Genomic DNA, 57,671 nt, shown 5'->3' on the forward strand with positions numbered 1-57,671 from the left:
GCCATTAATCAAATATTCGCAATGCCATTTTATAAAGATTCCGATTTATTTCCTCGGAGTGTATAAAGCTTTCATTAAAGTTTATTTGAATCTTCCCACTACCTGTTAGGATTTTAACTTTTTCAATTCCATATGTTCTTTGCATTTCTCTTTTAATTTTTCCGATACATCCTGAGCAGGCAACTTCATTTAATGCTAATTCCATGATACTCACTTAAATAGCACCCCTTCACTGCTTGTTATACTTTGATTGTAATGCGAATCGTTCTAGTTAACATTGATCTATATCAAGAAAAGCAGAATTGATGTAAATCACTACATAGATTAAACAAAACAGATACTATGAAGTTATTAGAAAGTTGGAGGATTGATTTAGAATGTGCTGTGACCATTGCTGCTCTCATGAATCATCATGCATTACATCCGTACCGGTTTTTAAAGGGATGAACCAAGGCGATCTTCAACAGCTGCAAAAGGTAACTATGAGCAAACGTTTTGGTAAGGGAGAATATATTTTTCGAGATGGCGAACGTTCGGAGACATTATTCATAGTGAATGAAGGACTGATTAAGCTAACAAAAATGTCCCCAGATGGGAAAGAACAAATTGTTAGATTGCTGTTTCCAGGGGATTTCTTCGGCTTATTTTCATTATTAAAAAATGAAAATCATTATTTGAATGCAGAAACCGTGGGAACATCAACGGTTATTTGTTATATCGAGAAAAAGGACTTTCTCAACACGATGGAAAAGAACGCTGGGTTGTCCTACAGGTTCTTACTAACTGTCAACGACCGTCTATATGAATCTGATGAGTCCGTTGGCTTTCTTAGTTTTATGGAAGTAGAACAACGCTTGGCAAGAGCACTCATTCTATTCCATGATAAAATGAATGCAAAAAATGGTACTTTTACTCTGCCAATTACTAAAAAGGATTTAGCCAGCTATATTGGAACAACCCCAGAATCGGTAAGCCGGAAGCTGGTCTCGTTCATGTCGCAAAAACTAATCAGCATGGACGGGCGTCGACAAATACAGATTCTAGAGTTGGATCAACTGAAACAAGTATCAGGGATTAGTTAATTTCATAAAGCTTGATGGCCATTAGTCTAAAATGCATGGGCTCTAATTCATTAACAATTACATTCATGCCTAATGATTGTAAACTGGCAATCAGCGGTTCCCCTCGATGTGGCAAGTGAATTTCAAAAATGGTGCCTATTGGTGCTTCTCTAACAAAATTCAATATTTCGCGACGTGGATGTTCGCCCTTTGCAATTCGTTCCCGAATATCCATTACTGCTTTTTTATCAACTATTTCAAACATCATTCTCGCTCCCCTTTGTTCAGAGTTTAAGTTTATGCTTCAGTTTATCACCCTTCTCTTCAATTGAAATTGATTTATATCAAGTTTGGCTTTAGAAGATTTTCGATAAAAAATGACCCCGATACACTGAGGTTCTATGTTTTGGAAGACTTTTGGTTAATTTTTAAGAGTATTTAATTTTCGAAAGCTTTGTGAACTTTGCGGAAAAAGTGATATTTCCTGCAACTAACGATGATAGAATAAACAACAGAAAGATTACAATATAGCGGAGTTGAATATGATGTTTAATAAGATTGCTCTTATCACATCACTGTTGTTTTTTCTAGTAGGAACGATTGTCTTTGCCGATTCTCGAATAGAAGTTTCTTCTCCTCAAAATAATTCAGTAGTTAGCCAAACAGCTCAAATGGCTGCGTTAACCTCAGATAATAATAAAATTGTTTCAGCCAATAAAAGCACCGCAACAGAAAATGAACAGGCAAAATTGGCTCAAAAACAATTGGCGCCTGCCCAGCCAACATTAAAAAGTTATGTTGTTCCAGGTTTGGTGGGGTTACTTATTATCATTGGCTTTGGAGGTTATTGGTTAATTTATCGCCAAAAATATACAAGTCAGACAAAGGAACAGTGACTTTTCCTTAGTAAGATAAAAAAGCGTGAGTCCAATGGATTCACGCTTTTTGGTGCCTGACACCAAATTCTTCTACTTCCTCAGGACTGCTCGAACCGGACTTCCGTCTCCTTCTGATAGTGGTAATGGAAGGGCAATCAGTTCGTAATCTCCAGGTTCGATTTCATCAAGCATCAGTGACTCTAGGATGTGAATACCGTGCTCATTCAAGCTATGATGGGCAGGCAGTTCTTTACTGTCAATTGGATCGACAGATGGGATATCCAAGCCGATCAGTTGAACTCCCTTACTTCCTAAAAAAGGAGCTAAGTTTGGCTCAATATGTGGAATCTTTTCAGGGAAAACATCAGAGTTTTCCCAGGAAAGGGTTCGGAATAGCACCCGTTTGCATCCATCAAGATTAATCTTTTCTAAATCAGCGGCACCAATGCTTTCCTTACCTTGCATATCAATAACTCTCGCCGGACCAATGTATAGGTCGAGGTTCAACTCGATGATTCGTTTTCCTTTGTTATCAAAATGAAAGGGAGCGTCCACATGTGTTCCTGTATGGGTGCTCAATTCAAGTTTACCCACATTAACGGATCCACTTTCCTCCATTGGCCATGCGACCTCGTAATGAAAGGCCGTATCCCCTGGCCAAACAGGCATCCCATTTATTAACTTTCTAGAAATATCATAAATCTTCATACCCATGCACTCCTTCAATAATAATTTAGCACTTACCACCATTATTTCATATTTCTGTGTAGTTTTTCATTAGTTTACATAAACAAAAGACAGGATTAATTCCTGCCTTCCTTAGTGAAACGATTTCCAAAATTCGCTGTTCCTATTAATAAGCTCTTTTATGTCATCAAAAGGAATGATAAAGGTAGGAAAACCGGCTGCAAATGCCGCAATTTCATAGGGTTGAAAGTAGATATTCAGACCAGCCTCACTGATAAAAAATGGTTGATCTGCCTTTATCCCATGGTAATCATCAGGAAATAAGTAAGATGAGTATTGGTTATTACCTTTTATTTGTTCAAGAATCAGATTGCTAATTACTTTTACATAAGGGCTGTCAGGCTTAAAAAGGTCTTTCAATTGGTACATCGACCCAGTTTTCAGGTTAATATGAGCATATTTTTGCACCGGCATTCCGTGCGCCGCACAAAACGGGTAGTCGTAGCCCTCAATCTTGATGACCAGCAGGTTTTTCTCAAAATAAGAAATATCATAGTTCCCCGTATAATTTGATTCCAACTGAGTGTGCGCGGGTATGGGTTTTACGCCCGCCATCTCCTTTAAAGTGCGATTTACACTTTCTTGATTTTTCATCCCTGCAATTTGTGGATAATAGACTAAATAATCCTTATTAGGTTTATATTTATGCTCCACCACCGAATATTGGTTATTTAGCGGGAGAATAGTGGCTTGCTTCCAGAGTAACTCTCCCGTTTGATTAAAATAGATAAGATGGTCGTCAATATGACCCTTAATTAGTGTTTTCTCAAAACTAAGCCAGCCTGAGCCACTAACCATTGGCAGATGTTCCTTTCGCCTTCCATGTTTATCAATAAAATAAGTATGCTGATCATCTGTGACAGACGCAAGACCATCCTCAAATTTCGTGATCACTGTAAAATGAAATCCTGTGAGGATATGACCATCCGAATCAGCTAAGGCATAGATGGATCTCATACAAGGCTGTTTCGGGTCAATCTCCTTTCCTATAGCAAAGCGACCTTCACCTAAATCTAAGATTTGATTATAGTTTGGCTTAATTACAAAATGACCTTGCCGATCAATAACGCCAAAGTTTTCTCTATTATTCTCTGACAAACTGACAATCGCCCGGCCTTCATTAAATGACTCTCCATTCGAAAATTGCGGCTCTATGATTGTTTTCCCCAGCTCATTAATATAACCCAGCTTCCCATCGTTCCTCTTCCGAAATGCAAGCAATCCTTGACCGTAATTAGCGACGTATGCATAAGGATACGATTGTAAAACCTTTCCGGTAAGATCAATAAGTTGAAACCTACCTTCCTTAGTTTTAACAATTGCTTTCCCCTGTTCAAAATCACTTGCCGTTTTATAAATTAATGGAATTACTTCTTTCCCTCTTTTATTGAGATACCCATATAAATACTCCCCATTCGCATCTATTTCAACAGCACGAACGCGTCCCTCTTTATACTCTCCAACAATGATAGAATACGCCTTTTCCGTGATTTCCTTGCCATTCTCATTAATTACCTTGAATCCCTGGGCATCATTGACAACGGCCCGGCCTTCAGAAAAAGGGGTTATAGTATCGTATTTCGGACGCACGATATAATAACCGCTAGAATTTATGACACCTGATTTGTCCATTAAACCAACAATGGCCAAACCATTCTCCTGGAAATCCTCTGCATGATCGTAGTTTGCCGGAAGAACCCATTTACCTTTTGTATCCATATAGCCCCAACTGTTTCCGCCAATTTCCTTCCTCACAACAGGAAAAAGGTAAACGGCCCTTGACTCTCTGGAAATGGACAGCATTCGGATGACGTCTTGCTTCACCTCAGAGGGAAGCGGATAATAATATTTAAATTGACCAAAGTACTGCTTAAGAACAAATAAATAGGGCTGTCGGTTAAGACGGTATACCCCAAAGATTTCCTGGATTCCATCACCATCGATATCCATAGATTGAAGGATTGCTTGTTGATTTCGGTATTCCAACTCTGCTCCCATTGGGAGATATGGCAATACCCAAGTTATTAATTCTCTGTTATTACCAACCATCATAACTCACCCATTTTAGTTTTTTATATTTATATGATGAAAAGTGGGCTATGTGTTTAACACTCGAAACGAAAAAACACCACTATTGTGGATGACCCAAATAGCAGTATTTTTATAGTTTTATATATTACAACTGTTCATTAATCTTATATTTTTTGCTTCTGTTCCTTCTTTATTTTATGTTTTCTACTTCCGGGATTAGCTGTTTCCATTCCTCATAGGAAATGATGGTATCCCAGTGGCCGGTTATTTTTGCAATCGTAATAACCACGAAGAACAGCACGAAGAAGGTAACTGGAACAAACCATTTATTTACCTTTTTCCGCGCTACCGTCATGTTTAGCGTGTCTTTCACGGGACATGCCTCTACACAGGACAGACAGGCTGAACAATTAAGGGAATTTACTGTCTCAACTTTATGTACCTTTAATCTTTGCGGACAAACCTTTGTGCACATTTCGCAGTTTGTACATGTATCTTCATTTCTCTCAATCTTTGTAATTCTAAAGATACTGCCTAGTCCGATCAGTGCACCATATGGACACAAGAAGCGGCACCAAAAATTTCTAAAGAATAAGGACAGGATAAAGATGACAATGATAAACTTCAAGGCAAAGCCGCCAAGATTGATAAATAAAAGGAGCATTTTTACATCGGATACTTTATTATACGGTTCCTCGAGAAAACTTTTCGCCGTAAACACGGGCATTTGTACAACCATAAGAACAAAAAATAACATCAATAAGTATTTTATTGGTGTTAAAATCCAGGTCGACCATCGCGGAATTTCAAAATTCCTCTTAAAAATTTTCCTGCCCAGCCACCCAATCAACTCACTAACTGTTCCAACAGGACAAATCCAACTGCAGAATGATTTACGTAAAATAATTCCTGCACCTACAAAAAATGCAAGCAAAACGAGGCCGGCCGGATGAATGACATCAAATTCGCCACTCGTAAGCCATACTTTTAAGGCGACCAAACCGCTGATTGGCAAAAAACCTTCAACAGCAGAGGGACGGTCAACAAAAGGGGATTTTCCGAGTGTTTCAAAATGCAAATAGAATTGATAAAACTGCAGACCAACATATAGTAAAAACAACAAAAACAAACCCTGAACAGTATTTCTTGTAATTTGGACAGGTTTACGTTTCAACTGTTTCTGGTACCAAGCTTTTGATTTCATAAGGTTTCCTCCCATCTTACTCCCTCAACTATAATGAACTTACAAAACACGGCATGTGATAAAAGTCATTGAGAATATTGAATTCATAAAGAATTCACATACCCCTTCATAAAATGTTAAATAAGCTTTTTTTGGGAAGATAACCTCATGAAATAAAGCCAGGAGAACGTATCCTCCTGGCCTTGTTTTATTTTTCTGCTGCAAATAAGATCTTATTCTGTTTCCTAGCTTCTTCGGTAATTTGGAGTACGATTTCACTCCAATTTTTTAACCGCAAATATTCTTGATCATTTTTCGTCTCAATAATCTTAGCAATGTTTTCACATTCATATACCATATTTTCTTCTTCTTGGGTGACGCTAATGGTTTCTCTCTCTTTTCCTCGGTTGTCCACGAAGGTAATAGTTGAAATCGGGGCTGCATCTTCAAGGAAAAATGTTCCACCTTCCCCGTGAATTTCACACGGTAATTCGGAATGAGAAATTTTTGAACAAAGGATCGTACAAATAAAATCATCATACGTTAACACCAAGGTTCCACTTCCATCCACACCGCTCCGAAGAACCACTGGATGATAGTTGACCTGCTTAGGAGCACCAAACAATCCGACTGCTAAATAGAGCGGATAGACACCTAAATCAACAAGCGCGCCACCAGAATATTGAGCCGAGAAAATATTGGGCTCCTCCCCTTGTAAAAATAAATCATAGCGAGAGGAATATTGGATATAAGGCAATATGGTACTACGAAGCTTCCCAGCCCGTTGGAGGTTGTCTTTTAGTATTTTAAAATTGGGGGTATGGATATTACGAATCGCTTCAAACAGATATACGCCATTTTCCTCAGCTGTCTGATAGGCTGTATGTAATTCCGCACTCGTTGAGAAAATCGGTTTTTCACAGATAACATGTTTCTTATTTTTCAAAAATGTAAGTGTTTGTTCAAAATGGACAGAATTCGGTGATGCAATATATACCGCTTGTATTTCTGAACTCTTTGCCATCTCCTCAATGTCAGTGTAAAAATATGGAGCGTTATATGTATCGGCTAATTGTTTCGCTTTATCCTCTGTTCTGGAATAGACACTTGTTAATTGCAATTGACCGCTGAGCTCTGCAGCTTTGATAAAGGATTCAGTGATCCATCCTGTTCCGACCGTTCCAAAGTTAATCAATTTGTAGTTCCCCTTCCTTTATATTACTTCAAGAAACTATTGTAGTCTTTTTCATACACACTTGCCAATTCCAGAATGCTTAAAAAATAAATAAATTTTCCATTTCCCGAGTGTTTTATACATGAATTGTTGGGAACAATGGAAAAATATCTGTATTTATGTTATTTATAATGTAGAGTTAAGAATGAAAGAGGTTGAAAAGGGTGGACAATAACACATCTAATTTTATTAAGGATATTATGATTAAAGATCTTGAATCTGGAAAGCACCATAAAATCGTCACTCGATTCCCGCCAGAGCCTAACGGTTATTTACATATTGGACATGCAAAATCGATTGTCATCAACTTCGGCTTAGCCGACGAGTTTAACGGGCTGACCAATTTACGCTTTGACGATACCAATCCGTTAAAAGAAGATATCGAATATGTAAACTCAATCAAAGAAGATGTAAAGTGGTTAGGCTTTGAATGGGATAACTTATTATTTGCTTCCAATTACTTTGAGGAAATGTATAAACGTGCGGTGCTATTGATTAATAAAGGATTAGCCTATGTTGATGACTTATCAGCTGACGAAATCCGCCAGTACCGTGGGACACTAACGGAACCTGGAAAGGATAGCCCTTACCGGACCCGTTCGATTGAAGAGAACCTTGAGTTATTTGAAAAGATGCGGGAAGGTGTCTATGAAAACGGCCAAAAGGTCCTTCGAGCGAAAATTGATATGTCATCACCGAATATAAACTTACGTGACCCTGTTATCTACCGGATTGCCCATGCATCCCATCATAATACCGGTGACAAATGGTGCATTTATCCGATGTATGCTTTTGCTCATCCACTTGAGGATGCAATTGAAGGAGTAACCCATTCCATTTGTACGATAGAATTTGAAGACCAACGGCCCCTCTATAATTGGGTTGTCGAACATTGTGAAATGGAGAGCACTCCACAGCAAATAGAATTCGGCCGCCTAAATGTAACGAATACGGTCATGAGTAAACGGAAGCTGAAGCAATTAGTAGATGAAGGATTTGTGGATGGCTGGGATGATCCTCGTATGCCAACCATTTCCGGGATGAGAAGAAAAGGATTCACGCCAGAATCGATTGTTTCGTTTGTCCGAGAAACTGGCATTCACAAAGGTTCTGGAGCAGTTGATTCACAAATGCTTGAACACTTCGTCCGTGAGGATTTAAAATTAAAAGCACCACGAACAATGGGTGTCATCGATCCCTTAAAGGTTGTTATTACGAATTATCCAGAAGGGCAAATTGAATTGCTAGATGCTGAAATCAATCCTGAGAATCCAGAAATGGGCACGAGAAAAATTCCATTTTCGCGGGAAATTTATATTGAACAAGACGACTTTATGGAAGAGCCGCCTAAAAAGTATTTCCGTCTGTTCCCCGGTAATGAGGTCCGTCTCAAAAATGCCTATTTCATTAAATGTGAAGAAGTGATAAAAGATTCAACCGGTAAAGTAGTTGAACTGCGCTGTACTTACGACCCAGAGACGAAAAGCGGCACAGGGTTTACGGGTAGAAAAGTGAAGGGAACAATCCATTGGGTGGAAGCAGCTCATGCCGTTCCTGCTGAATTCCGTCTTTATGAACCACTGATTTTGGACGAGACAGACGATAACAGCGGTACAGAAAAGACATTCTTGGACAATGTTAATCCAAATTCAATTCAGGTGTTACAAGGCTTTGTCGAGCCTAACATGAAGGAAAGCAGACCGCAGGAGAAATTCCAATTCTTTAGACATGGATACTTTAACGTCGACCCTAAACATACCACAGTCGAAAAGCTCGTATTTAACCGCATTGTATCATTAAAGAGTTCATTTAAAATTTAAAAGAAAGAACCAGGCGCATTACGTCGCCTGGTTCTTTGCTATTCCACAATAGAACTCGGTACTTCTAAAATCAGTTTAGTCCCCTTCCCAGGTGAAGAGCTGATTAATAACTCTCCGCCCACCGAACGTGCTCGCTCATCCATACTAAACAAACCAACACCAAAGGTTTGATTCTTCACATCAAATCCCTTTCCTTTATCCTCAATCATCACTCGAATAACATCCTCTATTTCTCTAACAGAGACCGTCGCTTCATTAACTTCTGCATATTTCCGTATATTCGTGAGTGCTTCCTGAATAATCCGGTAAATCGTTAGTTCAATGCTGATGTCCAAGCGCCGATTTAACACGCATTCAAAATAGACATCAATATTGTAATGGTCAGAGTAACGGGATAGAAACGAACGAATAGCTGGCACTAATCCTAAATCATCAAGTACGGAGGGCCGAAGTTCCCATGAGATCTCGCGGATTTCTTCAATCAATTCGGTTGCTTCGGTTTGCATCTGCTGCAGTAGAGGATGATCCATTTCGGCTAAGAGACGATTAATCGTAATCAAATGACTATACAGGTTTTGTCCAATCCCATCGTGTAAATTACGTGACAAGCGTTTTCGTTCCTCTTCTTGAACATTAATGATAGTAGTCATCATTTTTTGAAGCTCTCGTTCGACTCGCTTTCGCTCGGTAATTTCATAACGAATCGCTAAGTATTGATACGGTTTTCCCTTTTCATTTAAAAAAGGAACAATCGTTGTATCCATCCAATAAAGGGTCCCATCTTTTGCCCTATTGCAGATTTCCCCCTTCCAAACCTCACCGGAACCGATTGTTTTCCACATTTTTCGAAAAAATTCTTTTGAATGGTACTGGGAATTGATAATTCGATGATCTTGCCCTAGAAGTTCCTCTCTGGAGTATTTCGAAATATGGCAAAATTGATCATTCACATATGTAATCGTGCCCCGAGAATCGGTGATGGCTACAATTGAAGATTCATCAAGCGCAAACTTTATATCTACTAATTCCTGCATTGACTTTTTTAATTCTAACTCAAGATTCGCGAATTTTGCAGGCTGGTCCATTTCCTTGTCCATTAGCTCCTCCCAGAATCTATCAAAGTATCTGTTCCGTCAATATTTTTTCTAAGTCTTTAGCAGCTTCCATTACATACTGCTGATCCTTTTCTGTGTACGCTTTGATTTTCCGATTACCAATAAGTAAGACCCCTTTAGGTACACTACGAAAAAATAAAGGGACAGCATATGTCGAAACAAGTTTTTCAGCAAGCATAATTGGATGGTCCGTAACTTTTCCGATAATTCCGTTTGGAAAATCTGTGAGCATCATTGGACTTCCACTTGAGATTATTTTTCCTGCGATGCCTTTTCCGAAACGGACAGTTATTCTTTTGTATTTGTCATTTAAATTGCCAGCAGCATAATGCCACTTAACATCCGGGCCCACTTCATTTTGCAGAGCCAAGGCAACAAATTCGCAATCAACTACAGTCAACAGACTGTCGCAAACCTCCATTACTACAGGACATTCCTTAATCTCTTTCATCTAAGAATTTCTCCTTAAATACCATATCCCAATAACCCTTTTCTTACGGCATATTCCACCAACTCAGGTCTGGTTTTCATCTGTAGTTTCTCCATCAACTTACCTTTATGGGTTTCGACAGTTTTAACACTAAGGACTAGTTGTTCAGCAATTTCCTTATTGGAATACCCTTTAGCAATAAGTGTCAGCACTTCTTTTTCCCGATCAGATAAAAGATTGTACGTATCATTCCCATCTTGTTTTACGCTGCTCAGATATTCTTCCATCAATCGCTTCTGTGCAGAGGGATGTAAATAGGCATCTCCTACCGCCACAGATTCGATCGCTGACATTAATTCAGCATGTGGGGCACTTTTTAAGATACAGCCAGATGCTCCCCCTTGAATGGCACGAAAAAGGTACTCCTCATCATCATGCATCGTTAGGATTAAGATATTCACTTGAGGCATTAACTTTTTCAATTCCATTGTAGCGGATAGACCGTCTTTTCCATGCGGCATGCTTAGATCCATAACCACAACATCAGGTTTTAACTTTAACGCTTGTTTAATTCCTTCATTTCCTTCCGATGCTTCACCAATTACCTCCATTTCTGGATTTGTGTTTAACAGCATCTTAAGTCCCATTCTAACCACTGCATGGTCATCGACCAAAAGGATTTTTATCACTCTTAACTCTCCTTTAATCCCGATTTAACGGAAGAGATATTTCTATGGAAGTTCCTTCCCCTATTTTAGAGGAAATCTTGCACTGACCGCCAGTCAGAAGCATTCGTTCTTTCATTGCGGCAAGCCCTGATAGTGGATTAAGGTTATTGTATTCCTCTGGTTGAAATCCTTTGCCAAAATCATAAATGGTAATGGTCAATTCTTCCTCCGTCCAATTAAAATGAATAGAGATGTTGGAAGTATCCGCATACTTGGCAATATTGGCAAGTGCCTCCTGGCAGACACGAAATACGGTAATACTATGTTTTTCAGGTATCCTTTTTTCGTCACCCGTTGTTTCTAAATCTACCAGGATTCCAAACGTTGATGTATATAAGTTAATATAACTCCTCATGGCTGGAAGTAAACCAAGGGTTGTCAGTGTAGGCGGATGTAATTCAACAGATAGGAGCCTAATTTCTTGAATGGTCTTTTCAATCAACTCCGACATTTCGCGAACATAATGTTTCATGTGTGGTTCTTTAGAGCCTGATTCAATAAACTGTAAGCCTGTTAATATACTATAAAGATTTTGTCCGACACCTTCATGAAGTTCTAGGGCAATCCGTTTGATCTCTTCTTCTTGGGAATGAATTATATAAGAGCTAATCTGCTGTTTTGAATTTAATTCATCCATATTGCCCCTCCAATATATTAATAATTTATATAAAAAAGGCAGGTTCTTTTTAGAAAACCTGGACCTTTTTAATAGTATATGATAAGCCGCTTTCTGAATCAAAAGCCCTCCATTGCCCTTCTGACTCTTTTACTTGTGAAGAAATCGGTACGGCAAGAAAATAAAAATCATCAAAATAAAAGCGGATATGTGTCCCATCTGGACAAAACTGTACTTTTTTTACTACTTTCTTTACTGCAGGTGCTTGGTCTCCGCCTTCAGCATCTTGAATGGCTACCTCAACTGGTACTCCAACAAACTGGCTCATATCTTCTAACTTAATGAGTCCCACAGCTGTTACATCCTCTCTTCACAGGATAGATGAACATCTTATATCCTTGCAGATACTCCCAAAACTTCTCACCGGCGTGTTCCTCGATAAATTGAATCGTTTCATCTTCAGAACCCCAGTCACTCATTCCTTTTATTTCCGCAATAACCATCTCAGCCCCATCAAGGGTTTTTTCTTCAAGAAACCAATTTAGACGTTTTTTCGCAAACGTATTCTTTAACAATGAGTCAACTTCAGCTGTAAAATTGCCTGCTGACGGACGGACAAAACAAAAATCAATATACGTCTCACTAGTCATTGACATTCACACCTTTTTTATAGATAAGGAATGCGATTGGGAATAAAATCACGTTGATCACCACGGCTACGATCGTATTGGTATAATTCTCATAAAAATATTGATGGACCATATATTGAGTAAAGATAATATTTAACATTAAAACCGCTAAAAGAAAGACGACAGGCAGGTAACTACGCTTCATAACGTTTCACCCCCACAGCGTAAACTGCACCGTTTTCCACTTTTACATATATTTCAGGAAGCGGTCGCCGCGGCGGCCCTGCGATTGGCGCACCCGTTTCTACATCGAATTTTCCGTGGTGGCAAGGGCAAAGCATTTCTCCTTCATCCTTTTTCCAAAATACAGGACATCTTAAGTGGGTACACGCATTTTGGTAGGCTACATATTTATTTTCAGATAATCGAATTAAGATTGCACTGTCATGTTCACCAGGAAAGGCAAAGTCAACTGCATCTCCTACAGGTAAAGAATTAACATTAGTAATTTTTTGCTTTGGATATTTTTTATCTCCCAAACCAGTTAATTCTTTTGCAGCTAATGCTCCCCATGGAAGAGAGGAAACAGCAAATACTCCTGCTGCTCCAACTAATGTTTTCATAAAGCCGCGCCGGTCTAGTTTTCTTTCATTGCTGCGGTTAATATTATGGGTATAATTATCTTCATTGAACGGGATTTTATTATTTTTTTCTGACATGTTCATCCCTCCTAAAACAGTTTCGTGACGCCCTGCAGAATACCAGGCAGGTTCACTTTTACATTGGTTTCGCCTTCTAAATACGGCATACTAGTAACCCATTTTCCGTTATCCAGGTTAAATTGCTTTTGTTTCGCTTCTATCTCTTCATCTGTCAGCCATTGTAATGTATTTGAGGGACATACGCTCGCACACATTGGCGGAATGCCGTCCTTTGTCCGGTCAATACAAAGATCACACTTGTACATTAAATTTTGCTCTGTATCAAACTTTGGTATTCCATATGGACACGCAATGGTACAGTTCTGGCAGCCAATACACTTTTCCACAAGAGCCGATAGCACGGCACCTGTTTCATGTATTTGAATGGCTTGAGCTGGACAACTTCTAGCACAAGCCGGATTTACGCAGTGCAGGCACATAAGAGGCATGGTTTGACGGTTAACAAGCGGGTTCACATCGTAAACATAGTTACGGTTACGTTCTTCATGCCCGCCGCACTGTGTACAAGCCGCCAAACATGAACGGCACCCTATACAGTTTTCAAGTTCAAGATATAGCCTCTTTTTCATTTACTGCACCTTCTTCATTTCTAGTTTTTCAATCTGAGCGGCACACGCTTTAAATTCCGGCATCCGTGACATCGGGTCAAGCGCTGGAATGGTTAATAGGTTAATAGATTTCTCGTGGCCAAAATGGTACGGAACAAATACAGTATCTTTTCGAATCGCTTCTGTGATTTTCACTTTATAATCAGCCTCTCCTCTACGTGTAAAGAGGCGTACAAATTCTTCATGTTCAATCTTATATTTTGCAGCTGTTTCTGGATGTACTTCCACATAAGGCTCTGGGCACATATCCCGTAAAAACTGAATGCGGCGAGTTTGATTCCCAGAAAGATAATGGTAGACGACACGTCCGGTTGTTAAGCGTAATGGATATTCCGCGCACGGCTCTTCAGCTGGCGGACGGTATGGTAAGGCACAAATTTTTGCTTTTCCATCTGGATGATAGAATTTTTTATCTAGGAACATATGTGGTGTTCCTGGATCGTTTTCATCTTTACATGGCCAGAACACACCATCTTGCTTGTCGATCTTATCCCATGTTGCCCCGTAATAGTCGGCATAACCGCCCTTAGATGCAAGACGGAATTCATCAGCCACATCTCTCGCTGTTTTCAAGTGAGAGAAATACTTGCCTCTGCCAAGATACTCTGCTAACTCTGCTTGAATCTGCCAATCCGGCTTTGATTCACCAACTGGTTCTTGTGCTTTATTGATTTTAATAATCCGGCCTTCTAAATTAGTTACCGTTCCTTCATCCTCTGACCATGTAACGGTTGGAAGGATAACATCTGCAAATTCTGCGGATTCGGAAAGATAGAAGTCAGCACAAACCATAAAGTCTAAGCCTTTTAAAGCTTTGCGGACAAAGTTTAAGTTTGGTGCGGATACTGCTGGGTTGGAGCAGAGCAAATACAAACCTCTGATTGTTTTTTCCTCCATTAGTTCGAACATTTCATAGGCTGAAACACCAGGCTGCGGCATTTCTTCAGGGGTAATTCCCCAAACCTTGCATACTTCTTCTACATGCTTCGGATTGGTGATTTTACGATAACCTGGAAGCAAATCTGATTTTTGACCATGCTCACGTCCGCCTTGACCATTACCCTGCCCTGTAAATGTAGCTACTCCCGCTTTTGGGCGGCCAATTTTCCCTGTAACTAAGGCCATATTGGTGTAGGCTGATACATTATCAACACCTTTATGCTGCTGTTCAATACCACGTGCAAACATGACAATGGCATTTGGTGCTTTTCCGTAGATTTCAGCGGCGCGAATAATTTTTTCCGGTGCTACTCCCGTCAGTTCACTTGTATATTCTGGTGTAAATTCTTTCACCAATTCTTTGGTTTCTTCAAAACCATTTGTATGATTGTTAACGAATTCTTCATCTGCATACCCGTTTTGAATAAGTAAATTGAGAATACCATTTGCTAAGGCAAGGTCTGTTCCAGGACGTAAATCCAAGTGAACATCCGCTCTTCTTGCAATTGGGGTTTCTCGTGGGTCAGCTACAATTAAGTAACCTCCTCTTTCCTGAACAGCCCATATTCTGAACATGGAGGTTGGATGACACTCAGCCGTATTGCTTCCAGCGATGAACAAGCAATCTGTTTCATGGAGATCTGTCCATGGTAATGTGGAACCCCGGTCAACTCCAAAAGAGCGAAGGAATCCACCGGCTGCACTTGACATACAAAAGCGGCCGTTATAATCAATATAGCGTGTTTGCAATCCAACCCTAGCAAACTTCCCTGTCAAATAACACTTTTCATTTGTCATCGACACACCACTGAATACTGACAATGTATCTTTTCCGTATTTACTTTGAAGCTCCGCGAACTTCTTAGCAATTAAGCTGTAGGCTTCATCCCAGCTGGCTTCACGAAAGCCCTCTTTTGTACCCTTAAGTGATGCATCATCGCGGATTAATGGTTTTAAAATCCGATCATCATGGTTGGTTTGCTGGTAAGCTGTAACCCCTTTAGGGCACATTTTTCCGACGTTAACCGGCCAATCATACCGTGGTTCCACACCGATGATTTTATTTGTTTTTGTATTGACACGCAGGTTCATTCCACATTGCATCCCACAGTAGCTGCAGTGAGTTTTTACGAGCGTTTCATTTGGATGACGAAGATTTTCTATTTCTTTGAAAAATTTATCCCTTTGCATTCTGGTTTGCCTCCTTGACCTTAACTTGATGTGTTGCGAAGCCTGAGAATCTTGAGATTCTATATTTTCTGCGGCAAGGCAGACATAGTTCTGCAAGATTAAAACCATCCTGCATATTAAATTCCATTTCATTGACACCTAAAACTTGAATGACATCATTTGATTGTTCAACTGATACAAAATGGTCGCCGCATACTTTACATTCCTTCATATGCTGTTCTCCATAATGTTCACGGTAATTTCTTGCAAATACACTCATTGGACGGAAAGGAATATGAGCAAGTTTTCCGAATGGCAGGTAAATGAGTGTCACAATCACTGAAAATTGATGAATCAGTGACATTTGCGGCTGCATCCAGCCATGCAAGAATACGTTTTGAACTGTTAATAAAAGGCCAGTAACGGAAATAAACAATAATAGATAAAGCGGTAAGAAATCGTACATAAACTTCTGTTCGGCTCTGGCTTGCATGTTTTTTAAGCGGCGGTTTAGAGCCATGCTTACTCCTGCTGTAACCATGATTGCAGCAATATTAAGTGCATTATAGGATAACCAAGCGATGATTCCATCTGCTTTCACGTTCATTACATTCATTCCAAATAACACGATGGTATAGTAGCCATTGTCTTCCATTGTAAAATACATCCAGCTGAACACGAGCGGGAAAGTCACCAAGCACGCAAGGACACATCCCCAACCGATTAAAATGTGCTGCACCCAGCGGTACATTCCACGATTCCGGATGAAATCATAAATAGCCAAATGATTTACAGCAGTTTTAGGTGTACTTTTTCGAAATAATAGTTTTAAGCCTTTTTTGATAAAAATTTTGGTAGGCGGTCTTTCTCCCCAGGCAATAAAGCGGTAGAAAAATCCCCCGATAAATACAATGGTTCCTACCATATATCCATAAAGATTCAAGTCAACATGTGTAAACATTCTTGTACCGATAAACGTTAAGATCGCAAGTCCAACAACCGTCAGAAACATTGATTTAGCAAAATGAGATGCAAATGCATCATTGACTGATCTCTCTTGTTTTTTAGTCATTGAAATATTAGCTTCCATTGGAGTTCCTCCTAAATAAAAATAACACTGCCGTTTTTTCATACTCTAATTGTAAGAAAAACGGCAGTGTTATATATATCAGGGATTCCCCCTATTATGGGGGAAAAAAACCCCTAGAAACGTTATTTTAGACAAATGTCTGTCACAAATGTCTTAATATCCTCGAAGATACTTTTTTCTCCAAGAATATAAGAGTACACCAAAACAAAAGGTTATTTGCAATGAGAAAAGTAAAGCATCCCAAAATGGAAAAGTGGCAGGGCCTTCTAAAAAACCAGGTAAAACCTTTTTAAAAGCAAACCATAATTGTGGAATATAGAAGATTGCATAGACAGCAAAAGTCAAAATTACTCCAATAAAATAGAAAATGGAATACAAAAGAATAGTCCTTTGCTCTCCCGGGAATACATCATTTTCTGATACATTTGATTTTACAAACCTTAACCTCTTGAATATCAAGTGCTGAGCATTCTCCATTAAGTTATAGCATCCTGATACATTTTCAAAAACATAATACAAATCAGTCTTCATATACACACAGAATTGATAAAACAACCGGATAAATGTGTCCAATACAACAAGATTCATGATCCCCTGAAAGATCCCTAGCCCATCTGATACAAAAAGCTGACTAATCAAGGCAATAGAAAGGACCACTGTATCAAAACAAGTTCCCGCTAAAAATAAAACATTCCGATCTTTTGATGATAATTTCCAAACAGAGGACATATCCGTTTCAAGAACAACTAAAAATAAACGATGGCCTATCTCTAATTTAGTCGGGAGATTATGGGCTCTCATAGCTAAAATATGTCCAAACTCATGAATTAACACTAAACAAAATGTTATACCAAGCCATGCGGGAATATTAAAAACCATATATTTAAAAATAAATAGGTCCTTATATTGAGGAACAAGGCTAGGATGAGATAATAAAAGAGTTAAATTGAGAATGAATACTCCTACATAGAAAAACAACGCGGCCTTATTAAAAAAGAATTTCCCCATCTTAGGTGAAATCCATAAATATCCTAATCTTTCTTTATTCATTTCTTTTGAAGAAACCACTTCACCGTCAATTTCAGCAATCAAATTTAAATCTAGAAGCTGTTCAGCAAAAAGAATTAAATTAACTTCTTCATTAGGATATTTGTCTCTCAGTTGCCTTTCGATTACCTCTAATGACTCTCCATTGTTGAGAAGATGAATTGCAGCAACAGAAACCTCTGGCATCTCAAAAAACTCACCTGTAGTTTTATCTTCAATGATGTAATGTTTTTTATCCTTGCGAATAAAGATTGGAACCAATAATAGTCTTGAGGTGAGGGTAACACTCATTTGAACACCCTTAATCTTGTGAATTTTTATAAAAGAAGGATGCATAGTTTTCCACTAGCATCCCCACTCAATTCTAGATATTTATAAAAACCAGCACCACCAACAAGATCCGGTCGCTTTAACTTTTTTAAGTTTACGAATTTTCATCTTCGTGCCTCCTTTGTATTAGCTTAAAGCCTCATTTATTTTGATATGGCCTATTCCTAGGTCTTGGTTGGATGTATTATGAATTTTACTCCATTTAGGAAATACTTTTTGAAACTCTTTTACAAGGTCCGGATCAAACTGATTTCCTTTACCCTCCAAAATTCGCTTATAAGCTTCATCAATGGTCAATGCCGATCTGTAGGATCTAGTCGAGGTCATTGCATCAAATGCATCAGCTATTGCTGCTATTCTTGCAAGATATGGTATTTCTTCACCCTTTAGTTGATCAGGATACCCTCTACCATCCCACCTTTCATGATGAGAACGAATTACCTCAATACTGTTATCTAACCCAACTACTTTCGAGACTGCTTCTGCACCCACGTTTGTGTGAGACTTGATGATTTCATATTCTTCTTTTGTAAGACTTGTCGGCTTCATCAATATCTGGTCTGGGATATGAATTTTACCAATATCATGCAATAAACAAGCATAGTTAAATGACTTTAACTCTTCGTCTCTAAATTTCCCTGTTTCTTTTGCCAGCACTAATGCATAACTTGCTACTCTTTCACTATGTCCTCGAGTATACGGATCCTTCAACTCAAGAGTAGCAATAACACCCTTAACTATACCTATTAACTGTTGATCATAAGAAGTTTTCACTGCTTTAACATATGATTTGAATCTGTATAGCAAGATAAAAGAAAAAATTGAAAGTATAGCTACCAAAACAATTCCTAATAATACAATAGGTGCTTTAATGATTAAACCTACAGCAACATATTTTATTATCAACCCTATTGAAACAACCTTTACAAATCTTGTGCTTACAAATATAGGTGATAATAAAAGCCAATAGATTTCAACTGCATTACCACTCTGATAATCATTCGGAATACCATAAAATGTAAAAACATCATTAAGAAATGTTAGTGTAGTATAACTAATAAAATAAATATATTTTATCAAATGTTGTTTTTGTTTTTTATTTAAATAAATCGCTGCTGGAATTAAAGCAAACATGAACAGATATACCCAGAAAAGGAATCTATCTGGCGTATCATTTTTTAATTCGGGAATATAACGCGCAATAGCTTTATAAATAATATCAAAGGAAATTGATATTATATAAAATAATATTAAAAACCATTTTAACGTTCGACTTTCTTCATTTCTTATATTAGGATCAACTAGTTGTTTTTTCATAATTTCTACCTCATACAAAGGATAAATAGCTTCTTTTTCGACAACATATTCGAAATTTTATAAAGGACCGCCAATTATTCCACAAAAAACATCATTTCTTTAATTATAAATCATTTAGTTTAATAGAAATAGATAAAAGAAGAATCATTTATGTATAAAAAAGAAATATTTTTGAAATAAAATGTTGAATGTGATTTACTTTCTTTGTCGATGGATTATTGGTAAAATCACTTCTACCCTAGTCCCTTTTCCTAGTTTACTACTGATATTAAGCTCACCTAAATGCTCGTTGATGATCTGATTGGTGACCATTAAACCTAGACCAGTTCCACTTGATTTCGTAGTAAAAAAAGGTTCGCCTATATTAAGGATGTTTTCATCAGGAATGCCACATCCTTCATCTTTAATTGAAACAGACATTTTTGTTTTTTCTAAAACATTAACTTTTATTTTTATCCTTCCACTTTCATGCATTGATTCAATAGCATTTTTAATTAGATTAATAAATACCTGCTTCAATTGTTTTTCATCGCAATCCAGAGGTGGGAGCGGCCCTGCCATTGTAGTTTCAACAATTACTCCTTGTCTCTCTGCTTGTTGTTGAGTAATAGATAATGTATATGCAATGATTTCCTCAATACTTGCTTTTTCAAAATGGATAACCCGTGGTTTCCCAATGTACATCAAGTCATTAACAATGGAATTAATCCGATCAATTTCCTGAATCATAATTGGGTAATAATCATTTGTGTTTGGGTACCGCTCTTGCTGTAATTGTGTAAATCCACGTAATGAAGATAAAGGATTACGAATTTCATGACCAATTGCTGCAGCCATTTGCCCAATGACAGCAAGCTTCTCTTTCTGACGAAGCTCATCGTAAACCTTTGTTAAAGAATTAATATAAGAATAAAAACGGATTAATAAAATATAGGCTAATCCCGAGATAGTAATATAGATAAGGACTGGCATTAAAACATTTAGGTCGCCTAATATCAGCCCTAATAGTAAATCCTTACCAATCAAACCTATGGTAACTGTCCAAAAGTATCTTTTATTCACAAAAATTGGAGTAAAGAGAATTAATAAAACTTCGACTATATTTCCTGTTGCAAAATGTTCGGTAGACCCCATATACCTCACTAGATTGTCCATAATATCAATAATTAGAAAACTAATAATGTATAAATATTTTACAATATAGATGTTCCCTGCTTTTATATAATAAATAGCTAGAATTAAAACTCCTACTAATAGTAAATACACCCATATTCCTAGCCCACCCCTCAAATCATTAAGAGATGCTCCATTGAAATAAGGACGAAAATAATAATAGAATATATCCCAAGAAAAAAATATTAAATTAAACAACCATAAAAATAGAATAGTTGCCTTCTTTTCTTCAAAAATGAGCTTAGTAGTCTGGATGCCTTCTTTCATGTCGTTTCTCCTTAAATAAGTTCACATCTATTTTATCATCTTTCTATCACTTAATTATCATCAATTTTGTAAAATCGATAAATTTCGACATATTTCGATAGGAACCTCATAAAAAAAGGACTTACTCTTGGTAAGCCCTTCTACTTTTTATCTTTAGCTAACTTTTTTCATTTGTTCTACAGTCTTATTCAAAGTTGAATGTTTACGTCCATATCCAAAATAGACGAATAATCCAATCACAAGCCATACTCCAAAACTAATCCACGTTGTTTTTGGTAACTGAAGCGCTAAGTATCCACAGAATACAAAGGCTAGAATCGGAATATATGGTACAAACGGAACACGGAATCCAGTTTTTGGTGCTTGCTTGTTTTTCCGGAGAAATAGAATTCCTACTGCCACCGTCATAAAGGCAAATAACGTTCCGATGTTTGTTAACTCTGCCAGTTTATTCAATGGAATGAATCCAGCAAAAATCGAAACTAGTAAACAAGTAATCCATGAATTCGCCATTGGTGTCTTCTTCTTCTTATCAACCTTAGAAAATACTTTTGGTAAGAGGCCATCACGGCTGATTGCATAAAATAAACGAGATTGTCCATAAAGCATAACCAATAATACAGTGGTGATACCTGCAATCGCACCTAATGAAATAAAACCTGCTACCCAATCCTGATGAATATAATTAAGGGCAAATGCTACAGGATTTTTCACACCTAATTCTTGATACGGAACAATACCAGTTAAAATTCCAGAAACAATGATATATAACACGGTACAAACTAGTAAGGATGCAATAATTCCGATTGGCATATTCTTTTGCGGATTTTTTACTTCTTCAGCTGCAGTCGCAACAGCATCAAAACCGATATAAGCAAAAAATACAGTTGCTGCACCAGCTGTCACACCTGAGAAACCAAATGGCATAAATGGTGTCCAGTTTGCAGGCTTTACATACCATGCACCTACACCAATAAACAATAACACTACTGCTAGTTTAATAATTACCATTATCGTATTAAATCGTGCGGATTTCTTAACACCCTGTGTAAGTAGTAATGTAAGAATTAGTACGATGAGGATGGCCGGGACATCGATAAATGTCCCGTTTGCCGGATCATACGCACTAGTTAATGCTTTAGGAAAATGAATACCAAACCCTTCGAGCAAACCTTGTAAATAGCCGGACCATCCACTGGCAACCGCAGAGCAAGCTAATCCATATTCTAAGATTAAATCCCATCCCAATATCCAGGCAATGATCTCACCAAATGTTGCATAACTATAGGTATATGCACTTCCCGATACTGGAACCGCAGAAGCAAATTCCGCATAACAAAGGGCGGCAAAGACACAAGCTAGTCCTGATAAGATAAAAGATAAAATAAGTGCTGGCCCTGCATGTTCTGCGGCAGCAACCCCTGTTAGTACAAATATTCCTGTTCCTATAATAGCCCCAATTCCAAGCATGGATAAATCAAATGCCCCTAAATCTTTCTTTAAGACTACATCTTTTTGTCCAGCTTCTTGAATGAGGTCCTGAATTGATTTTTTTCTAAATAAATTCATTAGCTAAACCTCCATATTTTATATCAGAATGTTCTGAAAAAATATTCCGCATAAGATTGTGTATCAAAATATAAAAATTATATATCGAAATAATATAATTAATTTTGTAAAAAAGCAATATTTTTTGAAAAATATAATTATTTGAAAATAATACCATGTGAAATACAACGCTTCCTTCCCTATTTTTATATCAGAGCTAAAAGTTTCTACTATACAGATATAATAAATTAAATTTCCTTCTACTTTATTTACACAAAAAAACCGATGACTTCGTAATTTTACGAAATCATCGGTTTTGATTTTGTTTAAGCAATCTTACTTTCCAGCTTGGTTCGAGGTGAATTCCACATACTAATCCATTTCTTTATAGCCGTGACCATAATAATCATACCCAGCAATAACATAATGATCGACAATACCCCATTTAAAACACTATAACCTGCGGCTGCCTGATTGAGGTAAACATTTTTCACCATCCAGTAACCAGCATAGTTTACAGTAACAAAGAGATACGCTAACGGGATCAAGCAGGTAAGCATATAACGGCGTTTATCTGCAATACTCCATATCACTGTCGCACCGACAATTAGACCAATCGATGCCATTAGTTGATTGGAAACACCAAATAATGCCCAAACAGAACCAATATCCCCTGAGAAAAGCAGGTATCCCCACATAAAACAGGCTAACGCACTAGCAAATATAGATCCTGGCAGCCAATCTGTCTTCTTCAGTGGCTTATAGAACTCCCCGAAAAAGTCTTGGATTAAATAACGAGCAACACGAGTTCCTGAGTCGATGGCAGTTAGAATAAATACCGCTTCGAACATAATAACAAACTGGAAGAAGTATGATGATAGTTTTGCAAACCACGGAATGCCCGTGAAGATATACGTCATACCTACCGCTAAGGTTACGGCACCACCTGTTCGGCCTTCAAGATTAATCCCAATTTCATCAGCAAGTTTTGGCAGTTCCTGTACCTGCATACCAAGTGTCTTAAATACTTCTGGTGTCGAGTTAATGGCAAAGTAATCTGCCGGCTGAAGAGCTGTTGCCGCAATCAAAGCCATAATACCAACCACACACTCTACTAGCATCGCACCAAAACCAACAACCTTAATATCAGACCAACGATCAAGCATTTTTGGCGTAGTTCCTGAACCTACGAAAGCATGGAAACCAGAAATCGCCCCACAAGCAATTGTGATGGAGATAAACGGCCAAACTGGTCCGCCTAGTACTGGTCCGCCGCCTGATGTAAATTTTGTGAAAGCTGGCATCTCAATTGCGGGATTAATAATAAATACCCCGATGATTAAGGCAATAAATACACCAATTTTCATAAAGCTGCTTAAGTAATCACGTGGTGCCAGTAATAACCATACTGGTAAGGCTGCTGCAAAAAACGCATAAATCGGTAGAATAATAGCTAATGTTTTTGTATCTAACGTCAGCCAATCACCTAATACCGTACCTTGAATGGACGGACCAACAAATACCCCAACCATTACGAGAATAAATCCGACGGTGGATGTTAATTTTAAGTTGCCAGTTTTTTTATAAGCAATTCCTACCAACATCGCAATTGGAATGGTTATTCCCACTGAGAATGTTCCCCATGGATTGTGTTCAAGTGCATGAAGAACAACCATAGAAAGACCTGCCATTGTGATCGTAATGATAAAAAGCATCGCAAGTCCCGTACAAAAACCCGCCACAGGCCCCAGTTCGTCTTTCGCAACTTCAGATAAGGATTTTCCCTTTTTCCTCATCGATGCAAATAGGACAACGGCATCATGGACTGCTCCGCCAATCACTGCCCCAATTAAAAGCCATAATAAACCAGGCAAGTATCCAAATTGTGCTGCAAGGATGGGACCAACAAGTGGTCCTGCTGCAGCGATGGCGGCAAAGTGATGACCAAATGTTACCCACTTATTGGTTGGAACATAGTCCTTTCCGTCGTTTAATTCATGTGCCGGTGTCGGCTTTGAATCATCTAATTTTAATACCTTTGCTGCCATGAATGTTCCGTATAAGCGATAGGCAATCATTAAAATACAAATGGAGCCGATTACAATTGAAACCGCATTCATTTAATTTCATCCCCCTACATCCTTTTTCTCTTATCACCATCATACCGAAAGAAAACGTTAACATATGGTTTTCATCCTAAAATGCAAGTTTTTAAGGCTGAAAAACAAGAATAATAGAATGAAATGCAAAAAACAGCTTCTTAAAAACCAAGAAGCTGCTTTAACTCTTTTGTATAGGTTCTGCTTACTGGAACCTTTTCTCCATCCTTCATAATTAAATTGTAGGTAGAATTAAACCATGGCTCAATCTCGACAATGGCATCGACATTAACTAAATAAGCGCGGTGGACACGAATGATGGATGAATGCTTCAACTTCCTTTCGAAAGTGACCAGCGAATCACTGACAGAGTATTTTGTATTCTCTATTGCAATGACTGTTTTCCCCTCATTTGTACCAATATAGTGTATGTCACTAATGTTTACGATTACAATTTTTTCATCAATTGTAATCGCGAGCTTTTCTGGCCTTTCGTTTCCAAAATTTTGTCTCTGAGTAAAAATAGGAATTGCTTGTTTGTGATTTTCTATTAGCTTATACAACTTCTCAATCGTTTGTAAGACTCTCTTTTCTTCAAAAGGTTTTAAGATATAGTCAACAGCATTTAACTCAAAAGCTTGCAGGGCATATTCGTCAAATGCCGTCGCAAAGACAATGAATGGAGGATGATCAAGTCTATTTATATGGGCAGCAATTTCGATACCACTTTCATCAGCGAGCTGGATATCTAAAAATATCACATCCAGGTCGAGGTTACTTATTTTTTCTAACGCGCTTTCAACACCATCCGATTCCCCAACGATCTCAATTTGTTTACTTCGTTTGAGAAGATAGACCAATTCATCTCTTGCTAACGGTTCATCATCCACAACAAAGGCCTTTAACAACATCCTCACCCCTCTTTTTGTTGTTGTGTTAACGGTAGTGTAATTGATACTTTCGTTCCTAAATTCAAGTTGCTTTCTATTTGAAAGGAAGCAGTTTGACCATAAATTTCTTCGATTCGTTTTTTGATATTCCAAAGTGCTGTTCCTGTTCCAGCCGAAGAATCTACTGTTTGGTTTCCCAGGGTACCAAGCAGTTCTGCTGAGATTCCTTTCCCATTATCTTCAGTAAGCAGGACCATGTTCTCCCCTTCCTGAAAGGCTCGGACCAGTACTGTTCCGTTCTTTGCTTTTGGAAATGCATAACGAATTGCATTTTCCACTAATGGCTGAAGAGTAAATGGTGGAACGAGCACCCTTTTTAATGCTGGTGCAATATCTAATTCAACATGATAACGGTCTGGAAAGCGTGCTTGTTCAATCGTTAGGTAAGCTTCAACATGTTCAAGTTCCTTTTCAAGCGGTATGAGCATTTGCCTAGCCCCCTGAAGATTACTTCGGAAGAAGGTACTAAGTTTGATTAATAAACTCCTGGCTTTATCCGCATCTGTTCGAATTAGGCTTGAAATGGTATTAATGGCGTTAAATAAGAAATGTGGATGGACTTGTGCTTGCAATGCCTTGATTTCCGCATCTTTTAATAATCTTCTCTGTATTTCCAAATCAGCCATTTCTAATTGGACTGAAAATAGGTTGCTCAAACCCTCTGCCAGCTCTTGTTCAACCCGGTCAAGTTTACTAGAATCAGTGAAATACAACTTCAAAGTCCCTACTGTTTTACCATGAACCTTAAGTGGTAATACAATAGCAGCCTGCAAAGGGCAGTGTGGATCAAAACATTGAATTTCGTGCGCAGACTTTGCAATCGTGATTCTACCTTGTTCCAGCACCGTTTTAGTTAATTCCGTCGCCATGTTTCCTGAAGGAATATGATGATCTGAGCCTGTACCCACATGGGCAAGGACATGGGTCTGGTCTGTAATTGAAATGGCATCGGCATTGGTCCAATTAAGAATAATCTCAGCTGCCTTTGTACACGAATCTACATTTAAGCCCTGTCTGAAGAAGGGTAGTGTTTGATTAGCAATATACAATGCTTTATGTGTTTGAAGTGCTCTCATTCGCTCTTGCTCTTGGAGAATCTCCTGTATAATTAGTACAAAAAGAAGGGTCCCGAAGCCATTAATCGCAATCATTGGGAGGGCAATAACCTCAACTAGATTCACAGCCTCGTTAATGGGGCGTGCTATTAAAAGAATAATTCCCATTTGGGCACATTCCATGAATATTCCCATGATTACGGCCTTCCAGGGAGAATTTCCTTCTTGAATCTTAAAACGTTTGCTTAAAAAGCCTGTGACAACTCCCGCCATAAGCGTAGATAAGGCACATGCCTCAGCTGTAAACCCTCCTAAAGTCAAACGATGGATGCCAGCAATTAAGCCGACCCCAATACCAACAATCGGTCCGCCAAGTAATCCACCAATTGTCACTCCCATAATTCTGGTATTAGCAATGGCACTTTCATTATCCATATTTGTCAGCCAGTCCTGGGAGGTAATCGTCCCATGTCCTATCTCTACACCTGTATAGTTGCTTATGACTCCGAAAGCACCGAAAATTGCAATCATCGCTGCTTTAGGGGCAAGTCCATGTTCATTATTTATAATTTGACGGAATGATTTCATCCGTGAGAGAAGAAACGCTACTATGATAAGAATACCAACACGTTCAAGCATGAGAGGCAATAATTCGATCATGGTACCTCACCTTTCATCAATACTTCCCTACTACTATACCAAAAAATAAACCAATCTTCTCTATCGTGTTTTCCCCGTAAAACTCCCATAATAAATATAACATTTTCGATCTTCATCGATCTCTCTTGAATCTAGGTTGAATTCCAACCATTTTCCATCTCTTTGGATGTAAATAAAATCGGAATGAAGAAGAGTCAGCACTTCTTCATGATTCCACACTTCCTTTTGCTCGATAAGAACGGACCCGGTTCTTTGAAGCTCCCTCACCTCAAAACCTATATGTGAATAATTTTTCTCCGTGACATCCGTATAGGCATTTTCTTTTTTTACATAAAGGACAGTCGTTCCATCAGGATCGATGGCAGTGGCTGTCACCAGATACGTTTCACCTTCTTTCACAAAGTATTCACACGACATTCTTGCTACAGCTTCACTCACCGTCAAGTGTTGATAATTCCAAAGGGCAGGAAACTTTTGATATTCGTCATCCTTTCGGTATTCCAACCTCAAATTTCATCACGCTTTCTTTTTCTTTTCATTTTACCATTGTTTTGCCAAGGTTTGCTTTTATAATTAGATTATCAATTAAAAGAGGAGCGTGAAAAAGTGAAGAAAACCCAATGGTTAGTGAACGGTGTCATCACTTCCCTCATAGCCGGCACCCTTTCTGGCTGCTCAAGCGATCGCCCGCCCAAGCCAGACGATAGCACTTGCCGAGACTGGGACTGGGACGATGATCAAGGAGTTTGGGAATGTGATGATACCCATTCGTCCCATTATGGTCATTATTTTTATGGAGGAAGTTATTTTCGCAATAAATCATCACTCTTGAAATCATCTGCGTATAAGTCCTACAAATCCTCATCAAGCTTTAAAGGTGGTTTCGGAAGTGGTTCTAAGGGTGGATTTGGAGGATAAATATGTCGCAGTATTCACTGAAAAGAAGAAGTTTTTATTCGCATTTTCCTACCTTTTGGTCTGATTTATACGAAGGCGAGTACAGCTTATATCACATTTATTCTATTTCTGATGAGACCACGAAGCTTTTACATGAGGCGACGGAGCGAATGGGCCACGTTTATTTCAAAACAGCCCAACTATTACGGCGTCTAACAGATGAACAGCTCCTTGAATTTGGATTTCCTCCGGCCAGTCTCCCATATTTGAGGTTAAAAAATCTCTATCCTGAAACGGTTATTGGCAGATTCGACTTTGTGTTGACCGAGGATGGCTTGAAATTATTGGAATTCAACAGTGATACACCGACGTTTATTGTCGAATGTTTTCATATGAACAGACATGTGTGCAAAGAATTTGGTTACTTAGAGCCAAATGGCGGCGGAGAGCGACTGCTTTCGTCTGGAATTACACGTGCAGTGCTTGAAGCATCGAAAGAAAAACGAAACCCAAACATTGTGTTCACAGCCCATTCCGACCACATCGAGGACTGGAATACCACTCAATATTTAAGTAAATTATGTCAGGTTTCTAATCAGACTATACCATTGTCAGCGCTGCGGATAATGGATGGAATTCTTGTTGATGAGGAGGGTATTCCAATTGATGTATTGTATCGCCAAACCTATCCACTTGAACATCTGGTTAACGATTGGGACCCAAGAACAGGAGATTCAGTTGGAATTGAATTGTTACAATTGGTAAAAGACGGGAAATTATCTTTATTAAATCCTGTTTCTGCCTTTTTGTTGCAGCCCAAGTCAATCCAATGCTTAATTTGGGGGCTAGCAGAACAGGGTGCCTATTTTACACCGGAAGAGCAGGCTTGGATTAAGGAATATATGCTTCCGACGTACTTTGAAGCAGAGGCATTTTTCGAGCAGAGCGCTTATGTTCAAAAACCGACGTTTGGCAGAGAAGGCGACACGGTAACGATATGGGACCAACATGCCAATGTTACTGCTCAAAACTCATTCCAAACCTATAAAGAGGAAGTTTCAGTTTTTCAACAATATGTCCCTCTCCCTACTGTTACATTGGAAACAGAAAAGGGAATCGAGGAACTTTCATTAGTATTCGGATCTTTTCTAATTGCTGGTAAAGCCAGTTGTATCGGTATTCGGGCTGGCGGAAAAATTACAGGAAATGAATCTTACTTTTTACCAGTAGGAATTCAAAAACAGGGGGGAATGTAAATGACAAATTTCTTATTATATTTAGCCGTCTCAATTGGTCTTTTATTCGTAGGACTGATTCTTATGGAAGTAACCACCAAGGTTAAGGAGTTTTCCTTAATGGCAAAAGGAAATAAGGCAGCGAGTTATGTCCTTGGGGGAAGACTTCTTGGGCTTGCCATTGTCTTGTATTCTACTGCTGCTAATTCCATTTCACTTATGGATATGGCGGTATGGGGAGGAATCGGAATTCTGGCCCAGATTGTGGTCTTTTACTTGGCTGAATGGCTGACACCTCGATTTAATGTCAGTCAAAGCATCGAGGACGATAATCAGGCAGTTGGACTTTTCCTCATGCTACTCTCTGTATCGATTGGTATCGTTATTGCTGGATGTCTAACCTATTAATAAAACGCATCTCGAGGATGCGTTTTTCATTATTCCCTTTAACAAAAATAGTTGACAATAACTACATATTACTGTAATATAAATATTTGTGCTTCACATTTATGTAACTTGTAATTTATTTGATAACGCAAAGTAAGAATTTTTTTCTGGCATTCTGCTTATGTTTTTAAATAAAAACTTATTCACACTGGATCGGCTTCGGAGCCGTTAGGATGTAAGAGAGGTAGGGCTTACGTCGTTTAGGTATAAAACCTTCAGGTGGAAAAATAACCGCGGCAAACTTGTTTTTATAAACAATGATTATTATATAAGTTTTTACTTGCGATGTTGACAACATGAAGTGCAACCAATCACAAGTTACGATAAGAATTCTTTAATGAATTCAACAAAGAAGGCAGAGGGATATTCATTCCTCTGCCTTCGACCATTTTAATAAAAAGCCCATGAAAAAAGACCTAATTCCAGATCAGGCCCTTATTTTTTGATAACAATCGCTTGTTTCCCCATTTGCTCCCAAGCTTTAATAAAACTCGTTCGATTTAATTTCTGATTTTTTTCCCCATACGGATTGTTAATATAGATATAGTTTTCATCGTAACCGGTAATGACAACACTATGCTCACTAAAAGTAATATTGATTTTTCCCTGCGGAGTATTCCATGCTTGAAAAACTGACACAGGCGCAAAGCTTGATGTCGTGATAATCCAGACAGGAAGTCCTTGACCTACTTCTTCTAAAACTTCATCAAATGAATGATTAGTTAAATTAACTGCCCGATCACCAACGTATTTCTGCGCAACGTCAAAAACGGGACCATTATAAACCCCTAGTCCTGGACCATTCGCCATATCGCCGACAAACCCTGCATTAGGATTCCCCTTTTTCCCGTTACTATAAGTTAATGGGACAGTTTTAACCCTATTAGCTAACTCATTTTTTGTCACTTGTATTCCGTGATAGTTAAGAATCATCGCCAAACTGGTTATTTCACAGCCATTATATAGTTTTGGTGCGTCCATTTGATTGATTAACGGCACATCCAGTTTGATACTATCAGGCACTTTCGGAGCCTCTTTGGCAAAGAGTGCTAGTGTCCTTGTTTTTAATGATGCAGCCTGGGTAACTTGTGCTATGGCTGGACGGTCAAACTTTACCTTAAATATCGTTATGCCACTAATCACTATGATGCAGACAACGATTAAAGAAATTACAATTTTTTTCATAAATGAATGTACCATTCCTTGTATTAGTCTTTGCTGGTGATTCTTGTAATATACTATTATATTACCTACTAAAATAGTTCAACGCAAGAAAGGAAAACATTTTCCAATTTATGATATCAATTGAATCTTAATTTTCCCTTAAATAAATTCCCCTTTAGTATATGACTAAAAGGGAATTTATTTAGGCTTTCACCTTATGTTGTCTAAATTTTTTCGTTATTTGATTAATTACCTCAGAGAAAACTAATCCGAAGGCGATTGCCCCTGCAAGCATGAAAACTTTTGCAGCCAATGTAATCGCTGAGTAATAATCATTCTCCACAAAATTCCGCATCGCATCATAGGCCAGACCTCCAGGTACGAGCGGAATAATTCCAGCTACACTAAAAATGATTACTGGCGTTTTATAAAACTTTGCTAATTCCTGACTGAGTACAGCTATAAAAATAGTCGCAGCTAATGTAGCTAAAATGGCGTTATCTGAGTAGTCTTCTAGAAGAAAATAAATTAACCATCCACCCATTCCGATCAGCCCGCACTTTATTAGTGATTCCTTCGGGGCATTAAAAAGAATCCCAAAGGCGCCTGTTGCAATAAAACTGGTGATTGCTTGTGCAAGAACAGCCATGGTAAATTCACCTCACTTCACAAAAAAGATAATACGACGGCAATCCCTGCTCCAATCGCAAACGCGGTCAGAAATGCTTCCGCACCCTTTGATAACCCCGAAACTAGATGACCCGCCATTAAATCTCGGATGGCATTGGTAACTAGGAGACCTGGAACTAATGACATCACAGAGCCGATAATGATTTTATCTAATTGTTGACCAACTCCCAATTGGACAAACAAAAAAGAAAGTAAGCCAATCACAAACGATGCTAAAAACTCCGAGAAGAACTTGATCGGGACAAATCGATGAAAATTGACGAAACTAAGGTAACCCATTCCTCCTGAAATCATCGAAGGAATAAAATCATTCCACCCGCCTTCAAACATGATCATAAAACAACCGCTTGCTAATGAGGCGGCAGCCACTTGAATCATAAATGGAAAGGTTACATTGAGAGAATCAACTCCCCTTAACTGCTCCCAAGCTTCTTTCAAATTTATTTCACCACTGCTAATTCTTCTTGATATGCTATTTACTATCGAGACTTTTTTTAAGTCTGTTGACCGCTCAGAGATTCGAATCAACTTGGTTTTCGTCGGTTCAGCCCCCTCTGCTGAAAAAATGATTCCCGTTGGGGTTACATAACTATGCGTATGTTCAATACCAAAGGCAGCCGCCATTCGCATCATAGTATCCTCGACACGATAAGTTTCGGCGCCGCTTTGGAGCATGATTTTCCCCGCCAGTAAACAGACCTCCATAATTTCATATGTTTGTTCTATCTGATTTCCCATTTCCACCACACACACTTTTACATTTTTACTTAGTTTAAATGAAAATAATCGTTTAATCAAAATTAACTGAACCAAACCTTTTAGCTATATAGAACGAAATTATCCAAAACCTTATAAATATGATAAATGTTTCAATTCTCCACTATACACTTAGCATGGATTCATTATATAATATTATATAATGACCTATTTGCTTGAAAGGAATTTTACAAAATGAAATTAAACAACTCTAGTTCAACACCTTTATATGACCAGTTAAAACAAATTCTGAAGGAAGCCATTGATCAAGGGGAATATAAATCAGGAGATAGACTGCCTAATGAATCGGAATTATGCGATTTGTATGGTGTCAGCCGAATTACCGTAAGAAGAGCGATTCAAGATTTAGCTGATGAAGGTTTTTTAGAGCGAAAGCAAGGCAAGGGAACTTTTGTAACAAGAACCAAAATCACAAGGGAATTGGTTTCTATTGATGGATTCACTGATTTCAGTAAGCAAATTGGAAAAAATCCATCCAAGCGAATTCTTGCTTGCGAAGAGCTGAAAGCAACTCCGGAAATTGCCAAAGCACTACAAATCAGCATTGATTCTCCTGTTTTAAGGTTGGTCAGGATCATGTCGATTGATCAACAGCCATTTGTACTTGATATAGCTCATTACTCTTTAGAACGCTTTCCAAACTTAATGACACACTTCACTGAACATGAATCAACATATGAAGTTTTGAAAAATATTTACCATATCAATATTAAATCTGGTTCCAGCAAAAAAATTATTACGGTTATACCAGCTTCTGTATTGGAGGCAGAATATCTGGACTGTGAAATCGGGGAGACATTATTCAATATTGATAAGACTGTTTTCGATGAAACTGGAGTCCCGATACATACTTCAAATTTCAAGACTCCAACAAATATGATAGCACTCACAATCACTACCTAAAAAAATTGGCTCTGTTAAACTGGCCTGTTGATTTCTGCTCCAGGCACTTCGCTCCAATCAACAGGGTGCCAAAATAAACAATAAGCTTTAACACAGCTAAAAAATTAAAAGGAATACTTGGGCTTTAACCAAATCCCAAGCATTCCTTTTTCAGCCTAAAAAGTTAACTGTTTTCCATGTCCAAATGCTCCATTTACTTCACATGTTCTTGCAGCAATTTGTGCCGCCGCCTTTAATGATTCTTTAATGGACACCCCATTAAAGTAATTAGTTAAAAAACCAGCGATGAACGAATCCCCTGCACCTAATGTATCAATAACATTTGCTTCTTCAATTCCCTGTTGGTAACGTTTGTTATTATGGGACATAATTACACCTTTTGAACCTCTGGTGATTATGATAAACGGGGTTCCCATTCCATGTATTTTAAGAAATAACTCTTCTAGTTCAACCTCTGTAAAATCACTTCCTGAAATAAATGCAAATTGGATATGCGGGCAAACCTTTTCTAATAATTCATTTGTAAAATGATTAGAGAAATCATAAGAAATAGGTAAATGCAGTTTAAGAAGAGGTAATTCTTCATCTAAATGACTGTATAGACTTGTATGTACTAAATCAAACGATTTAATATATTCATAGTCATCCTCCGCTAAATTCAGCTTGAGTTTAGCTTGTACACCACCTTTATTGGATTTGACAAAGATTCGGTCTCCATCCACATTTAGGTCAACATACGCCTTCCCACTTTCACCAACCGCTCTTCTAACATGACTTGTATCTACTAAGTTCTTGGTTAAAGAATCTAAGATATGGTCACCTTCAACATCCGTTCCAATTATCCCAATATAAGCAGCGGCCTCCGCTCCACTTTGTTTGGCTAAAACGGCAACATTTAAAGCATTTCCACCAGGAAACATTTCGTTCCGATCCTGATAAATGTCAACAACACTATCACCTATTCCAATAATCTTCATTATTTCCTCTCCTCCTTATCCTTTCACACTACCTGATGATAACCCTCGAATAAAATACTTCTGCATGAACATAAATAAGAGAATAATAGGCAAAGCGGAAATCATTAAGCCTGCCATCAGAACTCCCCAATTGGTTTGAAGCGCATCTCGGAATTGCATCAATCCTGCAGGAATGGTTTTCAGCGCATCAGAATCCACAAAAATTAAGGCAAACATAAACTCATTCCAGGTATAATACGCGGTTAGCACAACCGCCGTAAGTAGAATTGGCTTATTTAAAGGAACAAAGATTTTTGTGAAAATGGACCATGTATTACATCCATCCAGAAAGGCGGATTCTTCCAGCTCTTTAGGTACCTCAAGAAAAGCAGCACGGATCAGAAGGATCGTAATTGGAATGCGATAGGCTACATAGGGAAAGATCATCGCAAAATACGTATCATGAATTCCTAATAATTGAATGAGTTTGTATAGAGGTACTAAACTTACTTGCGGGGAGAGCATCATTCCGCCCATACAGATCACTAACAGGATATTCTTCCCTTTAAATTCAAACCTCGATAAACTATAAGCGCCAAGTGCACTAATTAATACTGTTAGAAAGCAGGTAGTAGCTGTAACAATTAAACTATTAACAAAATAGCCAGATATCCCTGTGTTCCATGCCTCTGTATAATTAGAAAACATCCATTCCTTAGGTAGTGCCCAACTGCTGGAGAAGATCTCTGAAGTTGATTTAAATGAGTTAATTACCATCCAAAAAAGCGGATAAGCTATAACCACAAAATACAGAATCAGGATTGTAAAGATTGGCAGTCCTTTAACAACATTCTTTTGCTTCCTATATTTAGATGTAATTGGAATCGAATGATGGTAGTCCATTACTTTGCTTGTCTCCACTCTAAACATCCTTTCCTGTTTTGAATACTTTCAACTGAACCAAGGATACAATTAAGGTAATAATCAAAATCACGGTAGCCACAGCCGATGCATAACCCATTTGGTCTTTTCCAAATGCGGAATGATAGAGTAATGTTCCTAAAACTTCACTTGAATTACCAGGTCCACCGCCCGTCAAAATATACGGCTCATTAAACACCGTGAAAGCACCTGTTAACGTAATTAGTGTAGAAACAAAGAACATCTCTTTTACTTGAGGAACAGTAATTGAAAAGAATTTTCTGATTTTACCAGCTCCATCAATATCAGCGGCCTCATACAATTCTTGAGGGATATTTTGAATGGCAACAATAAATAACATCATAATGTAACCAATACTTTGCCATTGAGATACAGCGATCACAGCGAAAATCGCCGTTTCAGATTCTCCCAGCCAAGCTCTTGTTAAATTTTCAAGACCTAACATATTTAATAGCCCATTTAAGATTCCGATATCCGGATTATAAACAAATGTGAACAGTAACGCGATAACCGTCATTGAGATGACAACTGGAAGGAAAAATACGGTCCGAAACAATCCACTTACGAGCCGGATCAGTTTATCTTCAAGGATCGCTGCTAGAATCAATCCGCCAAACACTTGAAATATAATAGAAATCAATGCATACCAAAGATTATTTTTTAACGCTATATAAAAAACTTCATCTTTAAAAAGATTAAGGAAATTTTCGAATCCAACAAAAGTCTTTTCTACTGAAAAAGCTGAGAAATCATAGAAACTATAAAAAAAGTTTTCAACAATCGGATAGTAAACAAAAAGGGCCAAAAAGATTAAGCAAGGTGCAATATAAAGGTATGGTAACCACTTGTTTGTATTTTGCATAATAACTCCCCTTTTTTAAAAGGCGTATCTTTGGAAAAAAGGTGGTCAATTTTTCAACCACCTTTCTGGCTTCCTATTATTTTGCAGACGCCTTCACTTCTTTTGCTGCTGCTCTGACATCTTTCATTACATCTTCTGGACTTTTCTTTCCGTCTAACATTAGCTGAGTCCCATTTAAATAAGCATCGACGATTTTAATATCTACTGCTGTATCAAACCATAAATACGTTTGCTCAGCATTAACAATTAAATTGATCGCTTCTTGTTGAAGTTTAGATGCATTCGCTTCAGTTGTTGTTCCTTTAACTGCACTGTATTCACTAACTTCTTTTAATTGTTCTGTACCTTTTTCCTTTGAAGTTAAGAATTTAACAAATTCCATGGCTTCTTTCGGATGCTTTGTTTTAGAAGAAATCATAATTCCTTCTGGTGCTGCTGTGATGGAGTTAGCATTTCCTTCTCCGCCTTCTACGCCTGGTACATTAAATACACCTAAATCTTCTTTTAATGATGGTTCAATTAACCCAATTTCTGCAAGTTGGAAGAATCCAATTGCTGCTTTACCACTATTAAATAACTCACGTGAATATTCATGGTCTACAGAGTTTACTCCTTTATTGAAGTAAGGTTTAAGCTCCATGAACTTTTCTAAAGCCTTTACGTATCCTGGGTGTGAGAAGTCACCCTCAGGATTTTTTGGATCATAATCTTTATCAATAACCTCCTGCGGTACCATTAATTGATTCAATGTTCCAATATAATGGGAAATCGTCCAAGGTGCTTTACTACCAAAAGTGATTGGAGTCAATCCAGCGGACTTTAACTTTTTAGAGACATCAAGGAGTTCGGACCAAGTTGTCGGAACTTCTAGATTTAAATCTTTGAAAATTTTCTTATTATAAAAGAATGCTTTACCATCAGTGGACCATGGAATCCCATAAATTTTACCATCTAGGGTGAAGGCATTGAACTGGGAAGCGATGATTTGATCCGACCACGCCTTATCCTCATTAACATAGTTAGTTAAATCAAGCGATTGTCCTTGACGTGCAAAGTTATAAGCAAATTCTCCACTCCAAGAAAAGTAAACATCTGGAGGGGTGCTTGATCCTAAAACGACACGAATCTTTTCTTTATAAGAATCGTTTAAAACGGCTTCTGTTTTAATTTTAATGTTTGGATGTGCATTCTCAAACTCTTTTACTGCCTTTTCGAAGTATTGCTTTTTAGGTTGATTCGGCCAGCGGTGGAAGAATTTAAGCTCGACGACATCTTTTCCATTCGTTGAACTAGAACTCTTAGAACAGCCAGCAAAAAAGGATAGAAAAAGGATAGAAATAATACTTAAAATCAATAACTTCTTCATTAAGCTTCCCCTCCAGAAGAGATCCGTTTCTATGATTTATGCAGAATATTTGTTATTTCAATTTGATTAATATTCAACAGTCCACATATATCTTCTTTTTGATAGCGGATGGTTTCGGGCTTCAGCCAACTGATCCGCATATTTTCTTAAAACATAATTTAAGACTAACGGTGCAATATATCCTTGAACTTCCTCTGCTACCCCAGTGAAATCAAAGTCTTTCGCATCAAGGACAACCAATTTCTTGCCATAACGCTTAGAGAATTCTAGAGATCTTTCTTCTAATGGTCTTGTTTCATCTAATCCAAGTAAGATAATGAATGGTGTTTCTTCATCAATAATCTCGAATGGTCCATGGAAGTACTCTCCTGCATGGATAGCGTGTGAATGAACCCATTGCATTTCCATCAGGATACAAATCGCATAAGAGTAGGCAACACCGTAGTTTACACCGCTGGCCATTGTATAGATAATTTTTTCATCTTTATAATCTTTTCCAAATGCTTCAGCTTTCGATTGATAGAGAGCTGCCGCTTTTTCATAAACATTCTGTAAATTCTCAAGACTTTCTTCTACTATACTAGCTTTTTCATTATTTTCAACGACTTTTAGTACACCAAATACTAGTTGATATAGTACCGAATAATTAGTGGTAAAAGCGTTTGCTTTTTCGCCCCATTGATACTTCAATACGACATCTGAAGCTTGTGCCAATGGTGATCCTTCCTCATTTGTTAAAGAAACAGCCAATGCCCCTTTTGACCTAGCAAATTTTGCTGCTTCTACTGTTTCTGGTGTGGTACCTGAATGAGAGCACAGGATAACCAAGGAACCGCTTCCAAGTTTCGCATGATTGCGATGGATAAATTCATTTGCACTATACAGGTGGGAATCAAGAACTTTTGCTTCACGGTCAATGACATACTTGCTTGGATACATGATCGCTGAAGAGCCTCCACATGCTACAAAAAATACGTTTGTAATCTCCCTTTTTTCTACTTCTGCTAAAGCTTGTTGCACTTGATTTTTAACGTCAACTACTAATTCAGTCGTCATTTTTGTTGCCTCCCTGATAAAATATTTTAGTGAATGAACACCAATAAACTCTTTAAACAATATACAACTTTATATAACGTTATATGTTGTTATATATAAATTACTATATCTTCAGACTCTCGTCAATGGAATTTTCAGAAAAATGAAACGACATTTTCCGACAAAAAAAAACCCATCCACAATGTGAATAGGCTTCAAATTCTCTATTAGTTATTTTTGTTTATAATACGTAATCGCTAATGCAAAAGCCAAGACGGTTCCTTTAACAATATCCATCGCATAATACGGCACGGACATCATGACGAGTCCATTTTGCAGGATTCCAATCAGGACTGCTCCAACAAATGTTCCAAACGCATTGGCCTTCCCCGCTCCCAGGACAGAAAAGCCGATATATGCGGCAGCCACTGAGTCCATTAAGTAAGGAGCACCAGAGTTAATTTCTGATGTCAACACCCTTGAGGCCAGTACAATCCCGCCAATAGCCGCAAACAAAGCCGAAAGTAAATACGCAGCCACTTTATATTTATTGACTGGAATCCCTGATAATCTGGCCGCTTCCTTATTTCCACCAATCACATACATATAGCGGCCATGCTTTGTATAATTCAAAAAGATATGCACAAGAATCACAGTAACAGCCATAATAATGATAATCCATGGAACTTCGCCGATTTTTGTAAAAAATGGACTGATTAGACCTGCCGCCATCGAACCATCAGGCATAACCATATTTTGTGAAACCGTTGCTCCTTTTGTATAGGTCAGTGCCGTCCCTTGGATGATGAACATAGTTGCCAGCGTCATCAGCATGTCTGGAACTCTTAACTTCACAATCATAAATGAGTTTAATGCACCTACAACTAAGGATGCCGCAATTGCAGATATGATTGCTACCAGTGTGTTTTGCGAAAACCAAACAAACATCGAAATAACAATCGCATTTGATAAGGAGGCGACCGATCCTACTGATAAATCAAAACCATCGACTGACAAAGAAATTGTAATCCCGATGGCGATGATCGTTACAATCGAGATGGAACGCAGGATATTGATTATATTGCTGCCTTGAATAAAGGTAGGATTGGCAGCCGAAAAGATAATAATAAGTGCAAGAATCGTAATAATCGTTCCATACTTATATAAAAATTGAAATATCTCAAATACTTTTTTGGCAGGGGCTTCCTGCTTCTTTGCTGCGATATTTGCTTCCATTCTATCTGCCCCCTGTTGAATAAAATAATAATTCTTCTTCGTTAGTTAGGCTTGTTTCAACTTCCTTAACAGACCTGCCATCATATAAAACATAGACTCGATCGGTAATCCCAATAATCTCTGAAAGTTCGGATGAAGCATAAATAATCGCTTTGCCTCGATGGGCCAACTCATTAATTAACTCAAAGATATCCTTCTTTGCTCCCACATCGACACCTTTAGTGGGTTCATCAAAAATATATAAATCCGCCTCCGCTACAAGCCATTTTCCAATCGCTACCTTCTGCTGGTTTCCTCCAGAAAGGTTTTGCACTTTTGTTTCTTCTGAAGGTGTTTTAATCCCGAGACGGCGGACCAAGTGCTTAGCGGTCTCTTTTTCCTTTTTTCGATTTAAAAAGCTAAACACCTTTGTGAAATCCCCTAAATTGGCTGCCGTTAAATTGGTTTCAACAGATTCCAATACAAGTATTCCTTCTTTTCTCCGTTCTTCCGGAACTAGAGCAATTCCCTTCTTGACTGCATCATAAGGGCTTTTTAATTTTACTGTGTGCCCATTAAGTATAATTGCTCCTGCCGTTAGCTTCTCGGAACCAAATAACGCTTTGCATAATTCTGTTTTTCCAGCACCGACCAGGCCCGCAATGCCAATGATTTCTCCTGCTTTCACATGAATATGCAAATCCTTTATTTTTCCTTGATCAGATATGCCTTTTACTTCTAGGATCGTGTTTCCAATCCGATTGTTCTTAACGGGGAACTGTTCCTCCAATTTTTGTCCCAACATATACTCCACCACTTTATCAGAGGTGGTATCTACAATCTTCTTTTTTGCAACCAATTCACCGTTCCTCATGACGGTCACTTCATCACAGATTTCAAAAATCTCTGGCAAGCGATGGGAAATAAAGATCACACCAACATCTTTTTCCTTTAAATCTCGAACAATCCTAAATAATTCGGTCGTTTCGGTATGACTCAAGGGTGCAGTCGGTTCATCTAGGATAAGAAACTTACATTGATTTGAAACAGCCCTTGCGATTAATATCATTTGTTTTTCCGCTAGTGATAACTCACTGACAAGAGTCTTCGTTGAAAGGGAAATATTCATACTCGCTAATATTTCCGCTGCTTTTTGATGAAGGTTCTTCCATTTCATCCATTGCTTTTTCCCCATGTTGTGGACGGTATCGAGCAGTAAAATATTTTCAGCCACTGTTAAATAAGGAATGAGCGCGGTATCTACCTCTTGATAAACGATTTGTATGCCTGCGTCTTGTGCATTTTTCGGAGAACGAATCTTCAGATCTTTCCCATCAAGCCGGATTTCACCGGTATAGTGATCATATGCACCGGAGAGAACCTTCATTAATGTTGATTTTCCTGCACCATTTGCCCCAATCAAGGCTTGGATTTCTCCAGTTTTCATTGAAAAATCAACTTGATTCAGTGCCTTCACTCCCGGAAATTCTATCGAGATGTTCTTCATCTCCAATATTGCGCTCATTAAATTCCACCTCCGTAAGCAAACACTCTCTTCATCTATTGAAAAAGAGAGTGTTTCTAGTTGTTAACCGAGAATTATTTATAATGGTTCTTTAAAGTCTTAATCCAATCCTCTTCAAATGCAGTCGATTGCCCCCAGCCTGGGATAATTTTTGCAAGGTTTACCATGTTTACAGGATCTTTAGACTTTTGAAGATTATCTTGTGAAACTAGTGATGCTTCTAAGTCAAAGGTCTGAGGTGTTTCTTCACCTGCAAGTTTCTTCGCAAGGATTCTCATATCCACAGCACCAATAAGTTTAGGATCGACCGCTGCTGTACTGGTCCATGCACTGCCTTTTCTTTGTATTTCTTGAAGATCCGCATTGGAAACATCAATTCCATAGATTTTTACCTCTTCACGGCCAGCTTCTTTCAGTGCACGCGCTGCACCAATTGCGAAAGCATCCCACGTAGCAAAAATGGCATCCAGTTTTCCTTTAGGATATTTATTTAACATCGCTGCAACCGCATTCTGCGTTTGAACACTTGTATCTGCAGCTGCTACACCAAAGCGTTCCACTTCTTTAAGTCCAGGATTTTTTGAAAGCACATCTTGATAAACCTTATTACGTCTAACCATGGCAGGGAAACCGTCAACCCATAGGTAGGCAATATTCGCTTTACCATTTGTATTCTTTACAAGTTGGTCGAGGGCCAATGTTGCTAACGCTTCATCATCCTGGGAAGTTAGTGTTACTCCTTCGACATTCGCTATATTTGGATTGGAGTCAAATGTAACAACACTTTTTCCTTTTTCAGCTATCTTTTTTACATCATTAACAGTCGCCTCATCATCACCATGAGAAATGATAAATCCATCATAATCTTGGTCTAACGCTTGATTAATGGCATCATGGAACTTTGCCGTGTCACCATTTGCTGTAAACACGTCTACTTTAAAGCCTAGTGCTTCTCCCTCTTCTTTAGCACCGGCTAAGAATTGAGCAGTATGATCGTCTCCGCCAATTTTACGAATAACCTTAATTTTCAGTTGGTCCCCATTCGTGAATTTTTCTGGTACACCTTCAAGTGTAACTTTTTTGCCGCTAGCTTGTTTGGTTTCTTCCCCTGATGCACAGCCAGTAAGTAAAAGTGTGGCTGCCAATGCTGATACAAGCGTACTTTTAAAGATATTTCTTTTCATGTTAAAAACTCCCCCTGTTTGATTCTTATTAATATTCCATTACTCCTATTGGAGAAGTTGGTTTTTATTAAAATAAAGGCTGTGTTAACTTGTCTGTTGATTTCCGTTCCAGGCACGAAGGTCAACATAGTGCTAAAAATCAACATTAACCTTTATCCCAGCCAAAATAAAAAACCTCTCCAGAAAAGAGAGGTTTCATCACAAGTTAAGGGACTACTCCTCTCTTATCTTTCAAAACAAAAAATTGTTTTGCAGGATTTAGCACCAATTCCAATTGGAACGGTTGCTGGGCGTCATCGGGCCAGTCCCTCTGCCACTCTTGATAAGAGAACGTAATATTCTGTTAAGTAATAAATTAGATTTTAGTCCCCTATTGACAAGTTGTCAATAGTGTTTTGAATATTTCTAATAAAGTTATTTTTCACTATCTGGCAAGGTCACTGAATATTAGCTATGACTTTTCGCAACTTTATTGATAGGATAACCCTTTAAAATTATCAGAAATTTCGGTATGATGATATTTAGAAAACCGAAATATATTTCAGAAAGAAGTGTTATTTTTAATGACTCACCAGAAACGTGCAAAACGTAATTTAATCATCATGTGGTTTGCGAACTTCTTTGTCGCTGGAAGTATGACGATGGTTATGCCGTTTATCTCGTTGTACATTGAGACATTTGGAGACTTCTCGGAAAAATATGTCCAACATTGGTCTGGAATCACATTTGGAATTACGTTTGTTTCAGCCTTCGCCTTCTCGCCGATTTGGGGTCGAATTGGCGATCGTTATGGACGAAAAAAAATCCTTATAATATCCGGTTTAGGGATGGGATTATCCATTTTCCTCATGGGGTATGTCCATTCTGTTTGGCAGCTGTTGCTCCTCCGTTTTTGCATGGGATTCTTTTCGGGATTTATTCCGATGTCGCAGGCATTTATTTCAACGCAAACACCACAGGATATTGCTGGGCGCGTGCTTGGAACCTTACAAACAGGCAGTATTACAGGATCCCTATTAGGGCCTATGCTGGGGGGAATCCTTGCAGATTCACTTGGCTATTCTACCACCTTTAAATGGACGTCCATTTCTATTTTCATTTCTGCCCTGCTTGTCATCACCACAAAGGAATTTATGATTGAAGCCAAAAAAGGAACAAAAGCCCATTATTCAAGCAGAGAAGTGGTTAGACATATTGTCCGCAATCCAGTTTTATTAACCGTGCTGCTCATCTCTTCCCTTGTCCAGGTCGCGCATTTCAGCATCCAGCCAATTTTATCATTATTCGTTAGCGACCTACATGGACCGGCAAATGTTGCCTTTTATTCAGGAATTGCCTTTTCTGCTGCCGGACTTGGCAATTTATTAATGTCACGAAATTGGGGAAAGATTGCCGATAAGTATGGTTATATTAAAATCTTAATCATTCTTCTTTTCCTAGCAGGGATCGTCTACCTGCCAGGTGCAGTGGTCACTAATTTTTGGCAGCTGGTTATCATCCGCATTGCTCTTGGAGTCACAATTGGTGGAATCATTCCTGTCAGAGTTGCCTACATTCGCCAAGAGGCACCGCTTACCATGCAAGGGGAAGTTCTCGGCTACAATACGAGTTTAAGGTTTCTAGGAAATATTATCGGACCTATGCTGGGGGGATTTATCTCCGGATACTTTGGATTCTCGGCCGTTTTTATCTGCACTAGTGCATTATTAATCCTAAGTGGAATCATCTTGTTTGTCTCCATGCATCGTCATCCGAACCTAGTTAAACACACCATTTAAAACTATAGCTACAAAAGGCCCGTATAAGGGGCCTTTTTTGTTACAACATGCGCTCATAAACTTTTAAATTAGCATAGATTGCTTCTAATACAGGAACAACAATTCCTTTGTTACGAGCAATTTCTAGTAAATGTCCTTGCAAATGATCGGCCTCAACCAAGAGGTTTTTTTCCATGTCTCTCTGCATGGAAGATTTCATTTGATAGCCCAAATTGTCAATCTGTTTCAATTGAATGGTTTCAATTTCATCAGCAATTGGCGCATTTATTCTTTTCATGATAGACACTAACTCTTTTAGCAGCTGGGAAATGACAGTACGTCCATTTTCATTATCCCGAATAGGACCAATTGGCGCTCTCATTAATGTCGTAATTCCCGACATCGTCGAGATAAATAAATATTTATGCCATAGCTCTTGATTAATATTAACGCTTAACCTAATGTCTGCTTTCGTTCCAGAAAAGCAATCTTCTATTTTTAATATTCGCTCGGATCTTTCTCCAGATCGTTCACCATACAATAACCTATGTGCTTGACTTGACTGAATAACACGTCCATCACGGTCCAATGTGGATTCAATAAAACACAAACCACCAATGATTTTCTCTTCACCAAACTCTTCTGCTAATTTATTAAAATGAACAATTCCATTTAACAATGGCAGTATGAGTGTTTCACTGCCAACGTATTGACGGAAACTATCTATCGCTCCCTCCAAATGATAGGCTTTTGTTGAAAGCAGGATGACATCAAAGGGTCCGGCTACTTCACCTGTTGTAATTGTTTTCGGCTGAAGGGTTACGTTACCATGAATGCTTTCAATTACAAGTCCCATTTCTTCTAGTTGCTTCTTTCTTCCTTCTCGAACTAGAAACGTAACATCCTCACCCTTTTCTAATAGCCTTCCACCAAAATACCCTCCTACTGCACCAGCACCAACTACTAAAATTTTCATGAAAATCCCCCCAAATGCAAATATCAATAAATTTAGTATAAGGGAAATTTTAATGGAATAAAATTACTTTTAATAGATTTATCAATGAAAAAAAAGAACCGTAAAGGCAAATGACTTTACAATTCCTTTTTTAGTTTCTTATATTTTATTTTTTTGAATTGTGAAGTCTACCTCTTGATAATAACTATTCTTCACCAAAATATTGGGACCAAGACATTTGACCGCTGGGCAATGACAACTTAATTCCTTGGCTAAAGAGGATTCTTGCCATACTTGATAAGCATTTAATAGATTGGTAGTTTGGATATTGCCTAATGGCGGGGTATCACCGAAATCTGTCACAATAATATCACCGTTAAAAATATTCACATTCAATCGCGAACGGCCATCCGGATCATTTCTGACGGTAACATTTTTACTTTTATACAAACGTTGTAAAAGCGCTTGATCCTCTTGAATATCGCTGCAAGCATAAAATGGAAGCGTCCCAAACAACATCCAGACCTTCTCATCTCTTACATCCAGTAAGTGATGTATTGCTTCTCGAATTTCACTTAGTGATAGGGTTTCAAGATTGCTAGCAAAATCACTAGGGTACATAGGATGAATTTCATGTCGCTGACAAAGCATTTCATCGACAATCTGACGATGGATTTTCTCTAAGTAAGGTAGTGTGCGCTTGTTTAGCATGGTTTCTGCAGAAACCATTACCCCTGCTTTTACCAGCTCTCGGCTATTTTCTATCATTCTTTTAAAATATTTTTCCCGTTGTTCGTATTCTGGCTTCCGTTCCATTCGGGCAAAACCACCCTCAACAAAATCATCCACCGTCCCCCAGTTATGTGAGATATGTAAAACATCTAAATACGGAACAATTAATTCATAACGGTCTAGTTCCAGGGTCAAATTAGAATTAATCTGGGTCCGAACGCCGCGCTCATGAGCATATTTTAAAATCGGTACCACATAATTTTTAACAGAGGATAAGGACAGCATTGGTTCTCCTCCGGTAATACTAAGCGAGCGTAAAGTTGGGATTTCATCTAACCTTTGAATTAATAGTTCAAGAGGAAGTGCCTGTGGATCCTTTGTTTGAAGTGTATAGCCCACAGCACAATGCTCACAGCGCATATTACAAAGCGTTGTGGTGGTAAATTCGATATTGGTAAGCTGAGGCTTACCGTATTGCTCGATATCTAAATAGGCTTCCCATGGATCATATGAAGGGGTAATTTTTTTCAATGTCGACATAATATCTCCTTAAAATCAGTCTTCAAAAAACCTCTCTATTATAGCTGATTTCCGGATGTTTTTGCTATTTTCAACCATTACAAAAGTTTATGAATAAAAAAATATAATTATTCTAAGCTTGTTTGATGAAAAATTTCCCTATAAATACATAACTCCCCCCTTTTCGATAAAAAATAAAGGGATATTATTTAATCGGATTGGTGGGAATATCAATATGGAAATGCAGCCTTTAGGAGAAGCAGAGAAACTTGCCCTTAAAAAGATGAAAATCTTTCGGCAAAGCATACTTCGCTATATTTTACGTGCGATGCTTGCAAGTATGTTTATTGGTTTTGGTGTCATTGTAGCCTTTAAAACAGGAAACTTCTTCTATATTGTTGATAACCCTCTCGCTTATCCGATGGCAGCACTAACCTTTGGGGCGGCGATCATTTTAATTGCCTATGGCGGTGGAGATTTGTTTACAGGAAATACCTTTTATTACACCTATGCCGCGCTTCGTAAGAAGATGAACTGGACAGATGTCTTTAAGCTTTGGGTTTGCAGTTACGGAGGAAATATTCTTGGAGCTGCCGTGTTTGCTTTCATTATTTTTACAACAGGACTTTATGAAAGTTCAGAAGTTAACGGCTTTTTACTTCATGTTGTCGAGATAAAAATGCAGGTCCCAACGACGGAGTTATTTTTTCGGGCCATTCTCTGTAATTGGCTTGTCTGTATGGCCTTCTTTCTGCCTATGGGCTTGAAGGGGGATGGACCGAAGATGTTTACGATGATGCTGTTTGTCTTTTGTTTCTTTATTTCCGGATATGAACACAGCATCGCTAATATGTGTACATTTGCAATTGCCTTAGTTTTAAATCATCCTGGAACTATTTCTTGGGGCGGTGTCATCCACAATTTAGTACCTGTCACGATTGGAAATATGATTGGAGGCGCTGTTTTTATGGCCATGATGTACTATTATGCAAACAAGCCATTTTTAGATGATTACGACAAAGAACAGGGCAGCTAAGCTTCAATAAGCCCTGTTCGCTTTATTTTAAGAGGGATATCGACAAATTCCCGGGGAAATATCAACAAGATCAGAGAGTAATCGACAACTATTATGAATATTCTAAAAATAAAAATAATTGTAATCATCATCTTAATAAGTACATCTTAAGCATATTTAAAAAGCACACATCAGGTGAAATTCATTGATGTGTGCCTTTTCTTATTTCTTTTTGCTAATAAAATATACGTAGGCTTTAATCATAAAATAACTTACTTCCTCTGGAAGCAGGTCCTTGATCGGTTTTAAGCGTTCTCGGCCGGCTTCTGCCAATGCCTTTTCCAAAAGCGGCATATATTCGGGAGGTATATACTTCGTAAAATCAACCTCTAAACCATGTTGTGCACTTTGAAGCAGATGATTTTCTACCGTGCTTACCGCTAACTCACGCTTCTCGGCAATCTCCTCAATTGATAAATTTTCCTGATGCAGTTTTAATGTTTCCAAATGCGAATCAGTTACCCCAGTTTTCTTGGCAGGTTTCTTTGGGGCTTTTTCAACATGTGCCAATTCACTCTGATAGTCTGAATTGGTTTCGGAGAAGGACCTGATCGCTTGAATAAATTCTAGACCATATTTTTTTAACTTCAGTTCCCCTACGCCGCTCACCTGTAAAAATTCTTCCGTCGTTTTTGGCAGCCTCGCACACATATCCTTTAAGGAAGCATCAGAAAAAATCACGAACGGCGGTACTTTCTCAGTTTCCGCAATTTGCTTCCGTACCTCTCTTAATACCTCAAATAATGGGTCATCTTTGGCTACCTGTTTCACTTGAACAGTTTCGCGGCGATGGACCTGCTGCTTACCTAAGAGGATATCTTTTCCTTTTGGTGAGACGAACAAGGTTGGAAATTGCCCTTGTTCGATTGCTATTAACTCCTGTGATATCAAAAATTCAATGAAGTCACTGACATCCTTTGAGCTTCTATCCTTCATGATTCCATAGGTTGGCAGCCTGTCGAAATTCATCTCTGTTACCTTTTTATTTTTCGACCCCGTTAACACTTGGGCCGTGATTGTCTTTCCAAAACGCTGCCCCATACGAATCACGCAGGACATCACCATTTGTGCTTCCTTCGTTACATCGATGCTTGTCCTAGTATCTAGGCAGTTTCCGCATCTGCCGCAAGGCTCTGTCTCTGTTTCACCAAAGTACTTTAAAATAAATTCCTGCAGGCAGTTTTCTGTATGGCAATAATCAACCATTAGCTGAAGTTTTTCTAATTCTTGAGTCATTCGGCTTCGATCACTGGACTGATCAATCAAAAAACGTTGTATTTGCACATCTTGTGAGGAATGGAGAAGAATACATTCGCTCTTCAATCCATCCCTGCCGGCACGGCCTGCTTCTTGATAATAACTCTCCATGTTTTTGGGCTGCTGGAAGTGGATCACATAGCGGATATTGGATTTGTCGATCCCCATACCAAATGCAGAGGTTGCAACCATCACCGTTGCATCATCTGCTAAGAAACGCTCCTGCTCCCGGTTCCGCTCCACATCACCCATCCCAGCATGATAACGTGCAGCTTTTACATTCGCTTTTATAAGTCGTTCATAGAGTTGATCGACATTCTTGCGGGTGGCTGCATAGATAATGCCTGCTTCTTTATCATTCCTTTTTAGATAGTCTTTAATAAACTTATCCCGATCTTGACCCTTAATAACCGTAAAAGATAAATTTTCCCGCTCAAATCCTGTAATAATCGTATTCTCTTCATTAATGCCTAATAAATCGCAAATATCTTCTCGAACCTTTGGTGTGGCTGTAGCAGTAAGAGCTAATACTATGGGTCTTTGTGGAAGGCTATTAATTAACTCTTGAATATGGCGGTAGCTTGGACGGAAATCATGGCCCCATTGCGAGATACAGTGGGCCTCGTCCACTGCAACCAATGGTATATCCATGCTGTATAGGTCTTCAAGGAAATCATGTGATTCCAATCGTTCAGGTGCGAGATATAATAGCTTGTATCTTCCTTGAACGGCTTCTTGCATGCGCTTATTTGCTTCTCCGTAACTTAAAGAGCTATTGATAAATGTCGCGGGAATACCAACTTGAATGAGGGCATCTACCTGGTCCTTCATTAAAGAAATTAGTGGGGAAATAACAATCGTGGTACCCGGTAAAACAAGTGCAGGAATCTGATAACAAATGGATTTCCCACCACCGGTTGGCATGACAGTAATTGTATTATTGCCAGATAAAACGGACCGAATGGCCTGCTCTTGGCCTGTCCTAAAGGAGCTATAACCGAAGTGGGACTCTAGTAAGGGCAGTGCTTTTTCAAACAAACTTGTTCCTCCTTTCATTTATTAATCTAACTCTATTATACTGCTAGCTTTCCGATTTTCAAAAAGCAATTATCCATAAAAATAACGCTTAAGTACATTTATACCAGTATTATACATTACTATTTTTATATTGTATTGACTATTACCACTATTAACAAGAAAGACTGCCAAAATTCCCCTTGGCAGTCTACCCTTTTTAAATCAAGGTATTATTCAAAATTTCTTCGTTATGTTCGGTCTTTTGCGGCGGTGAGGCAATGGATTCCTGCTCTAGTAAGGACCCTCTTTTACGAATGTGTAGTGCCTGGAGTATAAAGCTCCTCCAATTGTTTTCTTAAAACAAATTTCATTATCTTACCACTGGCATTTCGCGGCAACGCCTCACAAAATACATATTTTCGCGGACGTTTGTAATTCGCGAGCTGGTCTGAATTTTTGCAGTATTCATCCAGTTCCTGCTCCGTGACCTTTGGATCTTTTTTGACAACAAACGCCGTAACCGTCTCGCCCCAGCGGTCATTCGGCTGGCCAACAATTGCCACATCCAGGACACCAGTGTGGGCATGTAAAACGTCCTCCACTTCCCTTGGATATATATTTTCACCGCCGCTTATAATCATGTCATCGACACGGTCATTGACATAAAGATACCCTTCGTCATCAAGAAAACCGATATCTCCGGAATGGTACCATCCTTTATACAATGCTTTCTCCGTCGCCTCTTCCCTGTTAAAATACCCCGCCATCATACATGGTCCTTGCACAATAATCTCACCGGTTTCACCGACTGGTACAACATCATCAGGATCGGATGGACCGTCTTCTCTTGTTCGAACTACCCGAATGTCATGGCTTAAGGCTGCTTGCCCTGCTGAACCTGCTTTCCTCAGTTGATCAGTCTCCGATAGGAAGGTGATAGCGGGGCCCATTTCAGTCATTCCATAGGCTTGAATCAATGAGATTCCTAGATTGTCATGGAGCGCATGAACAAGTGCTGGTGCCATGGGTGCGGCACCATATAATCCAAGCTGGAGACTGGACAGGTCATACTGACTTAGGTCCTCTTGAAGGAGCATATTCCACATGGTTGGTGCTGCAAAGAATTTTGTGATTTTTTCTCTTTCAATTAATGGGAGGATTGCTTTTGGGTTGAATTGATGCAGAATGACATTGCTTGCTCCTGCATGAATCCTTGGCAGAAAGGCACAATGTAGTTCAGCACAGTGGAACATCGGTGCAGTAACAAGACCTACATCTTCTGCTCTAAGTTTGCATGATGCAATACAGAATACACTTTGGTCGACCATATTACGGTGGGTATGCATGACTCCTTTTGGCCTTCCCGTTGTCCCGCTCGTATAAATAAAGGCATAAAGATCGGTTTCTTTCACTTCCGCATGAATGTTCTCAGTGGAAGCAGCTGCCAGTTTTTCCTGGTAGCTTTGTGCGTACGTTGGTGCTTGTTCATCTATAAACCAAAAGGAGGTTTTCTCAAAGCGATTGGCAATCGCTGATAAGACAGGCTCTAAGGCCTTTTCAAAAATAACGGCCTTTGGAGTAGCATCTGAAAGAATATAGGCAACTTCTTCTGACGGTAAGCGGAAATTAATCGGATTGAAGATAGCACCGATTTTTGCACAAGCGAAAAAAGCTGTCCCTAATTCTTCGGTATTAAACATGAAGGTAGAGACACGGTCGCCTTTTTGCACCCCTTCTTTTAAGAGGGCATTCGCGAGTCGATTCACCTGCTCGCTCCATTCCCTATACGTATAGCGGACATTTTTCCTAACATCGTAAATAGCTTGTTTATTCGGATACTTTTTCACCGTCAAATCAAAGATTTTACCAATCGTTGTCGTCATTGAATTGCCTCCGTTACCGAATTTATTTTGGTTTTTCAGCTATTTTACTGGTCTATCAGCGAATTTTGCTAGTGAATCAGCGAATTTTACTGGTCTATCGGCGAATTTTGCTGGTCAATCGGCGAATTTTGCTGGTCAATCAGCGAATTTTCCTCTCCAATCGGCGAGTTCCCCTGTTCTATCAGCGAATCTGCATAAAGCTTAAACTAAACGCTCAATAATCGTGGCATTGGCCATCCCATGACCTTCACACATAGTTTGCAATCCGTAGCGCCCGCCAGTTCGCTCCAATTCATGCATCATCGTCACCATTAGACGTGCACCGCTACCTCCTAATGGATGTCCGAGGGCTATCGCACCGCCATTGGGATTTAGTTTCACAGGGTCTGCACCTGTCTCTGTCAGCCAAGCAAGTGGAACAGGGGCGAAAGCTTCATTAACTTCAAACACATCAATATCATCAATGGATAAGCCGGACTTTTCTAGTGCCTTTTGTGTAGCTGGAATCGGTCCTGTCAGCATCAAAGTGGGATCTGAACCGACCACCACGCGTGTGTGAACACGAAAGCGCGGTTTCAATCCAAGTTCGTCTGCTTTCTCACGGGACATGAGCAGTACCGCCGCTGCCCCGTCACTTATTTGGCTTGAATTACCTGCATGAATCACGCCATCTTCTTTAAAAGAGGTACGAAGTCCAGCCAACGCCTCTAAAGATGTTCCTTTTCTCGGACCAGAATCATCCTTGATAACGGTGGAGGTCCCATCTGGAAGCTTTACCTCAATCGGGAAAATCTCCCTTGAAAAGTACCCCTCTTTCTGTGCCTTTAGTGCTTTTTGATGGCTTTTGAGGGAAAATTGATCAAGTACCTCACGAGTAAACCCATATTTTTCTGATATCCGCTCGGCTGATAGTCCTTGATGGATCATTTCATACTTCGACCTTAAATTAGGACTAAAAGGCTCCTCAGCCCCTTTGTAGTTGGAACCCATTGGAACACGCGACATGCTTTCCACACCCCCGGCTATGACCACGTCCATATCACCGGCCAAGATTGCTTGTGCAGCAAAATGTACGGCCTGTTGACTTGAGCCACATTGACGGTCAATGGTTGTTCCCGGGACTTCAATTGGGAAGCCGGCGATTAACGCAGCCACTCTGGCAATGTCACCTGCTTGCTCGCCCGCTTGGGTCACACATCCCCAAATGACATCATCTACAAGCGCTGGGTCGATCCCCGCTCGATTAACTAGTTCCTTTAATGTCAACCCTGACAAATCATCCGGACGGATATCTTTTAGGACGCCATTTCTTCTTCCAACTGGTGTACGGACACCTTCCACAATTACTACTTCACGCATCTTAATCTCCCTCTCTATAATCCTAGATTTTTGGCAATGATGGTTTTCATTATTTCGTTAGTTCCAGCGTAAATGCTAGAAACGGGTATATCACGGAATCTTCTCGCAATCTCGTATTCTTCCATATATCCATAACCGCCATGAAGCTGCATGCATTCTGCGGCAACTCTTTTTGCGATGTCGGTTAGTTTCCATTTAGCCATTGAGACTTTGGTAACAACGTTTTTCCCTGCAATATGCTCAGCTATTAACTGATCCAAAAAGGCTCTGCCCATTTCAATTTCTGTAGCCATTTCCACAATTTTAAATTGGGTGTTTTGGAATTGGCTGACCGGTTTTCCAAACGCTTCCCTGCTTTTTACATAGTCAATCGTCATTTTCAGCATTACTTCCGACGCCGTTTGCGCTCCAATCGCGACAAGGAGTCTTTCCTGTTGGAGTTTTTCCATTAAATAAAGAAAGCCTTTGCCTTCCTCTCCGAGAAGGTTTTCCTTCGGGACACGGCAATCTTCAAAGATTAATTCCGCTGTATCCTGGGAATGGAGGCCGACTTTGTTTAACTTTCTCCCTCGTGAAAATCCGGGTGCACCTCTTTCAATGACGAGGAGACTAACCCCTTTATGCATTGGCACTGCTTTTAGGTCCGTTTTAACGGCGACAACAATGAGATCAGATTGGATTCCATTGGTAATGAACGTCTTTTGGCCATTCACAATATAATGGTCACCGTCAAGTTTGGCCGTTGTTTTGATGTTTGCTAGATCAGAGCCTGTGCCTGGTTCCGTCATGGCAATCGCGGTAATGATTTCACCTGTCACACATTTCGGGAGCCAGCGCTGCTTTTGTTCTTCTGTCCCATAAGAAGTAATGTAGGGGACGACAATATCATTATGGAGTCCTATTCCAACTAACCCTGATCCAACCCGTTCCAGCTCTTCATTAATGACCACCGCAAATCCCCAGTCGACCTCACTGCCGCCGTACTTTTCATCGATATCGGGGCAAAGAAACCCCTGTTCGCCCATCTTCTTCCAGAAAGAGCGCGGAATCATCCGGTCCTCCTCCCACTTCTCATACAAGGGATATGCTTCTTTGTCCAAAAACTTTCGCAATGACTTACGAAATATTTCATGATCTTCATTTAAGTAGGGATGTTTCATTTAAAAATACCTCTCTTTCCGATTGATAGCGTTTACATTTTTATAAAAAGTACTTCGGTTTTTTGAGGAAATTACTATATTTTTACGTAAACTTAGACTTTTTTACACAATTACGCTTTATTAGACGTAATCGCTCCTATGACTTTTCCATCCTCTATGATAGGTATTCGATGGACCATATATTTAATGCCATTAATCTCTAGAAAACCACTCGCGTCTACAACTGGCAGCAGGCTCCACTTCTTGTTGCTAAATGGACAGCTTCAGATAGTGTCGTATCCTCGGTAACCATGCAGTCGACTGGCGTTATCAACACATTAAATTGGACCATATCGTCCCCCCTTTTTTTCATATCATTATTGTAACAAAAGCGAGAGATATTTTTGAATATTTCAACAATATCTATTTTTTATGGAATCTTTTAGTCCGTTTAATCGTAAATAAAAAGAGGGAAATATTGGAGGAGTGAGATTATGAATGAAAAGGGCTGTATTAAATGTGGAAGTAGAGATACAGGAACGAAAGATGTAGCCATGACTGGAACGGGTCTATCCAAAATGTTTGACCTTCAACATAACACATTCACGGTTGTTTTCTGCAAAAAATGCGGATACTCTGAGTTTTATAATAAAAAAACATCCACCGCTTCAAATATCATTGACCTATTCTTTGGAGGGTGATGAATGAAAGGGGATTCCGATTGGAATTCTTTATTTAGAAGAAAAGAGAATCTATAAAAATAATAAAAGGTCAGTCCTCATTAAAATGAGGTCCTGACCTTTTTCTTTGCCACAACGTCCTCTCGTAAGCCAGATTGCTTCTTTCTTTCCATGAATATAACTAAGACGATGGCCGCTAGGAGAAAAAGACTCGCAATCCGAAAAATGGATGCTGTACTAACAAATTGGGCTGTCACACCAAAAATAATCCCGCTTAAACCCAAGCCCAAATCAATGGATGAGAAAATCATCCCGTTCGCCACACCTCGTCGATGAGATGGGGTCATGAGTAATGCCCAAGATTGCAGTGTAGGTATCAAGCAGCCAAAACCTAAACCAAATAAGGCACCCGAGATGGCAATAAGCAAGTTGGAATGGGCAAATGAAAGGACCCACATCCCAACAAACGTAGAGAAAGTACAGAACAAAACAAGACCGATGGGACCCTTTTCATCAAACCATCTTCCGGCAAATGGTCTTCCCAATGTTGCCAATATCGCGTTGAAAATATAAAACAAAAAGATTTGTTCAATGCCTCGCTCTACACCAAAAATAACAATAAAAGTCACAACTGAACCATACCCTAAATTGATAATAATGGTGATAAAGGCTGGAAACAAGCTTGATTTTTCAACTGAAGAACCGATATATGAAAACTTCAAATCTTCTTTACGTGTATTTATCACTGCTTGAGGAGTTTGATAGCGTACAGCTGTAAGCAGGATAATTGAAACAGCCCCTAATATCGCCGATATAAAAATAAGATTTCCAAAAGTAGTCAGATTGTAAATGAAGATTCCTAGACTAGGAGCAATAATGTATGCAATGGTCATGGAGAGCCCGAAGTAACCCATCCCTTCCCCCAGCCGCGAATTGGGGATTGCATCTACCGCTGCGGTTCCATTAACTGTTGTTGACCACCCCCATGCAAGACCATGGAAGAAGCGGAATAACAGAAAAACCACAACAATCTGTGAAATAGGATAAAGAATTGTGACCAGGAAGAGCATCAAGGCTCCTATTATAACAAGCGACTTTCTTGGCTTATATTCAAGCAAAAAGCCGATAAATGGCCGGCTGATCACCGCGCCAATTGAAAATAATCCTGTCACTAAGCCAATCTCTAGCCCTGAAGCCCCTATTGATTTTATATATGGCGGCAGAGTAGGAATGAGCATTTGAAATGACAAAAATACAAAAAGATTTCCCACCATGAGCATGATAAACGACTTCGTCCACAAACGCTCTTTCAAACCGTCCCCTCCCTTCGTCCCAACAAGTTACTTCACATAATTATATTTACTTCGCATTACTAAATAATAGCACAGATACTGGAAAAAGAATACGAGCTTTCTGGAAAAACATTGAAACAAAAATCTTATCATTTATTTTGATTTCCGTTATCATTAACTAGAGTAAACATTGTCGAAATGGAGGTATTCTCATTGATGAAAAAAATGGTTATCACTCGTAATATTGATTCAGCTCATATTTCGCAAATCAAAGATCTCATTCCAGATTGGGAATTGATTGTTGGCAAGGATAAGCAAATTTGGCAGGAACATGTTAAAGATGCGGAAATTATCGCTGGCTGGAGTAAGGGGTTGGATGAATACTGTCTGGACCCACAATCAAAACTTAAGTGGCTGCAATCATGGAGTGCTGGTATTGATTATTTACCTCTTGAAAAATTAAATTCTAGAAATTTCTTCTTAACTAGTGCCAATGGCGTTCATGCCTATCCCATCTCCGAAACAATTTTTGCATTGATGCTGGGATTAACCCGCAAAATCCATACATACGTCAAAAATCAACAGATAAAAACTTGGCATCATGCACATATGGGCCAAGAAATCCACGGAAAAACAATTGGCATCATTGGAGTAGGAACGATTGGGGGAGAAACAGCAAAAATAGCGAAAGCCTTCGGCATGAAAGTACTTGGTGTCAGGCACTCGGGAATGCCTGCACACAATGTCGATGAAATGTATACTCCAAATCAATTAGGTGAATTGCTTCCTGCTTGTGATTATGTAGTGGTTACGTCGCCTCTCACAAAGGATACTTATCAAATGTTTGGTAGGGAACAATTTAAGCAAATGAAGGCTTCAGCATTTTTTATTAATATCGGCCGGGGTGAGATTGTGGTAGAAAATGACCTGATCCAAGCTCTAACTGAAGGAACAATTGCAGGAGCTGGACTTGATGTGTTTGAAACGGAACCATTAAGCAATGAAAGTCCATTATGGGAGATGGAAAATGTCATTATTACCCCACACACATCTGGTTCAACCGAACATTATAATCAGCGGGTGATTGTAAATATCTTAATTCCTAACCTAAAGGCCTATCTTTCTGGTAAGGTTCCACCAATTAATCTTGTAGATTTTTCGAAAGGTTATTAACCTGTAAAGACTCCCTTTTTCCCGCATTATCCATTTAAAAAATTAGGGCGCCTCAACCTTGAGGCACCCTTTCTTGTTCCATTATTTTTTATATTTTCCAGGTGTGTACTTTTCACTGGCTTTAAAGTTATAGACGGGTTTAATAAAGCCAGCTATCTCCACGGTTTCTTCAACCTTTTCTAAAATTT

General features: G+C 38.9%; 55 protein-coding genes and 1 riboswitch (1 of these 56 cut by a window edge). Of the genes, 11 read left to right on the forward strand and 44 right to left on the reverse strand.

Annotation, left to right across the window (positions count from 1 at the left end; genetic code table 11):
* Positions 1 to 4 precede the first annotated feature (4 nt).
* A complete protein-coding gene (locus tag M3610_RS11390) occupies positions 5 to 214 on the reverse strand; it encodes a hypothetical protein (RefSeq protein WP_098575723.1) in 210 nt (69 codons plus the stop codon).
* A 163-nt stretch (positions 215 to 377) separates the two neighbouring features.
* Between M3610_RS11390 and M3610_RS11395 the strand changes: the two genes are divergently transcribed.
* Complete coding sequence (locus tag M3610_RS11395) at positions 378 to 1,082, forward strand: Crp/Fnr family transcriptional regulator (RefSeq protein WP_251459255.1); 705 nt, start codon at positions 378 to 380, stop codon at positions 1,080 to 1,082.
* Here M3610_RS11395 and M3610_RS11400 read toward each other — a convergent pair.
* Complete coding sequence (locus M3610_RS11400) at positions 1,075 to 1,329, reverse strand: amino acid decarboxylase (RefSeq protein WP_251459257.1); 255 nt, start codon at positions 1,327 to 1,329, stop codon at positions 1,075 to 1,077. The genes M3610_RS11395 and M3610_RS11400 overlap by 8 nt on opposite strands.
* Positions 1,330 to 1,603: 274 nt before the next feature.
* Here M3610_RS11400 and M3610_RS11405 point away from each other — a divergent pair, with 274 nt between their 5' ends.
* Positions 1,604 to 1,957, forward strand: a complete 354-nt coding sequence (locus M3610_RS11405; RefSeq protein ID WP_251459259.1) for a hypothetical protein — start codon at positions 1,604 to 1,606, stop codon at positions 1,955 to 1,957.
* A gap of 72 nt (positions 1,958 to 2,029) precedes the next feature.
* On the opposite strand, the gene kynB is transcribed toward M3610_RS11405, so the two are convergent.
* From kynB to M3610_RS11425, 4 genes are all read right to left on the reverse strand, one after another.
* Positions 2,030 to 2,647 carry an arylformamidase gene (kynB, locus tag M3610_RS11410; protein ID WP_098575727.1) on the reverse strand — a complete coding sequence of 206 codons (618 nt, stop codon included), beginning with the start codon at positions 2,645 to 2,647 and terminating at the stop codon, positions 2,030 to 2,032.
* Positions 2,648 to 2,758: 111 nt separating this feature from the next.
* On the reverse strand, positions 2,759 to 4,738 hold the full coding sequence (locus M3610_RS11415; protein ID WP_251459261.1) for a WG repeat-containing protein: 1,980 nt from the start codon (positions 4,736 to 4,738) through the stop codon (positions 2,759 to 2,761).
* A 169-nt stretch (positions 4,739 to 4,907) separates the two neighbouring features.
* Positions 4,908 to 5,921 carry a 4Fe-4S binding protein gene (locus M3610_RS11420; RefSeq protein ID WP_251459263.1) on the reverse strand — a complete coding sequence of 338 codons (1,014 nt, stop codon included), beginning with the start codon at positions 5,919 to 5,921 and terminating at the stop codon, positions 4,908 to 4,910.
* A 187-nt stretch (positions 5,922 to 6,108) separates the two neighbouring features.
* Positions 6,109 to 7,095, reverse strand: coding sequence for a Gfo/Idh/MocA family protein (locus M3610_RS11425; protein ID WP_285851081.1), 987 nt, complete (start codon positions 7,093 to 7,095; stop codon positions 6,109 to 6,111).
* A gap of 203 nt (positions 7,096 to 7,298) precedes the next feature.
* On the opposite strand from M3610_RS11425, the gene M3610_RS11430 reads away from it, so the two are divergent.
* Complete coding sequence (locus M3610_RS11430; RefSeq protein WP_251459265.1) at positions 7,299 to 8,954, forward strand: glutamine--tRNA ligase/YqeY domain fusion protein; 1,656 nt, start codon at positions 7,299 to 7,301, stop codon at positions 8,952 to 8,954.
* Between the two features lie 38 nt (positions 8,955 to 8,992).
* On the opposite strand, the gene M3610_RS11435 is transcribed toward M3610_RS11430, so the two are convergent.
* The 19 genes from M3610_RS11435 to M3610_RS11525 form a co-directional block, all read right to left on the reverse strand.
* On the reverse strand, positions 8,993 to 10,051 hold the full coding sequence (locus M3610_RS11435) for a PAS domain-containing sensor histidine kinase (RefSeq protein WP_251459267.1): 1,059 nt from the start codon (positions 10,049 to 10,051) through the stop codon (positions 8,993 to 8,995).
* 19 nt (positions 10,052 to 10,070) lie between these two features.
* Positions 10,071 to 10,520: a GAF domain-containing protein gene (locus tag M3610_RS11440; protein ID WP_098575730.1), complete on the reverse strand. Its 450-nt coding sequence runs from the start codon at positions 10,518 to 10,520 to the stop codon at positions 10,071 to 10,073.
* Positions 10,521 to 10,534: 14 nt separating this feature from the next.
* Positions 10,535 to 11,188: a response regulator gene (locus M3610_RS11445; RefSeq protein ID WP_098575731.1), complete on the reverse strand. Its 654-nt coding sequence runs from the start codon at positions 11,186 to 11,188 to the stop codon at positions 10,535 to 10,537.
* A gap of 13 nt (positions 11,189 to 11,201) precedes the next feature.
* Complete coding sequence (locus M3610_RS11450) at positions 11,202 to 11,864, reverse strand: sensor histidine kinase (RefSeq protein ID WP_251459268.1); 663 nt, start codon at positions 11,862 to 11,864, stop codon at positions 11,202 to 11,204.
* A gap of 49 nt (positions 11,865 to 11,913) precedes the next feature.
* Positions 11,914 to 12,195, reverse strand: a complete 282-nt coding sequence (locus tag M3610_RS11455; protein WP_251459270.1) for a hypothetical protein — start codon at positions 12,193 to 12,195, stop codon at positions 11,914 to 11,916.
* Complete coding sequence (locus tag M3610_RS11460) at positions 12,182 to 12,493, reverse strand: hypothetical protein (RefSeq protein ID WP_098575734.1); 312 nt, start codon at positions 12,491 to 12,493, stop codon at positions 12,182 to 12,184. Before M3610_RS11460 ends, M3610_RS11455 begins: the two co-directional genes overlap by 14 nt.
* Positions 12,486 to 12,677, reverse strand: a complete 192-nt coding sequence (locus M3610_RS11465) for a hypothetical protein (RefSeq protein ID WP_098575735.1) — start codon at positions 12,675 to 12,677, stop codon at positions 12,486 to 12,488. Before M3610_RS11465 ends, M3610_RS11460 begins: the two co-directional genes overlap by 8 nt.
* Positions 12,667 to 13,191, reverse strand: a complete 525-nt coding sequence (locus tag M3610_RS11470) for a Rieske 2Fe-2S domain-containing protein (RefSeq protein WP_251459272.1) — start codon at positions 13,189 to 13,191, stop codon at positions 12,667 to 12,669. Before M3610_RS11470 ends, M3610_RS11465 begins: the two co-directional genes overlap by 11 nt.
* An 11-nt stretch (positions 13,192 to 13,202) precedes the next feature.
* Positions 13,203 to 13,763: a 4Fe-4S dicluster domain-containing protein gene (locus M3610_RS11475; RefSeq protein ID WP_007086371.1), complete on the reverse strand. Its 561-nt coding sequence runs from the start codon at positions 13,761 to 13,763 to the stop codon at positions 13,203 to 13,205.
* Positions 13,764 to 15,932, reverse strand: a complete 2,169-nt coding sequence (locus M3610_RS11480) for a molybdopterin oxidoreductase family protein (protein WP_098575737.1) — start codon at positions 15,930 to 15,932, stop codon at positions 13,764 to 13,766.
* Positions 15,919 to 17,001 carry a hypothetical protein gene (locus tag M3610_RS11485; protein ID WP_098575738.1) on the reverse strand — a complete coding sequence of 361 codons (1,083 nt, stop codon included), beginning with the start codon at positions 16,999 to 17,001 and terminating at the stop codon, positions 15,919 to 15,921. Before M3610_RS11485 ends, M3610_RS11480 begins: the two co-directional genes overlap by 14 nt.
* Before the next feature lie 153 nt (positions 17,002 to 17,154).
* Positions 17,155 to 18,339: a hypothetical protein gene (locus tag M3610_RS11490; protein WP_251459274.1), complete on the reverse strand. Its 1,185-nt coding sequence runs from the start codon at positions 18,337 to 18,339 to the stop codon at positions 17,155 to 17,157.
* A 165-nt stretch (positions 18,340 to 18,504) separates the two neighbouring features.
* Entirely contained in the window at positions 18,505 to 19,695 is a 1,191-nt protein-coding gene (locus M3610_RS11495; RefSeq protein ID WP_098575739.1) for an HD-GYP domain-containing protein, read from the reverse strand.
* A gap of 195 nt (positions 19,696 to 19,890) precedes the next feature.
* Positions 19,891 to 21,135, reverse strand: a complete 1,245-nt coding sequence (locus M3610_RS11500; protein ID WP_098575740.1) for an ATP-binding protein — start codon at positions 21,133 to 21,135, stop codon at positions 19,891 to 19,893.
* Between the two features lie 153 nt (positions 21,136 to 21,288).
* Positions 21,289 to 22,704 (reverse strand): branched-chain amino acid transporter BcaP, encoded by a 1,416-nt coding sequence (gene bcaP / locus M3610_RS11505; protein WP_098575741.1) that lies wholly within the window; start codon positions 22,702 to 22,704, stop codon positions 21,289 to 21,291.
* 305 nt (positions 22,705 to 23,009) lie between these two features.
* Positions 23,010 to 24,803 (reverse strand): carbon starvation protein CstA, encoded by a 1,794-nt coding sequence (gene cstA / locus M3610_RS11510; RefSeq protein WP_251459276.1) that lies wholly within the window; start codon positions 24,801 to 24,803, stop codon positions 23,010 to 23,012.
* A gap of 140 nt (positions 24,804 to 24,943) precedes the next feature.
* A complete protein-coding gene (locus M3610_RS11515) occupies positions 24,944 to 25,690 on the reverse strand; it encodes a LytR/AlgR family response regulator transcription factor (protein WP_098576140.1) in 747 nt (248 codons plus the stop codon).
* Between the two features lie 5 nt (positions 25,691 to 25,695).
* Positions 25,696 to 27,447: a sensor histidine kinase gene (locus tag M3610_RS11520; RefSeq protein ID WP_098575743.1), complete on the reverse strand. Its 1,752-nt coding sequence runs from the start codon at positions 27,445 to 27,447 to the stop codon at positions 25,696 to 25,698.
* A gap of 60 nt (positions 27,448 to 27,507) precedes the next feature.
* Positions 27,508 to 27,957, reverse strand: coding sequence for a hypothetical protein (locus M3610_RS11525; protein WP_098575744.1), 450 nt, complete (start codon positions 27,955 to 27,957; stop codon positions 27,508 to 27,510).
* A 96-nt stretch (positions 27,958 to 28,053) separates the two neighbouring features.
* Between M3610_RS11525 and M3610_RS11530 the strand changes: the two genes are divergently transcribed.
* Genes M3610_RS11530 through M3610_RS11540 form a run of 3 tightly spaced genes read left to right on the forward strand, consistent with a single transcriptional unit; the run spans position 28,054 to position 29,987 of the window.
* Positions 28,054 to 28,365 carry a hypothetical protein gene (locus M3610_RS11530; RefSeq protein ID WP_098575745.1) on the forward strand — a complete coding sequence of 104 codons (312 nt, stop codon included), beginning with the start codon at positions 28,054 to 28,056 and terminating at the stop codon, positions 28,363 to 28,365.
* Positions 28,366 to 28,367: 2 nt separating this feature from the next.
* Positions 28,368 to 29,600 (forward strand): glutathionylspermidine synthase family protein, encoded by a 1,233-nt coding sequence (locus tag M3610_RS11535; protein WP_251459278.1) that lies wholly within the window; start codon positions 28,368 to 28,370, stop codon positions 29,598 to 29,600.
* The gene (locus tag M3610_RS11540) at positions 29,601 to 29,987 is read left to right on the forward strand and encodes a DUF350 domain-containing protein (protein WP_098575747.1); all 387 of its coding nucleotides are present in this window, start codon (positions 29,601 to 29,603) and stop codon (positions 29,985 to 29,987) included.
* Positions 29,988 to 30,461: 474 nt separating this feature from the next.
* Here M3610_RS11540 and M3610_RS11545 read toward each other — a convergent pair whose 3' ends face one another.
* The 3 genes from M3610_RS11545 to M3610_RS11555 all read right to left on the reverse strand — a co-directional run bounded on the left by M3610_RS11545 (position 30,462) and on the right by M3610_RS11555 (position 32,618).
* Entirely contained in the window at positions 30,462 to 31,211 is a 750-nt protein-coding gene (locus tag M3610_RS11545) for a C39 family peptidase (protein ID WP_251459280.1), read from the reverse strand.
* Positions 31,212 to 31,392: 181 nt separating this feature from the next.
* Entirely contained in the window at positions 31,393 to 31,839 is a 447-nt protein-coding gene (locus M3610_RS11550; RefSeq protein WP_251459282.1) for a threonine/serine exporter family protein, read from the reverse strand.
* A 17-nt stretch (positions 31,840 to 31,856) separates the two neighbouring features.
* On the reverse strand, positions 31,857 to 32,618 hold the full coding sequence (locus M3610_RS11555; RefSeq protein ID WP_251459283.1) for a threonine/serine exporter family protein: 762 nt from the start codon (positions 32,616 to 32,618) through the stop codon (positions 31,857 to 31,859).
* A 213-nt stretch (positions 32,619 to 32,831) separates the two neighbouring features.
* Between M3610_RS11555 and M3610_RS11560 the strand changes: the two genes are divergently transcribed.
* A complete protein-coding gene (locus M3610_RS11560; RefSeq protein WP_098575751.1) occupies positions 32,832 to 33,560 on the forward strand; it encodes a GntR family transcriptional regulator in 729 nt (242 codons plus the stop codon).
* 155 nt (positions 33,561 to 33,715) lie between these two features.
* On the opposite strand, the gene M3610_RS11565 is transcribed toward M3610_RS11560, so the two are convergent.
* From M3610_RS11565 to M3610_RS11600, 8 genes are all read right to left on the reverse strand, one after another.
* Positions 33,716 to 34,537 (reverse strand): PfkB family carbohydrate kinase, encoded by an 822-nt coding sequence (locus M3610_RS11565; RefSeq protein ID WP_251459285.1) that lies wholly within the window; start codon positions 34,535 to 34,537, stop codon positions 33,716 to 33,718.
* 15 nt (positions 34,538 to 34,552) lie between these two features.
* Complete coding sequence (locus M3610_RS11570) at positions 34,553 to 35,446, reverse strand: carbohydrate ABC transporter permease (RefSeq protein WP_375377613.1); 894 nt, start codon at positions 35,444 to 35,446, stop codon at positions 34,553 to 34,555.
* Positions 35,439 to 36,320 carry a carbohydrate ABC transporter permease gene (locus tag M3610_RS11575; RefSeq protein ID WP_251459289.1) on the reverse strand — a complete coding sequence of 294 codons (882 nt, stop codon included), beginning with the start codon at positions 36,318 to 36,320 and terminating at the stop codon, positions 35,439 to 35,441. Before M3610_RS11575 ends, M3610_RS11570 begins: the two co-directional genes overlap by 8 nt.
* 76 nt (positions 36,321 to 36,396) lie before the next feature.
* Positions 36,397 to 37,686: an ABC transporter substrate-binding protein gene (locus M3610_RS11580; RefSeq protein WP_251459290.1), complete on the reverse strand. Its 1,290-nt coding sequence runs from the start codon at positions 37,684 to 37,686 to the stop codon at positions 36,397 to 36,399.
* Between the two features lie 66 nt (positions 37,687 to 37,752).
* Complete coding sequence (locus M3610_RS11585) at positions 37,753 to 38,742, reverse strand: SIS domain-containing protein (RefSeq protein ID WP_251459292.1); 990 nt, start codon at positions 38,740 to 38,742, stop codon at positions 37,753 to 37,755.
* A 210-nt stretch (positions 38,743 to 38,952) separates the two neighbouring features.
* Positions 38,953 to 39,957, reverse strand: coding sequence for an ABC transporter permease (locus M3610_RS11590; RefSeq protein WP_098575756.1), 1,005 nt, complete (start codon positions 39,955 to 39,957; stop codon positions 38,953 to 38,955).
* Position 39,958: 1 nt separating this feature from the next.
* Positions 39,959 to 41,461, reverse strand: coding sequence for a sugar ABC transporter ATP-binding protein (locus M3610_RS11595; RefSeq protein WP_251459294.1), 1,503 nt, complete (start codon positions 41,459 to 41,461; stop codon positions 39,959 to 39,961).
* 74 nt (positions 41,462 to 41,535) lie between these two features.
* Complete coding sequence (locus tag M3610_RS11600; protein WP_251459296.1) at positions 41,536 to 42,645, reverse strand: sugar ABC transporter substrate-binding protein; 1,110 nt, start codon at positions 42,643 to 42,645, stop codon at positions 41,536 to 41,538.
* A 221-nt stretch (positions 42,646 to 42,866) separates the two neighbouring features.
* Positions 42,867 to 42,974: riboswitch (SAM riboswitch) on the reverse strand.
* A gap of 234 nt (positions 42,975 to 43,208) precedes the next feature.
* Between M3610_RS11600 and M3610_RS11605 the strand changes: the two genes are divergently transcribed.
* Positions 43,209 to 44,423, forward strand: coding sequence for an MFS transporter (locus tag M3610_RS11605; protein WP_251459298.1), 1,215 nt, complete (start codon positions 43,209 to 43,211; stop codon positions 44,421 to 44,423).
* A gap of 40 nt (positions 44,424 to 44,463) precedes the next feature.
* Here M3610_RS11605 and M3610_RS11610 read toward each other — a convergent pair whose 3' ends face one another.
* Both M3610_RS11610 and yfkAB read right to left on the reverse strand, forming a co-directional pair.
* Positions 44,464 to 45,378, reverse strand: coding sequence for a ketopantoate reductase family protein (locus M3610_RS11610; RefSeq protein WP_251459300.1), 915 nt, complete (start codon positions 45,376 to 45,378; stop codon positions 44,464 to 44,466).
* A 138-nt stretch (positions 45,379 to 45,516) separates the two neighbouring features.
* Entirely contained in the window at positions 45,517 to 46,629 is a 1,113-nt protein-coding gene (gene yfkAB / locus M3610_RS11615) for a radical SAM/CxCxxxxC motif protein YfkAB (protein ID WP_251459302.1), read from the reverse strand.
* 214 nt (positions 46,630 to 46,843) lie between these two features.
* Between yfkAB and M3610_RS11620 the strand changes: the two genes are divergently transcribed.
* Positions 46,844 to 47,644 (forward strand): formate/nitrite transporter family protein, encoded by an 801-nt coding sequence (locus M3610_RS11620; RefSeq protein ID WP_251459304.1) that lies wholly within the window; start codon positions 46,844 to 46,846, stop codon positions 47,642 to 47,644.
* 201 nt (positions 47,645 to 47,845) lie between these two features.
* Here M3610_RS11620 and recQ read toward each other — a convergent pair whose 3' ends face one another.
* The 4 genes from recQ to M3610_RS11640 all read right to left on the reverse strand — a co-directional run bounded on the left by recQ (position 47,846) and on the right by M3610_RS11640 (position 54,359).
* Positions 47,846 to 49,978, reverse strand: a complete 2,133-nt coding sequence (gene recQ / locus M3610_RS11625; protein ID WP_251459306.1) for a DNA helicase RecQ — start codon at positions 49,976 to 49,978, stop codon at positions 47,846 to 47,848.
* A 287-nt stretch (positions 49,979 to 50,265) separates the two neighbouring features.
* On the reverse strand, positions 50,266 to 51,840 hold the full coding sequence (locus tag M3610_RS11630) for a fatty acid--CoA ligase (RefSeq protein WP_251459308.1): 1,575 nt from the start codon (positions 51,838 to 51,840) through the stop codon (positions 50,266 to 50,268).
* A 201-nt stretch (positions 51,841 to 52,041) separates the two neighbouring features.
* Positions 52,042 to 53,199 (reverse strand): thiolase family protein, encoded by a 1,158-nt coding sequence (locus M3610_RS11635; RefSeq protein WP_251459310.1) that lies wholly within the window; start codon positions 53,197 to 53,199, stop codon positions 52,042 to 52,044.
* A gap of 14 nt (positions 53,200 to 53,213) precedes the next feature.
* Entirely contained in the window at positions 53,214 to 54,359 is a 1,146-nt protein-coding gene (locus M3610_RS11640) for an acyl-CoA dehydrogenase family protein (protein WP_251459312.1), read from the reverse strand.
* 473 nt (positions 54,360 to 54,832) lie between these two features.
* On the opposite strand from M3610_RS11640, the gene M3610_RS11645 reads away from it, so the two are divergent.
* On the forward strand, positions 54,833 to 55,039 hold the full coding sequence (locus M3610_RS11645) for a zinc ribbon domain-containing protein (RefSeq protein WP_251459320.1): 207 nt from the start codon (positions 54,833 to 54,835) through the stop codon (positions 55,037 to 55,039).
* Between the two features lie 80 nt (positions 55,040 to 55,119).
* Here M3610_RS11645 and M3610_RS11650 read toward each other — a convergent pair whose 3' ends face one another.
* Positions 55,120 to 56,331, reverse strand: a complete 1,212-nt coding sequence (locus M3610_RS11650; RefSeq protein WP_251459322.1) for an MFS transporter — start codon at positions 56,329 to 56,331, stop codon at positions 55,120 to 55,122.
* Positions 56,332 to 56,526: 195 nt separating this feature from the next.
* Between M3610_RS11650 and M3610_RS11655 the strand changes: the two genes are divergently transcribed.
* A complete protein-coding gene (locus M3610_RS11655; RefSeq protein ID WP_251459423.1) occupies positions 56,527 to 57,483 on the forward strand; it encodes a D-2-hydroxyacid dehydrogenase in 957 nt (318 codons plus the stop codon).
* Positions 57,484 to 57,564: 81 nt separating this feature from the next.
* Here M3610_RS11655 and M3610_RS11660 read toward each other — a convergent pair whose 3' ends face one another.
* Positions 57,565 to 57,671, reverse strand: partial view of an RtcB family protein gene (locus tag M3610_RS11660; protein WP_251459324.1) — the final stretch only. It continues 1,120 nt past the right edge of the window; the window shows 107 of its 1,227 coding nt (coding positions 1,121-1,227); the start codon falls outside the window, past its right edge; it ends in the stop codon at positions 57,565 to 57,567.

The organism is Neobacillus sp. MER 74, assembly GCF_023714155.1.

Bases quoted from the DNA above. Each gene is read 5' to 3' on its own strand.
- M3610_RS11395 (WP_251459255.1), top strand. From the start codon at position 378: ATGTGCTGTGACCATTGCTGCTCTCATGAATCATCATGCATTACATCC.
- M3610_RS11400 (WP_251459257.1), bottom strand. From the start codon at position 1,329: ATGATGTTTGAAATAGTTGATAAAAAAGCAGTAATGGATATTCGGGAA.
- M3610_RS11405 (WP_251459259.1), top strand. From the start codon at position 1,604: ATGATGTTTAATAAGATTGCTCTTATCACATCACTGTTGTTTTTTCTA.
- kynB (WP_098575727.1), bottom strand. From the start codon at position 2,647: ATGAAGATTTATGATATTTCTAGAAAGTTAATAAATGGGATGCCTGTT.
- M3610_RS11415 (WP_251459261.1), bottom strand. From the start codon at position 4,738: ATGATGGTTGGTAATAACAGAGAATTAATAACTTGGGTATTGCCATAT.
- M3610_RS11420 (WP_251459263.1), bottom strand. From the start codon at position 5,921: ATGAAATCAAAAGCTTGGTACCAGAAACAGTTGAAACGTAAACCTGTC.
- M3610_RS11435 (WP_251459267.1), bottom strand. From the start codon at position 10,051: ATGGACAAGGAAATGGACCAGCCTGCAAAATTCGCGAATCTTGAGTTA.
- M3610_RS11440 (WP_098575730.1), bottom strand. From the start codon at position 10,520: ATGAAAGAGATTAAGGAATGTCCTGTAGTAATGGAGGTTTGCGACAGT.
- M3610_RS11450 (WP_251459268.1), bottom strand. From the start codon at position 11,864: ATGGATGAATTAAATTCAAAACAGCAGATTAGCTCTTATATAATTCAT.
- M3610_RS11460 (WP_098575734.1), bottom strand. From the start codon at position 12,493: ATGACTAGTGAGACGTATATTGATTTTTGTTTTGTCCGTCCGTCAGCA.
- M3610_RS11465 (WP_098575735.1), bottom strand. From the start codon at position 12,677: ATGAAGCGTAGTTACCTGCCTGTCGTCTTTCTTTTAGCGGTTTTAATG.
- M3610_RS11470 (WP_251459272.1), bottom strand. From the start codon at position 13,191: ATGTCAGAAAAAAATAATAAAATCCCGTTCAATGAAGATAATTATACC.
- M3610_RS11475 (WP_007086371.1), bottom strand. From the start codon at position 13,763: ATGAAAAAGAGGCTATATCTTGAACTTGAAAACTGTATAGGGTGCCGT.
- M3610_RS11480 (WP_098575737.1), bottom strand. From the start codon at position 15,932: ATGCAAAGGGATAAATTTTTCAAAGAAATAGAAAATCTTCGTCATCCA.
- M3610_RS11485 (WP_098575738.1), bottom strand. From the start codon at position 17,001: ATGGAAGCTAATATTTCAATGACTAAAAAACAAGAGAGATCAGTCAAT.
- M3610_RS11490 (WP_251459274.1), bottom strand. From the start codon at position 18,339: ATGAGTGTTACCCTCACCTCAAGACTATTATTGGTTCCAATCTTTATT.
- M3610_RS11495 (WP_098575739.1), bottom strand. From the start codon at position 19,695: ATGAAAAAACAACTAGTTGATCCTAATATAAGAAATGAAGAAAGTCGA.
- M3610_RS11500 (WP_098575740.1), bottom strand. From the start codon at position 21,135: ATGAAAGAAGGCATCCAGACTACTAAGCTCATTTTTGAAGAAAAGAAG.
- bcaP (WP_098575741.1), bottom strand. From the start codon at position 22,704: ATGAATTTATTTAGAAAAAAATCAATTCAGGACCTCATTCAAGAAGCT.
- cstA (WP_251459276.1), bottom strand. From the start codon at position 24,803: ATGAATGCGGTTTCAATTGTAATCGGCTCCATTTGTATTTTAATGATT.
- M3610_RS11520 (WP_098575743.1), bottom strand. From the start codon at position 27,447: ATGATCGAATTATTGCCTCTCATGCTTGAACGTGTTGGTATTCTTATC.
- M3610_RS11535 (WP_251459278.1), top strand. From the start codon at position 28,368: ATGTCGCAGTATTCACTGAAAAGAAGAAGTTTTTATTCGCATTTTCCT.
- M3610_RS11540 (WP_098575747.1), top strand. From the start codon at position 29,601: ATGACAAATTTCTTATTATATTTAGCCGTCTCAATTGGTCTTTTATTC.
- M3610_RS11545 (WP_251459280.1), bottom strand. From the start codon at position 31,211: ATGAAAAAAATTGTAATTTCTTTAATCGTTGTCTGCATCATAGTGATT.
- M3610_RS11550 (WP_251459282.1), bottom strand. From the start codon at position 31,839: ATGGCTGTTCTTGCACAAGCAATCACCAGTTTTATTGCAACAGGCGCC.
- M3610_RS11555 (WP_251459283.1), bottom strand. From the start codon at position 32,618: ATGGGAAATCAGATAGAACAAACATATGAAATTATGGAGGTCTGTTTA.
- M3610_RS11560 (WP_098575751.1), top strand. From the start codon at position 32,832: ATGAAATTAAACAACTCTAGTTCAACACCTTTATATGACCAGTTAAAA.
- M3610_RS11565 (WP_251459285.1), bottom strand. From the start codon at position 34,537: ATGAAGATTATTGGAATAGGTGATAGTGTTGTTGACATTTATCAGGAT.
- M3610_RS11570 (WP_375377613.1), bottom strand. From the start codon at position 35,446: ATGTTTAGAGTGGAGACAAGCAAAGTAATGGACTACCATCATTCGATT.
- M3610_RS11575 (WP_251459289.1), bottom strand. From the start codon at position 36,320: ATGCAAAATACAAACAAGTGGTTACCATACCTTTATATTGCACCTTGC.
- M3610_RS11580 (WP_251459290.1), bottom strand. From the start codon at position 37,686: ATGAAGAAGTTATTGATTTTAAGTATTATTTCTATCCTTTTTCTATCC.
- M3610_RS11585 (WP_251459292.1), bottom strand. From the start codon at position 38,742: ATGACGACTGAATTAGTAGTTGACGTTAAAAATCAAGTGCAACAAGCT.
- M3610_RS11590 (WP_098575756.1), bottom strand. From the start codon at position 39,957: ATGGAAGCAAATATCGCAGCAAAGAAGCAGGAAGCCCCTGCCAAAAAA.
- M3610_RS11595 (WP_251459294.1), bottom strand. From the start codon at position 41,461: ATGAGCGCAATATTGGAGATGAAGAACATCTCGATAGAATTTCCGGGA.
- M3610_RS11600 (WP_251459296.1), bottom strand. From the start codon at position 42,645: ATGAAAAGAAATATCTTTAAAAGTACGCTTGTATCAGCATTGGCAGCC.
- M3610_RS11605 (WP_251459298.1), top strand. From the start codon at position 43,209: ATGACTCACCAGAAACGTGCAAAACGTAATTTAATCATCATGTGGTTT.
- M3610_RS11610 (WP_251459300.1), bottom strand. From the start codon at position 45,378: ATGAAAATTTTAGTAGTTGGTGCTGGTGCAGTAGGAGGGTATTTTGGT.
- yfkAB (WP_251459302.1), bottom strand. From the start codon at position 46,629: ATGTCGACATTGAAAAAAATTACCCCTTCATATGATCCATGGGAAGCC.
- M3610_RS11620 (WP_251459304.1), top strand. From the start codon at position 46,844: ATGGAAATGCAGCCTTTAGGAGAAGCAGAGAAACTTGCCCTTAAAAAG.
- M3610_RS11630 (WP_251459308.1), bottom strand. From the start codon at position 51,840: ATGACGACAACGATTGGTAAAATCTTTGATTTGACGGTGAAAAAGTAT.
- M3610_RS11635 (WP_251459310.1), bottom strand. From the start codon at position 53,199: ATGCGTGAAGTAGTAATTGTGGAAGGTGTCCGTACACCAGTTGGAAGA.
- M3610_RS11640 (WP_251459312.1), bottom strand. From the start codon at position 54,359: ATGAAACATCCCTACTTAAATGAAGATCATGAAATATTTCGTAAGTCA.
- M3610_RS11645 (WP_251459320.1), top strand. From the start codon at position 54,833: ATGAATGAAAAGGGCTGTATTAAATGTGGAAGTAGAGATACAGGAACG.
- M3610_RS11655 (WP_251459423.1), top strand. From the start codon at position 56,527: ATGAAAAAAATGGTTATCACTCGTAATATTGATTCAGCTCATATTTCG.